Source organism: Methanovulcanius yangii (assembly GCF_018687785.1).
Taxonomy (GTDB): Archaea; Halobacteriota; Methanomicrobia; order Methanomicrobiales; family Methanomicrobiaceae; genus Methanovulcanius; species Methanovulcanius yangii.
In genome coordinates this window covers 1,777,214-1,834,884 of record NZ_LTBL01000001.1, presented here as the reverse complement: position 1 = coordinate 1,834,884, position 57,671 = coordinate 1,777,214, and the positions used below count along the sequence as shown (strand labels likewise).

Annotated in this window: 53 protein-coding genes (1 of these 53 cut by a window edge); 32 read left to right on the top strand and 21 right to left on the bottom strand. The window is 61.1% G+C overall.

Annotated elements, in window-relative coordinates; translation table 11 throughout:
• Positions 1-99: 99 nt before the first annotated feature.
• From AZH53_RS09205 to ribH, 3 genes are read right to left on the bottom strand one after another with little or no spacing between them, the layout of a single operon-like run.
• The gene (locus AZH53_RS09205; RefSeq protein WP_319643224.1) at positions 100-513 is read right to left on the bottom strand and encodes an arsenate reductase ArsC; all 414 of its coding nucleotides are present in this window, start codon (positions 511-513) and stop codon (positions 100-102) included.
• A 30-nt stretch (positions 514-543) separates the two neighbouring features.
• On the bottom strand, positions 544-1,680 hold the full coding sequence (locus AZH53_RS09200; RefSeq protein WP_319643223.1) for a pyridoxal phosphate-dependent aminotransferase: 1,137 nt from the start codon (positions 1,678-1,680) through the stop codon (positions 544-546).
• Positions 1,677-2,084, bottom strand: coding sequence for a 6,7-dimethyl-8-ribityllumazine synthase (gene ribH, locus AZH53_RS09195; RefSeq protein WP_319643222.1), 408 nt, complete (start codon positions 2,082-2,084; stop codon positions 1,677-1,679). The genes AZH53_RS09200 and ribH overlap by 4 nt, the downstream gene beginning before the upstream one ends.
• A 119-nt stretch (positions 2,085-2,203) precedes the next feature.
• On the opposite strand from ribH, the gene AZH53_RS09190 reads away from it, so the two are divergent.
• Complete coding sequence (locus tag AZH53_RS09190; RefSeq protein ID WP_319643221.1) at positions 2,204-2,707, top strand: VOC family protein; 504 nt, start codon at positions 2,204-2,206, stop codon at positions 2,705-2,707.
• Between the two features lie 65 nt (positions 2,708-2,772).
• On the opposite strand, the gene ribC is transcribed toward AZH53_RS09190, so the two are convergent.
• Together ribC and AZH53_RS09180 are read right to left on the bottom strand one after the other, a co-directional pair.
• Complete coding sequence (gene ribC / locus AZH53_RS09185; protein ID WP_319643220.1) at positions 2,773-3,231, bottom strand: riboflavin synthase; 459 nt, start codon at positions 3,229-3,231, stop codon at positions 2,773-2,775.
• Complete coding sequence (locus AZH53_RS09180) at positions 3,228-4,361, bottom strand: pyridoxal-phosphate-dependent aminotransferase family protein (protein WP_319643219.1); 1,134 nt, start codon at positions 4,359-4,361, stop codon at positions 3,228-3,230. Before AZH53_RS09180 ends, ribC begins: the two co-directional genes overlap by 4 nt.
• Before the next feature lie 124 nt (positions 4,362-4,485).
• On the opposite strand from AZH53_RS09180, the gene AZH53_RS09175 reads away from it, so the two are divergent.
• From AZH53_RS09175 to AZH53_RS09165, 3 genes are all read left to right on the top strand, one after another.
• Positions 4,486-4,872, top strand: a complete 387-nt coding sequence (locus AZH53_RS09175) for a 5-(carboxyamino)imidazole ribonucleotide mutase (RefSeq protein ID WP_319643218.1) — start codon at positions 4,486-4,488, stop codon at positions 4,870-4,872.
• 196 nt (positions 4,873-5,068) lie between these two features.
• Entirely contained in the window at positions 5,069-7,216 is a 2,148-nt protein-coding gene (locus AZH53_RS09170; protein WP_319643217.1) for an ABC transporter substrate binding protein, read from the top strand.
• A 36-nt stretch (positions 7,217-7,252) separates the two neighbouring features.
• Positions 7,253-7,633 carry a response regulator gene (locus tag AZH53_RS09165; protein WP_319643216.1) on the top strand — a complete coding sequence of 127 codons (381 nt, stop codon included), beginning with the start codon at positions 7,253-7,255 and terminating at the stop codon, positions 7,631-7,633.
• A gap of 40 nt (positions 7,634-7,673) precedes the next feature.
• Here the strand turns inward: AZH53_RS09165 and AZH53_RS09160 are convergent, their stop codons facing one another.
• The 6 genes from AZH53_RS09160 to thiC all read right to left on the bottom strand — a co-directional run bounded on the left by AZH53_RS09160 (position 7,674) and on the right by thiC (position 13,526).
• Complete coding sequence (locus tag AZH53_RS09160) at positions 7,674-8,189, bottom strand: GNAT family N-acetyltransferase (RefSeq protein ID WP_319643215.1); 516 nt, start codon at positions 8,187-8,189, stop codon at positions 7,674-7,676.
• Between the two features lie 46 nt (positions 8,190-8,235).
• Entirely contained in the window at positions 8,236-9,075 is an 840-nt protein-coding gene (locus tag AZH53_RS09155; RefSeq protein WP_319643214.1) for an MBL fold metallo-hydrolase, read from the bottom strand.
• Between the two features lie 85 nt (positions 9,076-9,160).
• Positions 9,161-9,880 carry a DUF5683 domain-containing protein gene (locus AZH53_RS09150; RefSeq protein ID WP_319643213.1) on the bottom strand — a complete coding sequence of 240 codons (720 nt, stop codon included), beginning with the start codon at positions 9,878-9,880 and terminating at the stop codon, positions 9,161-9,163.
• Between the two features lie 180 nt (positions 9,881-10,060).
• Positions 10,061-10,513: a DUF5683 domain-containing protein gene (locus tag AZH53_RS09145; RefSeq protein ID WP_319643212.1), complete on the bottom strand. Its 453-nt coding sequence runs from the start codon at positions 10,511-10,513 to the stop codon at positions 10,061-10,063.
• Between the two features lie 154 nt (positions 10,514-10,667).
• On the bottom strand, positions 10,668-12,104 hold the full coding sequence (locus tag AZH53_RS09140; protein ID WP_319643211.1) for a glutamate synthase-related protein: 1,437 nt from the start codon (positions 12,102-12,104) through the stop codon (positions 10,668-10,670).
• 141 nt (positions 12,105-12,245) lie between these two features.
• Positions 12,246-13,526 (bottom strand): phosphomethylpyrimidine synthase ThiC, encoded by a 1,281-nt coding sequence (gene thiC, locus AZH53_RS09135; protein WP_319643210.1) that lies wholly within the window; start codon positions 13,524-13,526, stop codon positions 12,246-12,248.
• 26 nt (positions 13,527-13,552) lie between these two features.
• On the opposite strand from thiC, the gene AZH53_RS09130 reads away from it, so the two are divergent.
• The 15 genes from AZH53_RS09130 (at position 13,553) to AZH53_RS09060 (ending at position 32,227) form a co-directional block, all read left to right on the top strand.
• Complete coding sequence (locus tag AZH53_RS09130; RefSeq protein ID WP_319643209.1) at positions 13,553-14,149, top strand: MBL fold metallo-hydrolase; 597 nt, start codon at positions 13,553-13,555, stop codon at positions 14,147-14,149.
• A gap of 6 nt (positions 14,150-14,155) precedes the next feature.
• Positions 14,156-14,626 (top strand): GIY-YIG nuclease family protein, encoded by a 471-nt coding sequence (locus AZH53_RS09125; RefSeq protein WP_319643208.1) that lies wholly within the window; start codon positions 14,156-14,158, stop codon positions 14,624-14,626.
• 26 nt (positions 14,627-14,652) lie between these two features.
• Positions 14,653-15,198, top strand: coding sequence for a flavodoxin family protein (locus AZH53_RS09120; protein WP_319643207.1), 546 nt, complete (start codon positions 14,653-14,655; stop codon positions 15,196-15,198).
• A gap of 112 nt (positions 15,199-15,310) precedes the next feature.
• Positions 15,311-18,409, top strand: coding sequence for a PD-(D/E)XK nuclease family protein (locus tag AZH53_RS09115; protein ID WP_319643206.1), 3,099 nt, complete (start codon positions 15,311-15,313; stop codon positions 18,407-18,409).
• On the top strand, positions 18,406-21,813 hold the full coding sequence (locus tag AZH53_RS09110; RefSeq protein ID WP_319643205.1) for a UvrD-helicase domain-containing protein: 3,408 nt from the start codon (positions 18,406-18,408) through the stop codon (positions 21,811-21,813). The genes AZH53_RS09115 and AZH53_RS09110 overlap by 4 nt, the downstream gene beginning before the upstream one ends.
• A 209-nt stretch (positions 21,814-22,022) precedes the next feature.
• Complete coding sequence (locus tag AZH53_RS09105; RefSeq protein WP_319643204.1) at positions 22,023-22,190, top strand: hypothetical protein; 168 nt, start codon at positions 22,023-22,025, stop codon at positions 22,188-22,190.
• Between the two features lie 190 nt (positions 22,191-22,380).
• Entirely contained in the window at positions 22,381-23,145 is a 765-nt protein-coding gene (locus AZH53_RS09100) for a PP2C family protein-serine/threonine phosphatase (protein ID WP_319643203.1), read from the top strand.
• Positions 23,146-23,150: 5 nt separating this feature from the next.
• Positions 23,151-24,008: an FHA domain-containing protein gene (locus AZH53_RS09095; RefSeq protein WP_319643202.1), complete on the top strand. Its 858-nt coding sequence runs from the start codon at positions 23,151-23,153 to the stop codon at positions 24,006-24,008.
• A 15-nt stretch (positions 24,009-24,023) separates the two neighbouring features.
• Positions 24,024-26,399, top strand: coding sequence for a protein kinase domain-containing protein (locus AZH53_RS09090; RefSeq protein WP_319643201.1), 2,376 nt, complete (start codon positions 24,024-24,026; stop codon positions 26,397-26,399).
• Positions 26,400-26,492: 93 nt separating this feature from the next.
• Positions 26,493-27,755 carry a COG1361 S-layer family protein gene (locus tag AZH53_RS09085; protein WP_319643200.1) on the top strand — a complete coding sequence of 421 codons (1,263 nt, stop codon included), beginning with the start codon at positions 26,493-26,495 and terminating at the stop codon, positions 27,753-27,755.
• A gap of 14 nt (positions 27,756-27,769) precedes the next feature.
• Positions 27,770-28,444: an ABC transporter ATP-binding protein gene (locus AZH53_RS09080; RefSeq protein ID WP_319643199.1), complete on the top strand. Its 675-nt coding sequence runs from the start codon at positions 27,770-27,772 to the stop codon at positions 28,442-28,444.
• Positions 28,441-29,655 (top strand): ABC transporter permease, encoded by a 1,215-nt coding sequence (locus AZH53_RS09075; RefSeq protein ID WP_319643198.1) that lies wholly within the window; start codon positions 28,441-28,443, stop codon positions 29,653-29,655. Before AZH53_RS09080 ends, AZH53_RS09075 begins: the two co-directional genes overlap by 4 nt.
• A 153-nt stretch (positions 29,656-29,808) precedes the next feature.
• Positions 29,809-30,288 (top strand): hypothetical protein, encoded by a 480-nt coding sequence (locus AZH53_RS09070; RefSeq protein ID WP_319643197.1) that lies wholly within the window; start codon positions 29,809-29,811, stop codon positions 30,286-30,288.
• 950 nt (positions 30,289-31,238) lie between these two features.
• Positions 31,239-31,631, top strand: coding sequence for a thioredoxin family protein (locus tag AZH53_RS09065; protein WP_319643196.1), 393 nt, complete (start codon positions 31,239-31,241; stop codon positions 31,629-31,631).
• Positions 31,632-31,759: 128 nt separating this feature from the next.
• The gene (locus AZH53_RS09060; RefSeq protein WP_319643195.1) at positions 31,760-32,227 is read left to right on the top strand and encodes a universal stress protein; all 468 of its coding nucleotides are present in this window, start codon (positions 31,760-31,762) and stop codon (positions 32,225-32,227) included.
• A 67-nt stretch (positions 32,228-32,294) separates the two neighbouring features.
• Here the strand turns inward: AZH53_RS09060 and AZH53_RS09055 are convergent, their stop codons facing one another.
• On the bottom strand, positions 32,295-32,717 hold the full coding sequence (locus AZH53_RS09055) for a universal stress protein (RefSeq protein WP_319643194.1): 423 nt from the start codon (positions 32,715-32,717) through the stop codon (positions 32,295-32,297).
• A 593-nt stretch (positions 32,718-33,310) separates the two neighbouring features.
• Between AZH53_RS09055 and AZH53_RS09050 the strand changes: the two genes are divergently transcribed.
• A complete protein-coding gene (locus tag AZH53_RS09050; protein WP_319643193.1) occupies positions 33,311-34,747 on the top strand; it encodes a SulP family inorganic anion transporter in 1,437 nt (478 codons plus the stop codon).
• Positions 34,748-35,048: 301 nt separating this feature from the next.
• Here the strand turns inward: AZH53_RS09050 and AZH53_RS09045 are convergent, their stop codons facing one another.
• The gene (locus AZH53_RS09045) at positions 35,049-36,116 is read right to left on the bottom strand and encodes a hypothetical protein (RefSeq protein WP_319643192.1); all 1,068 of its coding nucleotides are present in this window, start codon (positions 36,114-36,116) and stop codon (positions 35,049-35,051) included.
• Between the two features lie 174 nt (positions 36,117-36,290).
• Positions 36,291-36,500, bottom strand: a complete 210-nt coding sequence (locus AZH53_RS09040; protein WP_319643191.1) for a DUF5683 domain-containing protein — start codon at positions 36,498-36,500, stop codon at positions 36,291-36,293.
• A gap of 135 nt (positions 36,501-36,635) precedes the next feature.
• Here AZH53_RS09040 and recQ point away from each other — a divergent pair, with 135 nt between their 5' ends.
• Complete coding sequence (recQ, locus tag AZH53_RS09035; protein WP_319643190.1) at positions 36,636-38,750, top strand: DNA helicase RecQ; 2,115 nt, start codon at positions 36,636-36,638, stop codon at positions 38,748-38,750.
• Between the two features lie 66 nt (positions 38,751-38,816).
• Positions 38,817-39,122, top strand: a complete 306-nt coding sequence (locus AZH53_RS09030) for a DUF1805 domain-containing protein (RefSeq protein ID WP_319643189.1) — start codon at positions 38,817-38,819, stop codon at positions 39,120-39,122.
• Positions 39,123-39,241: 119 nt separating this feature from the next.
• On the opposite strand, the gene cofH is transcribed toward AZH53_RS09030, so the two are convergent.
• Entirely contained in the window at positions 39,242-40,333 is a 1,092-nt protein-coding gene (cofH, locus tag AZH53_RS09025) for a 5-amino-6-(D-ribitylamino)uracil--L-tyrosine 4-hydroxyphenyl transferase CofH (protein ID WP_319643188.1), read from the bottom strand.
• Between the two features lie 100 nt (positions 40,334-40,433).
• A complete protein-coding gene (locus AZH53_RS09020; protein WP_319643187.1) occupies positions 40,434-41,195 on the bottom strand; it encodes a S24/S26 family peptidase in 762 nt (253 codons plus the stop codon).
• A 141-nt stretch (positions 41,196-41,336) separates the two neighbouring features.
• On the opposite strand from AZH53_RS09020, the gene AZH53_RS09015 reads away from it, so the two are divergent.
• Positions 41,337-42,764: a DNA-directed DNA polymerase II small subunit gene (locus AZH53_RS09015; protein ID WP_319643186.1), complete on the top strand. Its 1,428-nt coding sequence runs from the start codon at positions 41,337-41,339 to the stop codon at positions 42,762-42,764.
• A gap of 53 nt (positions 42,765-42,817) precedes the next feature.
• Here AZH53_RS09015 and AZH53_RS09010 read toward each other — a convergent pair whose 3' ends face one another.
• Complete coding sequence (locus AZH53_RS09010) at positions 42,818-43,612, bottom strand: transposase (RefSeq protein ID WP_319643185.1); 795 nt, start codon at positions 43,610-43,612, stop codon at positions 42,818-42,820.
• A 113-nt stretch (positions 43,613-43,725) separates the two neighbouring features.
• Here AZH53_RS09010 and AZH53_RS09005 point away from each other — a divergent pair, with 113 nt between their 5' ends.
• The 9 genes from AZH53_RS09005 to gpmA all read left to right on the top strand — a co-directional run bounded on the left by AZH53_RS09005 (position 43,726) and on the right by gpmA (position 51,595).
• On the top strand, positions 43,726-43,911 hold the full coding sequence (locus AZH53_RS09005; RefSeq protein WP_319643184.1) for a hypothetical protein: 186 nt from the start codon (positions 43,726-43,728) through the stop codon (positions 43,909-43,911).
• Between the two features lie 453 nt (positions 43,912-44,364).
• Complete coding sequence (locus tag AZH53_RS09000) at positions 44,365-46,446, top strand: sodium-translocating pyrophosphatase (RefSeq protein WP_319643183.1); 2,082 nt, start codon at positions 44,365-44,367, stop codon at positions 46,444-46,446.
• A 75-nt stretch (positions 46,447-46,521) separates the two neighbouring features.
• Positions 46,522-46,932 carry a hypothetical protein gene (locus AZH53_RS08995; protein WP_319643182.1) on the top strand — a complete coding sequence of 137 codons (411 nt, stop codon included), beginning with the start codon at positions 46,522-46,524 and terminating at the stop codon, positions 46,930-46,932.
• 48 nt (positions 46,933-46,980) lie between these two features.
• Entirely contained in the window at positions 46,981-47,571 is a 591-nt protein-coding gene (locus AZH53_RS08990; RefSeq protein ID WP_319643181.1) for a YIP1 family protein, read from the top strand.
• A 268-nt stretch (positions 47,572-47,839) separates the two neighbouring features.
• Positions 47,840-48,037, top strand: a complete 198-nt coding sequence (locus tag AZH53_RS08985) for a hypothetical protein (RefSeq protein ID WP_319643180.1) — start codon at positions 47,840-47,842, stop codon at positions 48,035-48,037.
• 78 nt (positions 48,038-48,115) lie between these two features.
• The gene (locus tag AZH53_RS08980) at positions 48,116-48,442 is read left to right on the top strand and encodes a hypothetical protein (RefSeq protein ID WP_319643179.1); all 327 of its coding nucleotides are present in this window, start codon (positions 48,116-48,118) and stop codon (positions 48,440-48,442) included.
• A gap of 352 nt (positions 48,443-48,794) precedes the next feature.
• Entirely contained in the window at positions 48,795-49,694 is a 900-nt protein-coding gene (locus AZH53_RS08975) for a hypothetical protein (protein WP_319643178.1), read from the top strand.
• 135 nt (positions 49,695-49,829) lie between these two features.
• A complete protein-coding gene (locus AZH53_RS08970) occupies positions 49,830-50,750 on the top strand; it encodes an AEC family transporter (protein WP_319643177.1) in 921 nt (306 codons plus the stop codon).
• Between the two features lie 92 nt (positions 50,751-50,842).
• Positions 50,843-51,595: a 2,3-diphosphoglycerate-dependent phosphoglycerate mutase gene (gene gpmA, locus AZH53_RS08965; RefSeq protein ID WP_319643176.1), complete on the top strand. Its 753-nt coding sequence runs from the start codon at positions 50,843-50,845 to the stop codon at positions 51,593-51,595.
• A gap of 81 nt (positions 51,596-51,676) precedes the next feature.
• Here the strand turns inward: gpmA and AZH53_RS08960 are convergent, their stop codons facing one another.
• The 4 genes from AZH53_RS08960 to AZH53_RS08945 all read right to left on the bottom strand — a co-directional run.
• On the bottom strand, positions 51,677-53,872 hold the full coding sequence (locus AZH53_RS08960) for a PKD domain-containing protein (protein WP_319643175.1): 2,196 nt from the start codon (positions 53,870-53,872) through the stop codon (positions 51,677-51,679).
• On the bottom strand, positions 53,869-55,452 hold the full coding sequence (locus AZH53_RS08955; RefSeq protein WP_319643174.1) for a YIP1 family protein: 1,584 nt from the start codon (positions 55,450-55,452) through the stop codon (positions 53,869-53,871). The genes AZH53_RS08960 and AZH53_RS08955 overlap by 4 nt, the downstream gene beginning before the upstream one ends.
• A 472-nt stretch (positions 55,453-55,924) precedes the next feature.
• Entirely contained in the window at positions 55,925-56,806 is an 882-nt protein-coding gene (locus AZH53_RS08950) for a hypothetical protein (protein ID WP_319643173.1), read from the bottom strand.
• Positions 56,807-57,222: 416 nt separating this feature from the next.
• Positions 57,223-57,671, bottom strand: partial view of a ribonuclease III domain-containing protein gene (locus tag AZH53_RS08945; protein WP_319643172.1) — the 3' portion only. Its footprint extends 13 nt past the window's final position; the window shows 449 of its 462 coding nt (coding positions 14-462); the start codon falls outside the window, past its right edge — the gene reads right to left on this strand; it ends in the stop codon at positions 57,223-57,225.

Below are 57,671 nucleotides of genomic sequence, written 5' to 3'. Positions count from 1 at the left end.
GGCTAATGACACGTTCAAAAGTCTTTTAATAATTTCAAAAAGGACTTCTTGAACTTCGCGATAGTGACACGAAAAATGGGCCGATAAAATCCCCAAATATTAGTTTATATTCGCATCTATCCATTTTTTAACGTCTTTCATGTTTTTTCGATACCCATCAAGCCCATCCTTTCCCAAAACTGCCGGAACAGGGATATCTGCGGTAATATACTCCGTCGCGTCGGGAAGCGCGTAACACGCCTCGCGCACGGAGGGGGACATGAAGACCACGAGGTCATAGGGGCCGGAGCAGGAGCCGACGGACCGTGAGCGGTGGCCGGAGATGTCGATGCCCGCCTCCGCCAGCACGGCGACGACGCCGGGGTCGACCCCGGAGGGGTAGACGCCCGCACTCTCCGCCGACCATACCCCGTCCCCGCGGGCGTTGAGAAGCCCCTCTGCCATGGGGGAGCGAATCGAGTTGTAGGTGCAGACGAAGAGGACCTTTTTGGCGTGTTTCGGCGGTCGTGACATTGCATGGCCTCCTGAAAAAAAGTATGAATGTTAGCCGTCGAGCGCACGGATGCGTCCGAGGGCCTCGTCAAGCCGTTCCATCGAGGCGGCGTACGAGAGGCGCAGCCATCCGGGGGTTCCGAAGGCGGTGCCCGGGGTGACGGCGACGTGGGCCTCATCGAGCCACCGGGAGGCGACGGCCATGTCGTCGCCCTCGACCTTCACGTAGGCGTAGAAGGCGCCGTCTGCAGGGGCCGCGTGCAGGCCCATGCCCGCAAGCGTCTCCATCACGAAGCGGCGGCGGCGGTCGAACTCGCGGCGCATCTCCTCCACGGGAGTCTGGTCGCCGGTGAGGGCGGCAAGGGCGCCGAACATCGCGAAGGTTGCCGTGTGGCTCATCGTGTGCTGCTGGACCTTGATCATCTGTCTGATGATCGCATCCGGTCCTGCGGCATAGCCGACCCGCCAGCCGGTCATCGCGTAGGCCTTCGAAAAGCCGTTGATGGTGACGGTCCGCTCGTGCATGTCGCCCATCGCGGCGATGGAGAGGTGCTCGCGGTCGTAGATGAGCTTCTCGTATATCTCGTCCGACATCACGATGAGGTCATGGTCCTCGGCGACGTCCTTGACGAGCCCGAGGGACGCCTTCGTCATCACGGCCCCGGAGGGGTTGGAGGGGCTGTTGATGACGATCATCTTCGACTTGTCGGTGACGGCCTCCAACAGCCGGTCGTCGGGCTGGAAGTCCTCCTCGCGGACCATGTAATGGACGGCGGTGGCGCCCGCGAGCTGGACGCAGGGCTCATAGCTCACCCACGAGGGGTCCATGAGGATCACCTCGTCGCCGGGGTTGAGGACGGCCTCGCAGGTCTCGTACACGGAGGACTTCGCCCCGCAGCCGACGACGACCTGACCGGCGGTGCAGGGGATGCCGTTTTCGGTCGCAAGCTTCTCCGCGATCGCCTGCCGAAGCGCCGGGATGCCGGGGGAGGGGGCGTAGTGCGTCTCCCCCCGCCGGAGGGCGTCGATGCAGGCCTCGGTGATATGGGCCGGGGTGTCGAAGTCCGGTTCGCCGATGGAAAGGGCGATCACATCGATGCCCCCGGCCCGCATTCTGGCTGCCCGGTCCGATATCTCGATCGTTGCCGAGGGGGCGATGGCCCCCACCTTTGCCGAGAGTGTCTTCATGCCAATCGCTGGACGAGTTTGACGGCGGATTCGACGGCACGGCGGGCGTAATCGATACGCTGGTGGGCCTCGAGGCGGGTCATGCCGGGACCGGAGATGCCGAGGGTGACCGGCTTGTTGTACTCGAGGGAGAGGTCGATGATCTTCCGGGATGCGTGCTGGACGACGATCTCGTCGTGCTGGGTGGCACCCTCGATCACGCAGCCGATGGTGACGACTGCATCCACGTTGCCGTTCATGAGCATCTTCTTGATCGCAAGCGGCATGTCGTAGGCGCCGGGGACGTAGATCTTCTCCGTCACGTCCGCACCGAGGAACTTTGCGTGCTCCTCGCCTTCGATCTCCATCATATAGGTCAGGTCACGGTTGAACTCCGCGACGACGAATCCGAGTTTTATTGCCATATCTGGGAATCTCCTCAAATCTGTTATCCCTTGTTTTTGGCAGTTGGTAGTGATAAATCAACCGTCATCTTCCCCACCCACCTCAGTACTTTATCACCCCTCCGCCGCATTCACCCTTCATGACACTGAATGACCCACCAGAGAGGCCCGTCTTCGGCGGCTTCGTCCTCTTCGTGACCGACATCGCCCGCTCGCGGGCGGTGTACGAAGGGTGCTTCGGGCAGATTCCGGCGCTCGAGACGGAGCGGATGGTCTCCTATAAAAGCGGTCTTGCCGTCTGGGAGGCGGAGTACGCCCGCACCGTCCTCTACGGCGACCCCATGTCCGGAATGGGGACCGCGACCCGCCACGGGGCGGAGGTCTGGTTCGAATGCGACGACCTTGCGCCCTGCCTCCATGCGGTGACCTGTGAGGGGCTCACCTTCCTCCATCCCGTCCGGGAGGAGCCGTGGGGCCAGATGACCTTCCGCTGCTTCGACCCCGACGGCCATCTCATCGAGGTCGGGGAGACCGTGGCGGGCTTCATCGGGCGGATGCACAGGGAAGGAATGAGTGTCGCGGCGATTGCGGAGAAGACCGGCGTGGCAGAACCGGTGATAGAAGAGGTGCTGGGCGGGAAGTAGACTCCCCGCCTCCTGCGTTTGGTATTGGACAACTTTTGTATATCCGAATCGTCTTATTGCCGGAGTTATCGCGCCGGCCCCGCGTCCTCGAAGCCCTGCCGCTGGCCGGTGCCGGCCTCTTTTATGAGGGCATCGGGGTAGAGGATGAGGCGGACGGCGTTGACGGCGTGCTCGCGGGAGCGCTGCTCGGCGAGCCATGCCAGTTCCTTGTCGTCCTTCGCCTCGTCCTCGTGGACGAAGACCTCGATGATGTGGGTGTTCGTCATCAGCTGGCACTGGATGAGGCCCTGCGAGGCCTCGTGGGCGCAGAGGCGGTCCTTCTCCTTTCCGCCCGGCATCCCGAGCGCCATGACGATATCGCAGCCCTCCTCCTCGATGAGCTTCTTGCAGGCCACGGGGAGGTCCTTGATGCCCGGCACGGTCACCCGCTGTATTGCGACCGCCGCGTGCCGCTTGAGCTCGTCCACGGCGGCGGCGCCCATATTGTAGCGGGCGAACGTGGTGTCGACGACGCCGACCTTCATTCGAAGAGCACCTCGCAGGCGGCCGATACCCCGTCACCCTTGGGGGTATAGCCGGCCGCGGAAAGTGCGCCCTGGATCATCGCAAGCGTCCCCAGAAGTTCGGGTGCGTTCGTTGCGCCCATCGTCCCTATCCGGAAGATCCTGCCCTTCAGGTGGTCCTGCCCGCCGGAGAACTCGACACCCATGCTCTTCACCCTGCCGCGGACGTCGGCGTCGGTGATCCCTGCCGGGTACTTCACGGCGGTCGCAGTGTTCGAGTACGCATGCAGATCATCGAGCGTCGGGTACATCTCGAGGCCCCACTCGGCGACGGCGGCGCGGCAGGCGGCCGCAAGCATCCGGTGCCGGGTGATCCGGGCCTCCATACCCTCCTCGAGGACGATTTTGCAGGCCTCATGGAGTGCAAGGAAGATCGGGACCGCAGGGGTGTACGGCGTCATCGACTTGTCCGCGTTCTTCTTGTATGCAGGGAGGTCGAGGTAGAAGGGCGGGTTTTCGCACTGCATCTCCCATGCCTTTGCGGAGACCGATATCCCGGCAATGCCCGCCGGTGCGGCGAGGCACTTCTGGGAGCCCATCACGGCGACGTCGACGCCCCACCTGTCGGGGAGGACGATATCCGCGCCGATGGAGGTGATCCCGTCCATGATGAAGAGCGCCCCGTGCTTCTTGGCCATCTTTCCGACTTCTTCTGCCGGATTCATGATCCCCGCCGAGGTCTCGTTGTGGACCATCGTCACCACTTCGGCACCCTCCTCGAGCGCCTCTTCAAGGGCGGCAAGGGGCAGGGGCATGCCGTAGTCCTCCGCTGCAAGAAGCGTCGCCTTATCGGTGTACCGCAGCGCAATCCGGTAGAGGCGGTCGCCGAACTTGCCGTTTGCAAGCGAGACGACGGAGCGCTTCTGGCAGAAGTTGCTGATCGCTGCCTCCATCCCCGCCGTCCCGGAGCCGGAGATCAGGAGGACGTCGTTCTCCGTGCAGAAGATCTCCTTCAGCATCACGGAGAGGCCGTCCATGATCTCGCCGAATTCGGCGCCGCGGTGGTTGATTGCCTGCCGTGCCATGGCAAGGCGTACGCGTTCGGGCATCGGGACCGGGCCCGGCATCATGAGAAGTGATTCGTTTTCCATATTGGCATCAGTGCCTTAGGGGTTGACCACGAAGGGCAAAATGGTTATCCCTCCTCCACACCCGGCCGGTCCCCGCCGCCCCATAAACAAGCATAATACCAGACCACGGTGATACTATTATACCATGGCTGATGTTGCAGTGATAGCGGGCTCGGCATCCGACGAGGCGGTCATCCGGAAGGCGACCGCAGTCCTCGACGGTGCGGGCATCTCCTACGACGAACAGATCCTCTCCGCCCACCGGGACCCCGAAGAACTGGCGGCGTATGTGAAATCCTGCGGTGCACGCGTCTTCATCTGTATCGCGGGCCTCTCGGCGGCTCTCCCCGGGGTCGTCGCCTCCATGACGGACAAACCGGTCATCGGGGTCCCGGTCTCCGGCACGCTGGGCGGACTCGATGCCCTCCTCTCGATCGTGCAGATGCCCCGGGGCGTCCCCGTCGCCTGCGTGGGGATCGACAACGGCTCCAACGCGGCCCACCTCGCCATCCGCATCCTCTCCCTCTCGTGAGGTCACCCGACCAGACGGTGCGGGATTGGTGGCGTGTTCCCATCACTTCCGGGTCCGGTCTTCCGCAGACAGGGCCAAACCACCCCGTTTTTCTCCATTCACTTCTTCCCGGCAAATCCCCGCGATATGCTTCCGGAATTCGTAGATTTCCCACAAATAGTAATCCTTTATCTTCTCAATCTTCCATCCTTTCTGTGTGAACAGACAGGCAGGAGTGCCGCTCTTCCTCATCGCGGCCATCCTCTGCATGCTTGTGCCGGGAACCATGGCAGCGGCGCCGGCGATTTCTATCGGTGAGAACCGGATACTGTACATCAGTTCATACGCCCCCGGCTACTCATGGAATGACGATCTGACGGCAGGCATTGCCGATCGTATCGGTGAAGAGGGGGACAGAATCCAGCTCTCCGTCGAGCATATGGACACGAAGACGGCAAATGACGAACTCCATTATGCCAATCTCCGCGCCCTCTATGCCCATAAATACGCCGACCATCAACCGGACGTGATCATCGTCTCCGACGACAACGCCCTGCGGTTCATCCTCCTCCATGGAGACGAACTCTTCCCTGCCGTTCCGGTCGTCTTCACCGGCATCAATGATCTAAACCTCATCAGCATGGACGCGATGCCGGGCTATACCGGCACTGTCGAACGACTTCCGGTCAAAGAGACCGTCGATGCCGCCCTTGCGATAGACCCCTCCGTCACCGCCATCTACAGCATCACCGACACGACGACGACCGGGATAGCCATCCGCAGGCAGATCGAATCCGCCCTTGCCGCATACAACGGCACCGTCACCGTCCGCTACCCGTACCCGACGGTCGACACCGCAGCCGAGCTGATCGCCGAGGTGAGGGCCCTTCCTGAGGGTACCATCATCCTCATCACCACCTATTCGCTCGTCAACGAGGGCATGATCCAGTACCACGTCGACCTGATTGTCCCGACGCTTGCGGACGAAAGCCCGGTCCCGATCTACTCCACCGCCTCGATCTTCAACGGCATGGGCATCGTCGGAGGTGTCCAGAACAACCCCTATGTCCTCGGGTGGGATGCCTCGGATACGGCAGTTCGCATCCTGAACGGGACTTCCCCCGAGGCCATTCCGATCAACCTGAACCCTCCCGCCGACCCGGTCTTCGACTATGCGGCCCTGCAGCGCTTCGGGCTGGAGGAGGAGAGCCTCCCTCCCGGCAGCACGATTCTGAACCTACCCTCCACCGAGGTGACCTTCAACAGGACCACGGTCATAGGCATTGGCGCTGCGGGCGGCATCCTCTTCATCCTCGTCCTCATCCTCTCCGTCTCCCACCGGCGGATTCGTGCGGTCAAAAACCTCCTCCAGAAGAGCGAGGAGAAATACCGCTCCGTCGTCGAGGCCCAGACCGAGCTGATCGCGCGGTTCCTGCCGGATTTGACGATCGTCTTTGCAAACAAAGCCTATCTCCAATATTACGGCCTCAATCGGGAGGCACTCTCCAAAAAGACATTATGTCTCCGCGTCCACCCCGACGATGAGAAACGTGTGAAGGACCACCTCGCCTCTCTCACCCCCGCACACCCCGTCGACACCATCGAGGAACGGGTACTGATGCAGGGCGGCGAGGTCCGCTGGCAGCGGTGGAACGACCGTGCCATCTTCGATGAGGCCGGCAGGGTCGCGGAGTACCAGTCCGTCGGCATCGACATCACCGACCGCAAGGCCGCTGAGGAGGAACTCAGGCGCTCCCTTGCGGAGAAGACCGTCCTCCTGCAGGAGGTGCACCACCGGGTCAAAAACAACCTCGCCGTCATCAGTTCGATGCTTGAGATGCAGGCAATGGGACTCTCGGGAAACGAGGCTGCAGTGCTTCGTGAGGCCGAGGGACGAATCCTCTCCATGGCGGCGGTGCATGAGTCCCTCTACCAGTCCCGAACCCTTGAGGAGATCGATGCACAGGAGCACTTTGCGGCCCTCGCTGACCGGATCGTCCGCTCGTTCCCCCATGCCGATACGGTCGGCATCCGGGTCGAGGCCCATGGGTGCCGCCTCCCCATTGCGATCGCGATGCCCTGCAGCCTCATAGTAAACGAGCTCATCACAAACGCCATGAAGTACGCCTTTGTGGGGAGGGATCGCGGAACCATCACCATTATCCTCTCCTGTGATGATACGGAAGTATATCTGCAGTTCACCGATGACGGTGTCGGTATGCCGGCGGGAGACCCATTCACCATGGCGGACTCCCTCGGCCTTCGGATGGTGAAGAACTTCGTGGAGTACCAGCTCCGCGGACGGATCGTCCTCGGGCCGCCTCCCGGCACACAATGGGAGATCAGGTTCCCCGCTGCCCACTGACCCGTCATGATCTCCAAAGGAAGGAGTACGATGACCATGCACAACGAAGCGCAATCCGGCAGACGGATCGGGATCGTCGAGGACGAGGCGATGATAGCGATGCTCATGAGTGAGATCCTCAGCCGCGAGGGGTTCGACGTCGTCTACCAGGTCGCGACACCCGATGAGGCGGTCGACAATACCCGGAGCAGGAACCCGGACATCATCCTGATGGATGTCAATCTCGGGCAGGAAAAGGACGGCATCGACGCGGCGATGGATATCAGGGAGTTCTCCGATGTGCCCATCATCTTCATCACCGCCTACTCGGACGAGAGTACGCTCCGGCGGGCCGACTCCGTCCACCCGGAGGCATTTCTGACAAAACCCATCCGCCGGGCTGAGCTTCTGGAAACGATTCAGAAAGGAATTGCCTGAGACGTTCGTCCGGCACCAAAAAGAGTCATTTTTTCAACGATCAGCTGATCGCGTACATCAGCGAGTGGCGTCCGTTGATGGAGAGCTCCTCTTCGAGTTCCATCCCGACACGCTCGGCGATGGCGACCGAGGGTGCATTATCTGAGGCGGTATAGGCGATCACCCGCCGGGCCCCGTATTCATCAAGCAAAAACGAAATGAGCCGTTCGGACGCCTCGGTCGCGTACCCTTTCCCCCGGCCGGCGGGCAGGAGGGCATAATAGATCTGCACATCCCCGTAGTCTCCGACCGTCTCGTACCCGCACGACCCGACGACCGTACCGGTCGCCGCCTCCTCGATCGCAAAGGCACAGACCGGGTGCCGGGTGGCATATGAGTTGAGAATGACCTGGAAGAAGGAGCAGATCTCCTTTTCAGTCTGGTTCTCTGTGACCCCCGTCTGGCGGACGACCTCCTCGTCCGTCAGAAGGAGGGTGACATTCCCGAGATCCTCCTGCCGGTAGGGACGAATACGCAGCCGTTTCGTCTCCAGCGCTCCGGGAATGCCCTTCTGCATGACCCAATATATTTTCAATAGTCGTATATAGCCCCATCCAAACCGGTCAGCGGTATTTCAGGACGGTCCCCACTCCGGTCTCCTTGAGGGGCGTCTCCCGCGAGAGCGCATGAAGGGCGGCAAATCCGGTGCAGTGGCAGGCATGCAGCTCCTTGAGATTCTCATTTTTGAGGAAGCGGACGGTCTCGCCTATCCGCTGAGCATCGGCACGCATCAGGTGCAGCCCTCCCACGATGTCAATGACCCGGCGGTCCCCCGTCACCTCCTTTGCATACTGTATCATATTGCATATCCCCGAATGGGAACACCCGGTCAGGATCACAAGCCCCTCCTCCGTCCGGCACGCGATGGCCGAATCGTCGATGAGGGAGTCGGGGACCGGGCCGTCCTCGCCCTCGATGATCGCATAGGGTGTCCACTCCTCGAAGGAGAGGGTACGGGGCACCTCCCCCAGAAAAACGATATCATCCGTGATCCAGAAGGGATCGCGGGTCGTCCGGACCGTTGCGGTGGTCCGGCAGACATCCGGGTGAATGAGGGGCCCGACATCTCCGGACTTCTTCGTCCGTCGGCGGCGCCACGCCCATGGGTGCGAGAGAATTGTCAGTTTGGACAGGGGCTCCCCCGCCGTCTGCCGTTCCGACCGTGCAGCCAGAAACGGCCCGAGGCCCCACGTGTGATCATTGTGGCCGTGCGAGAGCACGATATACTCTGCTTCCATCGGGTCGATGTGCATCTTGCGGGCATTGTGCAGGAAGATATCGGAATACCCGGTGTCAAAGAGCACCGGCGTCTCACCGTCATCGAGCCATGCACAGAATCCGGGCTCACCGAGCAGGTAATGATCGGTTATTGTTGTATTGTCCACCAGAATCGAGATCTCCATTCCATCACCTTCTCTCCATGATATGACCCGGCACCACAAGAAAATCCCGGTCGGGACAATAATGTAAAAAAATGAGAAATTATTGTTACTGGCCCATGAGAAGACCTGTCAGGAACTGCCACGACTCCCCTGCAAACCAGAGGTAGCCTGCCACCGCCAGGATGATCAGGAGGAAATAGACCACATAACCACCCTGTACCGGCGTCCTCCATGGAATTTCGTTCCGGTTCATCCGGTAGGAGGTCCGGTAGGCATCGTACATCGCATACGCGATGATCACGAGACCCGGGATGATGTAATACATCAGCCCCACACAGGCTGCGACCAGAAAGAGGACCGCCTTAGCCATATTGCCGTTGTAGATGTGGCCAAGGCCGGGGAGAATCGAGAGCGCCGCCGCCTTGACGGGGCTCTTGTATCCCTGCTCCTCGCAGCTCATCACATTCTCGGCGGAGGGGCCCCGGTCCGCGGCCTCTTCGGCAAGATCGTCTGCCATCTCCGGCGGAACCGACGCAGGTACCGGTGGAGGCGCCGGTTCTTCCGCCGTCTCCGGGTACCCAAGATCCCCGGCCGCCATCGGCCCCTCGGGGTCCGGGCCGCGGTCGGCTGCCTCCTCGGCAAGATCGTCCGCCATCACCGTGGTGGGCATCTCCGCCTGTTCATCGTACCCCAGGTCCGCCTCATCCATCCCCTTCTCGGATTCGGGTCCCCGGTCGGCCGCCTCTTCGGCGAGCTCCTCCCTCATCTCTTCCGTCATCTCCTCCGGTTCATCCCCGCCTTTTCGCTGTGATCCATCCTCAGGCATATCATCACCATGCCGTAATACCCCGCACCGGTATATAATCATTTGCCGAAAAAAGAGCCATAACGGGGATTTTTGGAACGCAGGAGGAGAAAAAAAGGAGAAATTCCCGGTCGGGGAGGCATTCCCGCCGGAAACGGCAAAGACCGCAGGACCCGGGAGACCGGAAACCACCTGCCTCTGTCAGGCAGGGGAGAAGAGGGAGAGCATCTGCGCCACCGAGGCGGCTGCAAGGACGGCAAGCACCCAGAGGACGGCATAGAGGACCGCCTGGACCGCGACCATCTCCTGAAACTCCGTCTCTCCCGTGTTCATCCTCGTCGCGGTCTTCCATGCGTCCCAGATCCCGATCACATGGATCAGGAGACCCGGGATCACGTAGAGAACCGCCCCAAAGACCACCCCGAGCAGGAAGAGGACGCCCTTCTTGTACTGCCCGTTATAGACCTGCCCGAATCCAGGGAAGACGAGCGAGAGGAGGGCCGCCGCCTTCACGTTCTTCTGCGGCGGCGGCAGGGGGGTGCCGTCTTCTCCCGCCGCACACGCGGCGCAGGGTGCCCCCTCGAAGGGCAGCGGTTCTCCGCACGTCCGGCACCGGGCCGGTCCGAGTAGTGGTCCTTTCGCATCCCCGTTCATATCTACTGCTTGTTCTGGAAGGAGAAATTGAATACTTTGTGATCCGGCCCCAGGAGGCATTTCCCCCTGCTGCGGGCCGTTTGTTCCCATACCCGGCAGACATCTGCTCCACTGTGATTGGGGGAAAGGAATGGGGATGCCGGAAATACGACACCTATACATGCCGGATGCGGGTGTGGGACGATATCTCCGAATGGGTCGTCCTGAGGTCGTCCACCCCGAGATCATGGATATCGGCATGGCCGCAGAGGCGACAGAACGTCTCCAGTTCTTCGGCGGTTGCATGGAAGAAATTCTCGACTCCGTGGGCGGCCGTTTCTATCACCAGCCGTTCCCTGAGAGCCGGATCCTGCGTGGTGACGCCGGTCGGACATTTGCCGGAATGGCAAATCCGGTACTGGTCGCACCCCGCGGCGATCATCGCCGCCGTCCCGAGGGCCACCGCATCGGCGCCGAGGGCGAGAGCCTTTGCGATGTCCGATGAGATTCTGAATCCCCCGGTCATCACAAGGGAGACCCCCTCCACCCCGTGTTCGTCAAGGAAGCGACGGGCCCGGTCGACGGCGTAGACCGATGGAACGGACGTCGCATCCTTGATGGACTTCGGTGATGCGGCCGTTCCTCCCGGACGCCCGTCGATGGTGATGAAGTCGGGTTCCCCGGCAATCGCCACCTCGAGGTCTCCCTCGATGTCGCCTGCGGCAAACTTGACCCCCACCGGCCGTCCGCCGCTGCGGTCCCGCAGGTCGCCGATGATTGCCGCAAGATCCTCTGCGGTGCGGATATCTGCAAACCGGGCAGGGCTGTGGATGTCATGCCCGACGGGAAACCCGCGTATCCGGGCAATTTCCGGCGTGACCTTGCTGCCGGGAAGCATCCCGCCCATCCCGGGTTTAGCCGACTGGGAGAACTTCATCTCGATGGCATCCGAGGTGCGCAGGTACTCGTCGGTCACGCTGTACCGGTTCGGCACATACTCGAAGATATAGCGGTACGCATGCTCCTTCTCCTCGTCGAGCACTCCCCCTTCGCCCGACCCGATGGCGGTCCCAGCGGCGGCCGATCCCTTTGCAAGCGCCACCTTCGCCTCGCGGGAGAGGGCCCCGAAGGACATGTGGGTGACAAAGAAGGGGAGCTGCAGCTCCATCGGCTGCTGTGCCTTCGGGCCGATGACGGTCTGCATGGAGACCGGTTCTTCGGGGTTGAGCGGCAGACGGGCAAGACCTGCGGCGATGATGAGGATCTCCTCCCACGAGACCCGGAGGTTTCCGCTTCGCATCGGTTCGATGATCGGCCGGCCCGTCGCCGCCATCGTCTTGATCTCAACGAAATGCGGCTCGATGAAGAGGGGTTCGCGGCAGAGGCGGGCCGCCGGATCCTCCTCGACAAATTCCCGCGCCTCCTCCTGCAGCCGATCGTTCGTCACGCCGGGTTGCTTTAAAAGATGGGTCCGGTCGGAGCGGCACACCGGGCAGTGCCAGTCGTCATCCAGCCCGTCCGGAGAGGTCCCCGGCGGGATGTTCCCCTCAATGGACCCCTCTTCCGAATCATACTCGAACACATTGCAGACATTACACCTGTACATCGCCATAATTCCCACCACCCGCGGCGATCCCGCCGGGTACTGATGGCCGGATATTTTAGCCGATCCAAGTTAAACCTTCGTGCAGCGCCCCGGCTCCCGCCAAAGGAAGAGAATTTGCAAAAATTGCGGACTATCTACAAAAAAAGGCTATTTTTTTGGTTTTTTCAGGACGTCGCGAACCAGTTTGACCGCACAGAGGTCCCCGCACATCGAGCAGGTGTCAACCTCGCCGTCGCGTTCGTGGATCCGCCGGGCATGCTCAGGGAAGAGGGCATGGGAGAACTGGCCGTCCCAGTCGAGGCGGCGGCGGGCGTCGGCCATCTGCCGTTCGCCCTCGCTGAGCCACGCCTCTCCCCGCCGGGTGGTGTCCCCGATGTGCGCCGCGATCCTTGCCACGCGGGTCCCCTCGACGATGTCATCCACATCGGGGAGGGCGAGGTGCTCCGCCGGGGAGACCATGCAGAGGAAGTCTGCTCCTGCCATTGCGGCGATCGTCCCGCCGATGGCGCCGGAGACATGGTCGTAGCCCGGGACGATATCGGTCACGAGCGGCCCCAGAAGATAGAGCGGGGCGAAATCGCTCAGCTCTTTTATCATCTTTACATTGTACGTGATCTGGTCGACCGGCATGTGCCCCGGCCCCTCGATCATCCGCTGGACACCCTCCTCCTGGGCGCGGGCTGCAAGACGCCCGAGGTTCAGGTATTCCACCGTCTTCGCCTGGCGCTGGGCATCGATGACCGCACCGGGGCGCATACCGTCCCCAAGCGAGATACAGACATCCTCCTCCACAAGGATCTCAAGGAGGTAGTCAAACTCCGCATAGAGCGGGTTTTCTTCGCCGGTCTCTGCCATATTGACGGTATGAAACGCCCCTCCGCGGGAGACGACCCCCATTATCCGGGGGTCCTCACGCAGGGAGGCGAGGGTGTCGAGGTTGACCCCGCAGTGCAGGGTCAAAAAGTCCACTCCCTGCCGGCAGTGATCACGGATGGTCGTAAAGAGAAGGTCGGCGTCCACATCAACGGCACTTCCCGCCCGCCGGACGGCGTCGTATATGGGGACGGTACCGACCGGAACATCGAATGCAAGGATGGAGTCACGCATCGCCGCAAGGTCTCCTCCGGTCGAGAGGTCCATGAGGGCGTCCGCACCGTTCTCCACCGCGGCGCGGGCCTTCTCGACCTCCATTGCCGGATCACAGCGGATCCCGGAGGTGCCGACGTTGACATTCACCTTGACCCGGCACCCCTCTCCGATGGCGGAGAGACGGTGCTCCCGCCGCGGATTTGCCGGGACGACAATCCGACCCCGCGCAATCTGTTTGGCCATTTTTCGGGGATCCATGCCCTCGACATGCGCCAGCTGTTCAATCTCCGGCGGCACGGTCGTAAGGCACTCCCGTATCAGGGTCTGCATAACTGACATTTGGTGGTAAAACCTTATTATCCTGCATGCAGGTCAGATGGATTCCGGGGGAGGGATACTGGGCAAATGCCTACCTCCGTGGAAACGTGCTCGTCGATGCGGGGGTCACGCCGATGCAGGTGGCACCCCACCGCGATGAGATCGAGTGGATTGTCCTGACGCACTGCCACTATGATCACATCGCCCACGCCCATGAGATTGCCCACATGTGCAATGCAGGGATCTGCATGCACGAAGCGGATGTGGCCGGTCTTTCTGCCGATGAACGGACGCTTGCGATGATGTTCGGCGAACGGGCTCCGGTGCTCGGCATCGCCCGGCCCCTCAGGGACGGGGATACGGTCGAAGGGCTCAGGGTCATCCATACCCCCGGCCATACCCCCGGCGGAATATGCCTCTGGGACGAGGAGGAGAAGAACCTCTTCTCGGGAGACACCGTCTTTTCGGACGGCGGGGTGGGCAGGACAGACTTCCCCGGCGGAAGTCTCCCCGACCTGAAGGCATCCCTTGAGCGGCTCGCCGCCCTCGACGTCAAAGGCCTCTACCCCGGCCATGGCATGGCGGTGGAGACGAACGGGGCGGTTCACATCAAGGCGGCCCTCCGGATGCTCGGGTACTACTGAACGGCAATGGCAGCGCCGGGCATCTACTGTCTGATCCTCGAAAATCCGGCATGCACCGTCCGGGTCGGCGCGCTGGGGGCTCTGGCCTTTCCCGCCGGGAGGCACGTTTACATCGGGTCGGCCCTCGGCCCGGGGGGACTTCTCCGCGTCTGCCGCCATCTCCGCCTTGCAGCGGAACCGGACCGGCCCCCGCGGTGGCATATCGACTACCTCCTCACCGACCCGCGGTTTTCGCCGGAGGCGGTGGTCTGGGTCGAAACACGGGAGCGGCTCGAGTGCACCGTTGCCCGGACGCTGGGAGGCCCCGGCATCCGGGGGTTCGGGTGCAGCGACTGCCGGTGCCCGACCCATCTCTTCTCCCGGCAGGAAGACCCGGTACAGGAGGTCTGCCGGGCCATCACCGCCGCCGGATGCAGACCGCATCTCTGGCGGCCGGGGGACCGCGGGCCCGATTTTTTGGTACGTGCAAAAGAATGATATATTCAGATTCCGATTCTGGACATATGAAAGTCCTCGGTATCTCAGGGAGTATGCGCCGGAAAGGAAATACCGCCATTCTCGTGCAGAAGGTGCTCGAAGAGGTCGTGAAGGGTAACGATTCCATCGAGACCGAATTCATCTCCCTCGCCGACTACGAAATCGGGCCATGTATCGGCTGTGATAAGTGCAAAGAAGAGAAAGAGTGCGTCATTGCGACGGACGGATGGAACCGGATCGCCGAGGCGATGCTGGACTGCGATGTCCTCGTCGTCGGCACCCCCGTCTACTATTATGATGTCTGCGGCCAGCTGAAGAACTGCATCGACCGCACCTACAGCATGTATCATGACCGCAAACTGGCCGGCAAATATGTGGTGACCATCGCCGTGCACGGCACGAAGGGGGCGGACCGTGCCCTTGAGACCCTCGAAGGGTTCGCGAACACGCATGAATTCTCCTATCTCGGCGAGATCGAAGGACAGGCCGCCGAGGCAGGTGAGATCCTCAACGACGCAAAGGCACTCAAAGAGGCGCAGAAGGTCGCAAAACGGATTGCAGAACTCGGATAACCCCGCCATGGGGCAGGAGGCGCGGGGGGTCTCCGCCTTTCTTCTCTTCCCCCGCCTCTCAGAAGCGTCAACCTAATAGGAGAGAGGGGACGAGGTACTGGTACTGGAGTCTATGGCCCGTACCACCGTTTATACCATTCTTCCCGGCCAGGGGCGGCCGTTCTGCCTCGCGCAGTTCCGGAACGCCGCCGCAGCCGATCCCTTCCGCACCGCACTCATCCTGCCGACCAAGCGACTCGCAGGGGAACTGCGGGACGAACTGAGGAAGGCAGGGTCGCCGTTCCTGCCGGATCTCGTCGGGACTCCCGAGGAGGTGGCACGGGCCATCCTGCACCGCTATCGCCCCGCGGTCCGGGTGATCGAGAGAGACGAGGCGCGAACAATCTTCCTTGCGGTTCTGAAGGGCCGGCCGGCGGCATCGCCGCTCGTTCCGCCGGACCGCCAGCCCGGCATCCGGCAGGCGGACGACCTGTCTGTCCTGCGAAAGGTCATCGAGGCCCGGTCAGTAGACTATCCGGCCTGCCTCGGTGAGTTGCAGGGGCATCGTAGTGCCGAGGTGGGGGCGGTGCTGGAGGCCTACAGGGAGTTCCTCGCCGATCATACCCTCGCGGATGCCGATTCGGTCCTCGGCTGCGCCGCCGCGGCCGTCCGGGAGGCAGAGGAGCCGTGGCATGTGATCTCCTACGGCCTCTACGAGCCGCCCGCGTCGCTCCGGGATTTTCTGACGGCCTTTGCCAGAGGGAAGGGGATCTTCACGGCCTTCGTCCCTTACGCGCACAACCCCGCGGTCTTCGCCGACGGCTGGGAATGGCTCGAAGCGGATGAATACCATACCATAGCCGCCGGGGAGACGGGGTGGCTGCCGCTCTTCGGCGGCGGGGAGGTCACCGGCGTCTGCCAGGTCCGGACGGCCCGGCCTGCCACGCGGGAGGCGGAGGTCGGGGCGATCGCAGGCGTAGTCTCCCGCCTGCTGGCCGACGGCACCCCTCCCGGAGCGATCACCGTGGCATTTCCCGATGTGCGTGCTGCGGCCCCTCTCCTCGAGGATGCCTTTGCCGATGCGGGAATTCCCTATGCCTCTGCCACCCGCCCGTCCCTTGCGACCATCCCCGTGGTCCAGGCGATCCTGCTCGCAGCGGGCATACCGGCCGGGAGATACCGCCGCGAGGATGTTGCGGCGTTCTTTGCCTCCCCGTACTTCGTCTTCGGGGCCGGCAGAGCCCCGACCGGCGGCGACGTGGAACGGCTGGCCCGCGAGGCCGGGATCACCGAAGGGTTCCATTCGTGGGAACGGGGCCTCGAACGGCTCGCCGGACGGCGTGCGGCCGAGGCGGAGGAGGGTGATGAACAGGCACGGGCGCTGGCCGCATCCGTTGCCGCACAGGCGAGGGCCATCATGGACGTCCTCTCGCGCCTCAAGACGCTGGAAGGGGTGCGCCCGGTCGCCGCCCACGTCCGGGCCCTGCAGGAGGTCTTTGCCGCATGGGACGCCCCCCACCTCCCCCCAGCACCCGACGACGCCGTACGGGCAGGCGAGGAGGACGCGCTTCTTCTCCTGAAGAGTATCCTGGAGCGCCTGGAGGCCGGGCCCTCCTCGGACCAGCGGATCTCCCAGGGTGAGTTTCTCGGCCTCTGGACCGCAATGGTCCGTGAGATGCGTCTCTCCCCGGTGAACGACCGGGACCGGGTGCAGGTGACCGGTATCCGTGAACTGGCCCACATGAATACCTCCTACCTCTTCCTTGCGGACCTCACCGACGGCCGGATGCCCGACATCCCTCCTCTTCTGCCCTATACGACCGAACGCGAGGAGGGGAGGATGGGAACCCAGACCCGGAGAGAGAAACTCAGGGAGGAGCGCTACGCCTTTCTTGCCGCCCTCTGCGCCGCAGAGTCCACCATTTATCTCAGCGCCGCAGAGCGGGAGGGGGGCACCCCTCTCGTAGAGTCCCCGTTCCTGCGGGCGGCCGCAGAGGCTGCAGGTGCCATAGCCTGGGACCCCGATACGGAGAATGCCTGGTCCGCACGGGCCCGTGCAGAGGCAGCAGGCAGGGAGATTGCCGCAGGATATCCGCCCGCGGACGGATGGCTGCCGGAGGGGGCGGTGGCCGACGATATCCTCTCCCGCATCAGGGCCGAGGCCACCTGCCGGATAGGGCCCTACACCACCCCATGGGACGGGATCCTTGCCGGGGAAGAGGAGATCACGGCAGAGCTTGCCGGCCGCTTCGGCCCTGAGCGGGCATGGTCGCCGACCTCCCTCGAAATGTACGTCGGCTGCCCGTTCCGGTTCTACTGTACCCATGTCCTCGGCCTTGCCGCCATGCCGGATGCGGAACGGACGATCTCCGCCGCCGACCGGGGCTCCCTGGTGCACGAGATCCTGAGGGGGTTCTACGAGGAATGGCGGGCGGCGGGCCACTCCGGCAGGCCTGCCCCTGCCGACCATGAGGACGCGAAGCGGCTGATCCGGGAGATCGCCCGTGTGCAGACGGAGCGGTACTTCTGGGAAGGGCCGGTCTGGGAAGTGGTAAAAGAGCAGCTGCTCGGAACCACGGACGGGGGGGGCCTCTTCGGCGAGTTTCTCGCTGAGGAGGAGCAGGCATCCGACAGCGGCCTTGCACCATCGCTCTTCGAAGTGTCCTTCGGCATCCCTGAACGGAGCCCCTCCCTGTCGGACGCCCCCATCCCGCTCGCGGTGCCGGGTGGTGGGGAGACCCTGCGGGTCCGGGGCACCATCGACCGTGTGGACGCGTCCGCTGACGGGGAGTGCATGATCACCGACTACAAGACCGGCACCGCCCCCACGCAGACGGATATCCGGGAGGGGCGGGCACTCCAGCTTCCCCTCTACCTCCGGGCGCTCGAGACCGCAACCGGGATGGAGGGCATCGCCTGCAGCTATTACACCATCAAACGCGGAAATACGAAGAACACCATCATCAGCCACGACCCCGCACGTGCCCCGGTCCTGGGGAGCCTCTCCCCGACGCGGATGCCGCCGGACGCCGACTTTGCCGGAATGATCGACGGTGCGGTGACGGCCGCAGTCCGTGCGGCAGGCGGCATCCGTGCGGGCCGGTTTCCACCCTCGGACGGCAGCCGGAAGTGCCCGACATACTGCGACTATTCATCCATATGCAGGTTCTCGCGTCTCAGGACGCTGAACAGCGGAGAGACCGCGGACGATACCGGAGGGGACGACGAATGAGCGGGCCGCTGGGGAGACAGAAGGAGGCGGTGGAGAGGGCAGGCAGCCTCTGCGTCACCGCCGGGGCCGGGACGGGAAAGACCTTCGTCCTCGTCAACCGGTATCTCGGGATGATTGCGCCCGACGGGGAAAACGGGAGTGCGGGCAGAGACGGCATCGGAAATGGCGGCGTGGGGGGAATTCTCGCCCTCACCTACACGGAAAAGGCCGCCGCCGAGATGAAGGCCAGGATACGCGCCGCCGTCGCCGACAAGGCGGGGGAGGAATGGGAACAGGTGGCAGAGGATCTTCTCTTCGCCCATATCTCCACCATTCACGCCTTCTGTTCCGGCATCCTGCGCGAGTTCGCCCTCGAAGCCGGGGTCGAACCGGGCTTCGTCCCCCTCGAGGAGCACGAACTGGAACGGATCCTCGCGCAGAGCGTCACCGACCTCTTCCATACCGATCCGCCGGAGGGCGTCCGGGGGCCGCTCATGTCCCTCCTGCGGGCGATGGGGGACCGGCCCCTCGAAGCCGCACTCCGGGAGCTCTACGGAAGGCGTCACCTCGCAGAACCATTCTTCGACCGGCTCAGCCGTGACCGTGACGGCGTCATACGGACATGGATGGCTGAGCTTGTGACCGAACAGGAACGGATACGCGATATGGCATGTGCCGCAGGGGCGGCGGAGGCAGCGGCGGTGCTCGCCGACCTGGCCGACCGGTATGCCGGGGAGAGCGATGCTGCGGCGAAGTACCTGAAGGAGGTCGCCCCAATCCTCCGTGACATCTGTACGGACGCCCCGCCGACGGCATTCTGTGCGGCCATGGCAGAATTCGCCGGTGTGAAGGGACGGGCGAACATGGGTTCGAAAAAGACGCTTGGCGAGGACAAAGAGCGTCTCGGAACCGCCTTTACCTCCCTCAGGGCGGTCGCACAGGCGGTACCGACCGACCTCTGCATGGTCACCATCGGACAGGAGGAACCGGCAACGCTGGCGGCCTGCGACGCCCTTGGCGACCTTGCCACGGTGTACCACCGGTTCTCCGCCCTCATCGAGGCAGCCAAACGAGCGAGCGGCGCCATCGACTTCACCGACATGATCGTCCTGACGGCGCGGTTCCTGGAACGGCACCCGGAGATCTCCCGCGACCACCTCCGGGGCCGGTACCGCTACATCATGGTCGACGAATATCAGGACACCGACCCCCTGCAGGCCTCCATCATCCGCACCATCCTCGGCGCTGAGGGGGCCGCAGGCTCCCTCTTCGTCGTGGGCGACCCCAAACAGTCGATCTATCTCTTCCGCAACGCCGATGTGACCCAGTTCCGGCGGACGATGGAGGAGATCGAAGGGGCCGGGGGGGCCACCGTCGCCCTCGACATCAACTTCCGCAGCACTCCTGCGGTGGTCGGCATCGTCAATGCCGTCTTCTCGCGCCTCTTCGCCTCCGACCGGCTCCCATGGGAATTCCGCTATGACCCGATCACCCCCTCCGAGGGGCGGGAGGAACACCATGGCTCGGTCGACCTCCTCCTCACACCGCCGGCGAAGGGACCGGCGGCCTTCCGCGATGAGGCGACGATGGTCGCCCGTTCCCTCCAGGAGATCGTCACCCGGCAGACGAAGCCCGTCTACCGGAAGAGAAAGGAGCTGGATGGGTACGACCCGGCGACCGGCGACGGAGACGAGCGGGTCCCTGCCCCTCCCCGATGGCAGGACTGTGCGGTCCTCATCGAGTCACGGACCAATCTCGAATACCTCGAGGATGCCTTCGGGCGCTACGGCATCCCCTTCCACGTCCACCGCGGCACGGGATTCTACCGGCGACAGGAGGTCCGCGACTTCGGGTCGCTCCTCACCTTCCTCGCCCGCCCCGACGACGACCTCGCCCTCTACGGGGTCCTGCGGTCCCCGTGGTTCGGGTTTTCGGATGCCGCCCTCTACCGGGCCGCCGGCGGGAACGGCCGGGGTCTTTTTGGACGCCTGCGCAGATCCGGCGAGGGGAAGGCCGTCTTTGCAGCCGCGCTCCTAAACCGGTGGCTCGCCTATGCCCGCAGGGAGCCGCTGAACCGCCTGATCTCCCGCATCACCGATGAATCGGGAATTCGTGCGGTTTATGCCGCACTGGACGGCGGCGACCAGATGGCGGCGAACCTCGGCAAGATTGCCGCCATGATCCGCGAGCGGGGGCAGGCGGCCATCTACACCCTCGATGACTGCGCCCGCGACTTCGCAGATGCGATCGCGTCAGGCCGGGACGAGGAGGAGGCTCCCGTCGAGGGATCGGTGCGCGACGCGGTCACGGTGATGACGGTGCATGCCTCCAAGGGCCTCCAGTTTCCCATCGTGGTGCTCCCGTGGATGGCCCGCTCCCGCACCGCCCCGCCCCCCGGCGTCCTTGTCGACGAGGAGTGCGGCATCGGAATGAAGGTTCCGGACGGGGACGGCATCCTTTCGGATACGCCGGTCCGCCTCCTCATCGATCACCGCCTCGGCCAGAAGGTGAAGGCTGAGAGAAAACGGCTCTTCTATGTGGCGATGACACGTGCAGAAGACCACCTGATCCTCTCCGGGATGCGGCCGGCAGCGGACGCCGTCCCGGCGGTGGAGACAGGCACCTCCCGGATGGACTGGTTCTGTGCGGCCCTCGGCATGGGGGAGGACGCGATTGCCGCGGGAGAGATTGGATACACCGATGCCTGCGGAACACCATCCCGTGTACGGGTGATCACCGATCCTGCGGCGATCACCGCACAGGAACGGCGGACGGTGCCGACGATGCCGGAACCGGGATCGCTGGGCACCTCCGCCCGCAGGGATGCATTTGCCCGTCCTCCATGGAGTGACGCCCCCCCGGCAGGGGCCCGCAGGCCAGTCACCGTCAGCCGTCTCGAGAAGGGAGATACCAGTGCCAAACCTGTTCCCCGGCTCTTTTCTGCCCCGGACGCCGGGATGCCGGCATCCGCAGGCATCATCCTCCACGAGGTGATGGCAGGGGTGCCCGCCGAAACCGCCCTTTTCCGGGCCGGGCAGACGGGAAGCCCGGAGCATATCCGCAGACTGGAGGCGGCACGGGAGGCATTTTTCTCCCTCCCGCTCGTCCGTGACGCCACCGCCCACAGGTGCGAGGTGCCCTTCTCAGTGGATATTGAAGGCCGGCACTGCACGGGACGTATCGACCGGCTCATCCGGACAGCGGATGGGAGATGGGCGGTGATCGACTACAAGTCCGGGTCGTGGCACGAGGGGACGGATGCGGCCTACAGCTGCCAGATGGCGATGTACCGGGAGGCCGCCATCCTTCTCACCGGCGATACGGAGCCGGACTGTTATCTCTGGTTTGCCGGCAACGGGCGGCTCGTGAAGGTGAACCCCGGCAAGGAAGAGCTCTACGCGGCAATCCACAGGTATACCGACTGAGGGACGAACCCTCCCGACCCGTTTTTTCACCGAAGAACACCGGACAATGAAAGGCATCCCACGACTTCCCGCGGGAATGTGGATGGAACCCCTTTTGCATATCATGCATTGATCTAAGTATATAAATACACAAAAAATTAGTATATATTTATTTGCTGTGCAGACAAAAAATATAAATACAAACACGCGACCCTATACATTGGGGGCTTATGAGCACAGACGTAGCCGATGTTTTTACCCGGCGCATCAGATACATGGCCACGATATCCGAGGATGACCTGTCATCGCTCGAAACGATATTCGCCGAGCAGTGCGCCCATGTCTTCTCGGACAGGGCATTCATGCAGAAACTGAATGCCGTCTTTCCGGAAGAATGAACATTTTTTCGTCCCCGCAGGGACATCGCTTTTTCCCGGAGAGCCTGCATTGCCGTTATCATGCCGCCGAAAGAGAAGAGGCGGAACAGACAGGGAAGTCACCCGCCGTCATGCCTGTATGCAACCGGTGCCATTTCCCACATTTATTACCGGTGAAGACCAATCTCCTCCTTAACTACGAGTCGGACAGATGAGAGAGAATACAACAACCGGCAGACGATTTGACTGCAGCGCCATCTCCATTGCCGGGGTCAGGCCCGTCAACGAGGATGCCTGGTGCGCCGCCCCGGCAGGCGACGGGCTGGTCTGCGCCGTTGCCGACGGTATCGGCGGCCACGCGGCAGGGGACGTGGCATCCGCGCTTGCCATTCGCATTCTCGGTGAGACGGTCCGTGACGCGGATCTTTCCAGCGGAGCGGAGACGGCAGGGGATGTACTCCGGCGGGGCCATGCCCTCGCCCATGAGGCGGTTCTGGAACAGGCCACCGGCCGGCGTGCAGGGATGGGGACGACCCTTGTCTCCGCCTGGTTTTGCGGCCGGGAGGTCACCCTCTGCAATACGGGAGACTCCCGATGCACCCTGATACGAAACGGGGCGGTCTGTCCGCTCACCCGCGATCACTCCTTTGTGCAACGGCTGGTGGACCGTGGGGTGATCTCCCGGGAGGAGGCCGCTTCCCACCCGATGGGAAATATCATCACCCATTCGCTGGGGGCGGACTTTGTGGCCGACTGCCGGACGCACGTCATCCATCCCGGCGACACCCTCGTTCTCTCATCGGATGGTCTGCACGACTACGTCTCCCGTGACGCGATGACCGCGGCGGGGGCGGCGATGAACGCGGCAGAGGCGGCACGGCTCCTCATGGAAGAGGCTGCCCGGACCTCGACCGACAACATCACGCTCATCGTCGTCCGGGTGCGAAACGACGGTTCCTCAGAGCAAACGGAGTGATGGAGATGACAGACAGGGAAGATTACAGCAACGCAGAGACCGTGGTGATGACCGAAGATCCCGAGTACTACGAAGATCTCTCCGAGTACCTCAACGTCCTTTCCAACCCGGTGCGCCTGCGCATCCTCAAGATTGTCGAGCACGCCCCGATGGAGGCCCGCGAGATCGCCGCCGCCATCGGCACCTCCTATGTGAACACCAAAAAGCACCTCGAGAAGATGCTCAACGCCGGGATCATCACGAAGGAGGCGGGATTCGGGCGGGCCACCTCGCGGGGCTCCCTGCCGGTCTGGAAGTACACCACCCGGCCGGGCGGCATCGAGGAGATCATCCGCAATCTCGGGTTCTTCTCCAACCTTGACGTCCATATCGAGGGGAGCGAACTTGCGGACAAGGTGGAGGAGGCGCGCAGGATGGTCTCCCGCGAATATGCAGGCGAGACGCCGGTCCTCTTCGTCCTCGGCGGCCCGGCGGACGGGAAGACCTTTCCCCTCGAGGAGGCGGCAACCCGTATCGGGCGCGAGGAGAAACGGCTGGGATCCCTGCCGGCGGAGAACGGTGCGGCACCCGTCCGGTACGCTCCGCCGGGAGCCCTCACCGGCGATGCCGCCATCGTCGTCTCCCGTGAATTCGACCTTGTTACGCGTATATCCCGCCCCCACGCCGCGATCACCTCCCATGACGGCGCGTGGTACATCATCGACAAAGGGAGCACCGGCGGCACCGCGGTCAACGACACCCCCTGCGAGCAGGGGAAGGAGGTACGGCTCATGGCAGGCGACATCATCGACCTCGCCCGCGGCCCCCGCGGGGTCCGGTTCCTCTTCACCGTTGCCGAGGAGGACGACGACGCCGACGATTAGAGAGAAGACGTGCCTATGAACGACCGAAGGACCGATGGTCCGTACAGGAGAACACACATCACGGGAGAAATCCGCCCCGGATGGCTCCTCATTGCCGCCCTTTTGATCGTCGCAGGAGTGTGCTGCTGTATTGCAGGCGCTGCATCCCTGCAGGTCGGTGAGGATGGCTACGCCACCATCTCCGCCGCACTCGCGGATGCCGCGCCGGGAGACACAATCACGGTGGCAAGCGGCACCTATGAGGAATCCCTCACCACCGACGTCCCGGTGACGATTCTAGGCACGGATACCGGGGGAGGGCTCCCCGTGATCGTCGCAACGGAAGGCGAGGCTGCCATCGTCCTTAAGGCGGGGGGGACGACCGTCGACGGGCTGGTCATCACCGGAACCGTCCCCTGCGGGATCTTCGTGCATTCGGACAGAAACATCATCACCGGCACGACGATCGCGACCGCCTCTCCCGGCACCAGCGTCGGCATCTGCATCTATGACGCCGACCTGACCCGGGTGACGGGAAACCTCATCGAGGGGCAGCGTATCGGCATCCAGATCAGCGAGTCCGACGGAACAACGGTCTATTACAACGAATTTGCCACCATATTGGGCGCGGTCTCTTCATCCCCGGGAACGACGTGGACATCGCCTGCGATCACCTACCAGTATGAAGGCTCCACGTTCGAGGGGCAGGTGGGCAACAGCTGGAGCGGGTATGCAGGAACCGACACCGACGGCGACGGTATCGGGGATGAGCCCTATATCGTCCCGTCACCTTCCAAGGACCAGTTCAGGGCATGGGAGGACGAAGGGGGAGAATACCCGTTCAACCGGCGGCCCCTCGACCTTCTGGATGAGCTCACCGGCGCTGTCACAGTCGAGGATGACGCTCCCCTCATCGCAGGTATTGATGCATATACCGTCACCTCTGCTTCCGGGATCCCCGTGGATATGCAGGGACCGGGACAGCGGCCCGGCGTCAATGGAACGAACGGCGGCCCCCCCTTCACTTTTCCGGGCGAACCGGAAAGCCTGCTCTGGAATGTCGCCGCCTTTCTCGTATCCCTCGCAATTGCCGGGGGACTTACGGTTGCCGACCGGCGTACCCGCACCCGGAGCGTCCTTGACCGCAGGGGTTCTGCCACGCTCATCCTGACGGCGGGGTACACCATTCTTGCCGTCCTCTGCAGTTCCGCAATATTTGTGACCGGATTCCAGGCCCTCATAGTCCTTGGTGTGGTGCCCGGCGCAAATCCTCTCATCGCAGGACTGGCCTTCCTCTCGATGGTTGCGATCTTCCTTGCGGCATCCACGGCGACGGAGCGGACGCCCCGGTATCTCCTCGCCGCATTTCTCATCGCAGCGGGCATCATGGCGGTGGCCTCGGCGGCACTGCTCCTTGCCGGCAGGGCCGGCGCCGGGCCGGGCGTCCCTCTCAGCCTGGGACTTGCCATCGCCGCCCTCGCCCTCGGCCTCTACCACCGCTCCCGCATCGTGGCACCCGGCGCCCCGGAAGACACGGACGAGCGCACCCGCATTGCCCATGAAGGTGATCCCTTCGACGAAACGCGGATCATGGACACGCAGCTGCGTGACGTGTACTTCCCTGCAAGCCTTGCGGACCGGTACCGCGACGTGACGTTCATCGGCAAGGGAGGGCTCGCCCGGGTCTTCCGGGCGGTCCGCAGGTCCGACGGGGCTGTCGTTGCCGTCAAGGTTCCCATCAGCTTCGATGAGACGACCGGGCGGATATTTTTAAAGGAGATGAAACTCTGGGAGGGGCTCGTCCACCCGAACATCGTCCGCCTCTGCTCGGTCAATATCCTGCCCGTCCCCTATGTGGAGATGGAGTATGTGTCCCGCTCCCTTGCCGGAGTCACCCTGCCGCTCCCCCCCGGTGAGGCGGCGGCGATCGTCACCGACATCGTTCGCGGCCTTGCCTATGCCCACGACCGCGGCATCATCCACCGCGACATCAAGCCGCATAACATCCTCCTCGCAGAGGACGGGTCGGCCCGGATCACCGACTGGGGGCTGGGGACCGTGATGGGCGACGGGCATGAGTCCTCCATCGTGGGCTTCTCGATCCAGTACGCGGCACCCGAGCAGATCGCCCCGCGGCGGTTCGGCGAGGCCGACACCCGGACGGACATCTACCAGACAGGCGTCGTCTTCTACGAACTCCTCACCGGCCGGCGCCCCTTCGGGGACGGCGGACTGGGGGAGATGACGGATGCCATTCTCGCCGAGACACCGGCACCTCCCTCGTCACTGGTCCCGGCGGCGGCCCCCTGGGACGATATCGTGATGCGCTGCCTCGCAAAGGAGAAGGAGGGGCGCTTCCCCTCGGCGGCGGCGCTCGAAGAGGCAATGCGCATGGTATCCGCGGCCCTGTGAAACCTCGCGGTTGCATCATACCACTCCCCCTATTTTCTGCATATATACCCGTTTGCGTGAGAGGGTTCCCTGCATCTTTACAGAGGCAGAGATATGAACCAACGAATATGTATTGCACTCCTGGTCCTTGCGGCCCTCTGCGGCATAGCGGCCGCGGCGACCGACGGCGAATCGGACGCGGCGTCCCAGATTGCGGTGACCGGGATCACCAAAACCCCCGAGACGCTGATGCCCGGGGACCAGGGATTTATCACCGTCGAGATTACGAACACCGGGGACGAGAGCGTCTCCATCGACCGGGCGAAGCTCTACACGAGCGACCTTGCCGTCGTCAATGACAACGCCTACGACACCGTCGGCGACATCGGGGCGGGCAACGACATGGAGTTCACCTTCACCGTGAAGGCGAAGGCGGCCGAGGGGATCTTCTACCCGTCCTTCTACCTCGACTATACCTCGGCGGGGTCCATGCGCACCTCCATCCCGGTGATCGTGGACGACACCTGCCCGCAGGTCTCCCTCCTCGGAGTCCCCGAGACCTTCACCGGGGGGAAGACCGAGGATATCACCGTCCTCGTGGGCAACCCCCGCGACGGTGAACTGAGCGCGATCACCATCACCCCGGTGACGGACAGCGTAAAGAGCGACCGGACCAGCTACTTCGTGGGCAATCTGGAGAAGGACGAATCCGCCGAGGTCGCCTTTGCCATCACACCCCTCGAGGAGGGGGATCTCACCTTTGAGATCAGCTACAAAAACGGCGTCAACGAGCACAGCACCACCGTCTCGATTCCCATGACCTTCGGGACGGACAAGACAAGCGCCGACCTCGTGGTAAACGAGGTCGCAGTCAGCTCCTCCGGCGGGACCGCAACGGTCTCCGGTGACGTGACGAACGCCGGCCTCGAGGAGGCCTACTCCGTCATGGTGACGGTGGGAAGCCCCGCCGTTGCGACGAACCCGAACCCCGTTGCCGTCATCGGCGCCCTTGAGCCCGACGACTTCTCCGGATTCGAGGTGACCTATACGATGCAGGGTGCCGGAGAAGTCCCGGTGCTGGTCACGTACAAGGATGAGGACGGCAACATCTACGAGGAGACGTTCTACGTAAGCGGCGGAAATGCGGTTGCAGCAGCCGACGGCGATGGCGAGACGACATCACCCCAGATGCCCGCCGGCGGACCCGGCGGCAACCGAAACCCGCTCGGCTCCATGGGCAGCGGCTTTGCCCGGATTCCCGTCATCCCCATCATCCTCGGGATCCTGATCATCGCCGGTGGTCTCATTGCCTGGAAGACGGGGTACCTCGCACGGGGACGTGATGCCATCCAGGCACGCCTGCAGAAAAAGAAGTGAGGGGGGAACCAGACATGTCCTCCACACCGGTTATCGCACTCGAGGAGGTGCGAAAGACATACCCCCTCCTCTCCGGGGACGTCCACGCCCTCGACGGGGTCACCCTGACCATCAGGAAGGGGGAGTTCGTCGCCATCATGGGGCCGTCCGGGTCGGGGAAATCGACCCTGATGAACCAGATCGGCTGCCTCGACGTCCCGACGTCAGGGACCGTCCGCATCGAGGGGCAGGACATCGGCACGCTCAGCGACCATGACCTCACGGCGCTCCGGCGCGACTCGATCGGCTACATCTTCCAGAAGTTCAACCTGATCCCCCTGCTGACGGCCTACGAGAACGTCGAGTACCCCCTCGTCCTCAAAGACCGGACGTATGACACGTCCGGCCGGGTGCAGGCCCTTCTCGATTCGGTGGGCATCGACGCGGCGCTTGCCGAACACCGGCCGGCTGAGCTCTCCGGCGGCCAGCAGCAGCGGGTGGCCGTCGCCCGTGCGCTCGTGAACGAACCGGCGATCCTCCTCTGCGACGAGCCGACGGGCAACCTCGACTCGAAGACGAGCACCCAGATCATGGAGATGCTCGCAACGCTCAACCGGCAGGGGCGAACCGTGATCATGGTGACCCATGACGCGGGAACGGCCGGGTACGCCGACCGGACGATCCTGATTGAGGACGGGAGGATTGCATGAAGAAACCCGACATCATCTTCCAGCTCTCGATGCGCAGCGTGCGCCTGAACCTCCTGCGATCGGTGCTTGCGGCACTGGGCATTGTCATCGGCGTCGTCGCGATCGCATCTATCGGCATGATCTCTGCCAATATGACCCTCTCGGTCACGGAAGAGCTCTCGGCAACGGCAAATGTCCTCGTGGTAAAACCGGATAGCGGGGGAGGCGGGAGCTTCGGCATGCCGGGCGGCGGCGGAAGTAGCGACGACGATGACGACTACATCTCGGACGACCAGTTCGACGACATCCGGAAGGCCGCGGGCTCATCGTATGTCTATTCCCTCTATTCGGAGAGCGATAGCATCGAGACGGGCGACAGCAACGGCCGCACCACCATCTACGCGATGGACGATGACGCGATGACGGAGATTCTCACCCTCGCCGAGGGCAGTTTCCCCTCGACGACGTCGCAGGTCGTCATCGGGCCGGACATGGTCGAGCGCTACGGCATCGAGGTCGGAAGCAAGATTTCCATCGGTGACGAGGATGACGAGGACGGAGCGACGACCGTCCGCGTAACCGGCATCCTCGAGGAACGCGGGATGTCGATGGACATCAACTCCGACAGTGCGATCATTACGACCGAGAAGTTCTTCACCGGGCGCTACGGCGGGGAGGACGAGTATGCGCAGGTGAACGTGGTCGTCGACGACATCGACGAGATCGATGCCATTTCCGAGAGCATTGATGAATCGCTCAACAAGAAGGACGATGAAGTTTCGATTCAGGACTCCAGCCGGATGCTCGATACGATCTCCTCGACCCTTGGCACGATCACGACCTTTGCCCTTGCCATCGCGGGCATCTCGCTTCTCGTGGCGGCGGTCTCCATCTTCAATGTGATGATGATGTCGGTTACCGAACGGGTCCGCGAGATCGGCATCCTCCGCAGCATCGGGACGCAGAAGGGCGAAATCCTGCGGATGTTCATCTACGAGGCAGCGATCATCGGCATCGTAGGTGCCGGCATCGGCGCCGCCCTCTCCCTCGTGATCGGCTATGTGGTCGTCTTCGGGATGGTGGGGACAACGGAGTACTTCTTCGCCCTCGACAGTCTCGTGAATGTCCCCGAGGGGATGATCGTGGGCGCCGTCATCTGCATCATCTCAGGGGTGTACCCCGCATGGCGGGCGTCGAACCTCGACCCGATCGAGGCCCTCCGGGCCGAATAATCTCCCGGGGGTGCCATCGTGCAACTGCATGGTTGCACCATGACATCCCCCCTATTTTACGCATTTATTCCCCACCGGGTGCACCTCATACCCAGAGGTTCGGCGAGGCGGGAACACCGTCCCCCCCGGACCCGACCGAACAGGAGATGAGAAATGAAGACCAGCAGAAAACTAGTACTCGCAGTGACCGGCCTTGCCGTCCTCTGTGTCTGCGCCGCCGTGGCAGCACCGTTTGCCATGGGTGACGGAACGGGACGCGGAAGCATGGCAAAGAACGCCACCTGTCAGGATGGAACCTGTGACGCCGAGAGGATGCAGGCTGCCCTTCATAAGATGGCGGAGAACGGCATCGACACCACCGACCTCGAGACCGCTCTTGAGAACGGCGACAGGGAAGCCGTCCGCGCCTTCATGCAGGAGAACAGACCCGACGCACCAAGCGGCGAACGCCAGATGAACGAAGAACAGATCCGGGAGATGATCCACATGATGCAGGAGAACGGCATCGACACCACCGACCTCGAGACAGCTCTTGAGAACGGCGACAGGGAAGCCGTCCGCACCTTCATGCAGGAGAACAGACCCGACGGTGCCGGTGCTGGATTCAGGCATGGCGCCACAGCAACCGAGTAGGGATCGCGAACCATTTCGAGGAATACCTCCGTAACCACACCAACACCCTCCGAGGTAGAGACCATCTCAGAAACCTGTTGTCCCGACGGACAGCAGGGATGGTGGCATCCGCCACCCCCCCCATTTTTTTATTCCTTCACCGGCGAGGCAGGGATGCCGGAACGAACACGGACCCCGTCTCCAAATCATTTACCACTGCTTCTTTCGCATTCCCGGAAGGAGACGGACCGACCAGAAAATTACCCCTGCGGCATCCCGGCCGCTCGGTACGCTTTTTAGGGAATTCCATGCCACTGCCCGGATTGCATGCATGGCGAATACTTCTCCGTACAATGATATGCCGGAAACGCACGGCACCATCGTGCAACCTCCCGGTTGCATCATGGTCGCCACGCCATTTTATCCATTTATCCCTCTTCGTGCCGACGGTATGATCAGAGGCCCGGGAGGGCAAAGGCCCCCTTTTGCCCGAACGGGTTTCGACACAAAACAGAACAGATCCTTCATGCAGGCAGTTCCCGGGCATATCCGGTCCGTCTCCCGACGCCGGACATGGCCCAAAATCACCTGCAGCAGGAATGCACCAACCACCACAAAGGACGCCCAGCTCTCCGCTCTGGACGTCCGGTCAGATCAGAAAACCCCCATCAGCAGGCCGGGGCAGACCCCCAACCCGCCCCGTCCGGCAAATGAACAACAGAGATCACACCACCTTCACGAGACCAACGTTTCCAACCAGCAGTGTCTCGCAGACAACAACGGGGGGCCGGCAGAACAGGCATGGGCCGGCTCCCCGGGGTTCACCTCTATTCACTTTTTTGGACATCATCACCCATCACGTAGTGTTTCGGGCGCAATGATGCGATATCGGATTCATTTCCACGCGAGCGCCGTCCCCCACAAACCTTTTTTTGTCACACGGAAAGTATTGCCTCAGGAAGTGGGTGGACATGAATGGAAACGGCGTCATCGAGGCAAACGATCTAACATGGGAACAGACGGTAGAGAAGAGCACCATCCCCGTCATCGTGATGTTTTACACCCCCACCTGTCCACACTGCCGGACGATGGAGCCGTATTTCCGCGAATTCTCCGGCGAATTTGCAGGAAAGGTCGTCTTTGCCCGCATCAATCTCGCCGAGAGTGCATGGATAGGAGAGCGGTACGGGGTGATGTCGACGCCCACCTTCAAGTTCTTCTGCGGCGGAAAACCGGTCCAGGACCTCGTGGGCGCCGTCTATCCCGCCATCCTCAAAAAACGCATCGAGGAGGTGCTCGTCCACGGCAAGGAGTGTGCCGAGAAGTCGACCGAGATTGATTACGAAATCTCGGGGTATGCGTGAGGAGAGGGGGACAACAACCGCCGAAATGCCGGCATGAGGAAGAGGCGGCAAAAGGATTTGTCGCATATAGAGCGATTCTAAGCGAGAAAAGAAGCACATTTATCTAAAATCAGGGAAAAGAGAACATCATGCCGCTCTTTGAGACCATCGTCCTTGCAACCGACTTCTCCGAGACCTCCGTCAGGGCCCAGGACTACGTCCGGCGCCTGCGCCAGGCCGGATGCAAAAAGGTCATCGCCGTCTTCGTCCTCGACACCATCGAGACCGGTGTCGTCATCAGCGAACCCTCCGGTTTTATCGACGACGAGGGCCGCTATGAGGGCGACCTGAACGCTCGCATCATCCGCCACGCCCGCGAGAAGATGCAGGAGCTGATGGCCATGCTCGAGGAGGTGGGCCTCGAGGTCGAACCGATCATCATCAGCGGCGTTCCCGCCAAGGAGATCGTAAAGATCGCCGACGCACGGGACGCATCCCTCATCGTGGTGGGCTCCCACGGCCGCTCCAACATCACAAGCGCTCTTCTGGGCTCCGTCTCCGAGAAGGTGATCCGGACGGCAAAGCAGCCCGTGCTGGTGGTCAGAAGGGAGGAGTGAGACGAGTGGGGGGATGAGGATGTGCTCCCCACCCTCCGATCGCATCAGCAAATTTAAAAAAAAAATATTATTTTACAATCAGCACCGGGCATGGTGCATGCTGGGCGACCTTCTGGCTGACACTTCCCAGGAAGACACCTTTGATCGCACCAAGCCCCCGGCTCCCGATGATGATCAGGTCGGCTTGTTCCTTTGCGGCAATCTCAAATATTTCCGCCGCGGGATCGCCTATCGCCACCTTCAGGGTATAGGGCAGACCCTCCTTTTCAAAGATATCGATGGTGTTTTTTATCTCGGATTTTGCATCCTCTTCCAGAATGGAGTGGACATCAAAATTTGCCTTCACCATCCGTGACTGGGAAGGAGGAGAATTTTTGATATGGACCATGGTCACATGGGAGGATCCCTCCCTGGCAAAACCCGCCGCCTCCCCGGCCGCACGTCGTGCATTTTCCGACCCGTCCGTTGCAAGCAGGATATTTTTGTACATGTCAGTATTACTCCGGTGCCACCCCTTCAGGAAATTCCACCACGTCCGGCATGCCCTGCCGGTGGTGAGAAACCCACGGGAATCCCCACAGGGATGATCTCTTGCGGCCGGCCATACGCCACCCCGTCTTCACTGGTGTATGGCCCTCCACAAATTCGCGATAGAATCTGATTTACGGGGTATAAAGGGATAGCGATCCGGCACATGGGCCCGATGCGCTCCATGGCACGACGATGCTCCAAGGTGAAAAAGCCCATCCACCCCTGCACGATTCCCGGACGCCAATCCCTGATTCATTCCTGCCGGTACCGGTTCTTTGGAACCATACAGACCGTGGATACACCACGTTGTCCGATGTTCCTGTACAGGCCGACACAGGCAGTGTGCGGAATTATTAACCATCCCCACGGCGACATGTATTGACAGAAGTAAATAATCGCACCAGAGAGTCTCTTTAAATAATCGCTCAATAATTCCGGAGATTCTCCCACATCCGCGATCAGTATTCATTATAAAAAATATTGCAAATTATCCGATATTTACAAAAAATACATCAAATATTCCACTATTTCACACAACGGGAGAACAACTACTTGAACGCGCAACAGATCAGAGAGGAATGGTTTTCAAATACGAGGGCTGACATCCTTGCCGGCATTACCGTTGCTCTTGCACTGATTCCCGAGGCCATCGCATTCTCCATCATTGCAGGCGTCGATCCGATGGTGGGCCTGTACGCCTCCTTCTGCATCGCCGTGGTCATCTCGGTTGCGGGCGGACGTCCGGGTATGATCTCCGCCGCAACGGGGTCGATGGCACTTGTGATGGTCGTTCTCGTGAGGGACTTCGGGCTCGAGTATCTCCTTGCCGCCACCATCCTGACCGGCATGCTTCAGTTCGGCCTCGGCCTCCTGAAGGTCGGGCGGTTCATCTCGTTCATCCCGTATTCGGTCGTGCTCGGCTTTGTCAATTCACTGGCGATCCTGATCTTCCTTGCCCAGGTACCCTTCCTCCTCGGCGCCTCCCTTCCGGTGTATGCGATGGCGGCGGCGACGATCGGGATGATCCTCCTCCTGCCCCGCTTCACCCGCGTGGTGCCGGCCCCCCTCGTTGCCATCGTCGTGATGACAGCGGTTGCGATAGGGACAGGGCTGAATGTGCTGAGCGTCGGTGACCTTGGCGGCATCACCCGGGCCCTTCCGGCATTTCACCTTCCCATGGTGCCCCTGACCCTCGACACCCTGCTGATCATCCTTCCCTACTCGGTGACGCTCGTCATCGTGGGACTCCTCGAATCCCTCCTGACCGCATCCATCATCGACGAGATGACCGACACCCGAAGCGACAGGAACCGCGAGGTGAAGGGGCAGGGCATTGCAAACTGTGTCGCCGGTTGTTTCGGCGGCATGGCCGGATGCGCGATGATTGGCCAGTCGGTCATCAACGTGACATCCGGGGGCCGGGGGCGACTCTCATCGATGACGGCCGGGCTGTTCCTGATCTTTTTGATCATCGTGCTCGGCGACCTGGTGGAACAGATCCCCATGGCGGCCCTCGTCGGGGTGATGATCATGGTCGCCATCGGGACATTCGAGTGGGATTCGGTTCGGGATATCGCGAAAATCCCCAAGAGCGATGCATTCGTGATGGTTGCGACCATCGCCATCGTCGTCTACACCCATGACCTCGCCAAGGGCGTCCTCGCGGGCGTGGTGCTCGCCGCCCTTGCAATGGCGTACAAGATGTCGGTGATATCGGTGTCCGCCGATATGCGGGAGGACGGCGTGAAGGTGTACACGGTCCACGGACAGCTCTTCTTCGGTACCATGACCGCATTCATCGACCTCTTCGACTATGCCGGCGACCCCGAAAACATTGAAATCAACTTCCTCCACTCCCACATCTGGGATCACTCCGCCGTCGAGGCGATAGCACGGGTCATCGACAAGTACCAGCAGGAGGGCACGTCGGTCTATGTCACCGGCCTGGACGTTGAGAGCCAAAAGACGCTGGATAAGGGGTTTTCGTGAGAAGAGGCGGCCATTATAACAAATTAGAGAAGCCCCTGTTCGGAGTAAATATTAATTAGGTCCTCTTCTTTTAAAGGACAATCCACCACATCCTTAAACTGCGATTTGGTCAGGAATAGTTGATTTGCCATATGATCAATCAATTTGTCACTGATTTCTTTATTTCCGTGACTGACTTTTGTGTGAATTCGTGTTTTTTTGCCGTTATAATAAAAAATTAGAACTTTGTGATCTGTGTTCACTTTTTGGAAACCTTTTTTTGACAGAGCCCTCTGGATTTTGGAATTCTTACGCGTTGCCATTAAGAATCCTCACCAATTATTTCTAAAAGTTGCTTTCTCAATTTTTTTGCGCCTTCAGTCAGATTTGAGGGGTCTTCATTGACGTATTCCTCATACAAAATTTTGAATTCATCATTAATTTCTTCCATACCCTGTTTCAAATTGGATGCAACAGCGAGAAGCTTGAATTCTTCATTTGTAATAATGTAGCTATCACTCTCATCTTCATAATCAACAAGAATTTCGAGCGGATGTTTGAATTTTTTGATATTTCCCTCACCAAAGTCAACTTCAGTAAGGGATAGGGAATCAATTAGTTGAAGAGCCGATTTTTCCGATAATTCAATAGATGATTTATTTTTTTCTTGCTCTATCATGCCAGAGATAGCGATTAAATTATCCACATTCTCATACATGAGATCTCGTAATTCTGGTCCGTAATTACAGAGAACTTCCCCATCTGGGGTATCAATGATACACCTACGTTTTCTATCGGTACGGATTTCTATTAATCTGCCAATAATTTTCCCTTGATATTTTTCGGGTTCTTTCTTAATTGCTTGTTGAATTATTGGCTTCCTTAAAGGATCCAATGTTATCTTGTGCTCATTAAATCCAACTTTTAGTGAAAATTGTGATTTTTCATCTGGCCAAATTGTATCGAGTTCCTGAAGACATCGATGCACACGAAATTCATCCGGCATAATGTTGAAAATATCGGATGCAATATCATTTCGATCAGCCGATATCTCCACAATCTCCCGGGTAATCTTTAGAGCCCGCTCACCTATAGTGCCGTGATCTGGAAATTCAGGAAATGGAAGTGATGTTTGTGAATCGGCAAGACCAATTGTCGCCTCAAAACTACCATATTTCAGATCATTTACAACCAAGTCACATCTCTTTTTTATGGTATTTGGAAAATTTCCACCAGTACGGTATTTATTTCCTTCGAGAAAATCGCCCGCGATATACATGATTGTTTGAAGGGCGTGAAGATAATCAGCAATAATTGAAATTGAGACCGCAGATTGCGATTTGCTTTTTGGAGCAATTTTAACCTCAATTTTTTTAGTATTTTTTAACATAGGCCATGAAATCCATGATAGATGCAACGCTGATTTTCATTACATACGGTTCAATCAATTTACAAATTAGCCATAAGGTGTGAAATTAAATAAGTTTTCTATATTTAATTATTCGTCGAAATTCAATTTTTAATATAAGAATGAGAATAGATATACCCACCCTCTCGTACCCCTTCACTCCCCCTTCGCCGTCACGTACGCATCGTACATGCTGTACACCCACACGATCAGGTAGAGGGGAATGCCGATCACGATGGTCGAGAGCGCCGCGAAGATGAGGGCGAGGACGAAGAGGGCGACGGCCTTCAGGAGCTGCCCTGTATAGAACTGCCCGAGTCCGGGAATGAAAAACGAGAGGATGACGGCGATAATCGGTGATGCCATAGTCATGTGTACGGCGGATCAGCACATAAACTGCATCATTCCCGGCAGGGCGCCATTGCGGCAACCACTCCTCTCAACCACCACCAACCACAACCCCTAATCCCCCCCGCACCCAACCATACTATCAGTATACCCATGCCCTCGCCCGCCGCCTACAAAACCCTGAAGACCTACTTCGGGTACGACGCCTTCTACCCCTACCAGGAGCAGGTGATCGACGCCCTTGCAGACGGCCGGGACGTCCTCGCGGTCATCGCGACGGGTGCGGGCAAGTCGCTCTGTTACCAGGTCCCGGCCCTCATGGGGGAAGGCATTGCCCTCGTGATATCCCCCCTCATCGCCCTCATGAAGGATCAGGTCGACGGCCTGCGGGAGTGCGGGGTGCCGGCGGCCTGCATCAACTCGACGCAGGAATGGGACGAGCGAAAATCCGTCGAGCAGGACATTGCGGCCGGACGGGTCCGCATCCTCTACGTCTCCCCCGAGCGGGCCGTCCAGCAGGGCTTCGTCCGGTTCCTGCAGCAGGCGGGCGGCGTCACCCTCATCGCGGTCGACGAGGCGCACTGCATCTCCCAATGGGGCCATGAGTTCCGCCCCGAATACCGCCAGCTCGCCGCCCTCATCCGCGAGTTTCCCACCGCCCCGGTCGTCGCCCTCACCGCGACCGCGACGACCGCCGTGCGGCAGGACATCATGGCACAGCTGCGCCTGCGCCAGCCCGAACAGGTGGTCGGGAGCTTCTACCGCCCGAACCTCCGCTACGAGGTCCGCCCCAAGGAGGACGCTTTCGGCCAGCTCCTCAACTACCTCAAGGGGCATCGCACGCAGTCGGGCATCATCTACACGATGTCGAGAAGCGGCGCCGAAGAGCTCGCCGAACGGCTGCGGGGATTCGGCATCCGGGCGTTTCCCTACCACGCGGGCCTCTCCAAGCTCCAGCGGGAGCGGACGCAGGAGAAGTTCATCCGCGACGATGCCGAGGTGGTCGTTGCAACGGTCGCCTTCGGGATGGGCATCGACAAGCCCGACGTCCGCTACGTCATCCACTACGACATGCCCCGCTCCCTCGAGTACTACTACCAGGAGACCGGCCGGGCGGGCCGCGACGGTGACCCCGCCGACTGCATCCTCTTCTACAGCCCCGGCGACCGGGGGCGCTGCTCCTACTTCATCGAACAGGAAGCCTCCCAGGCCCTGAAACAGGCCGGCTACCGCAAACTCGACGGGATGGTGGAGTACACCGAGGCGACCGGATGCCGGGCGGCGGCGATCGTCCGCTACTTCGGCGAGACGGCGCCTGCGGGGGGATGCGGCCAGTGCGACAACTGCAGAAACCCCCGCGAGCGCTTCGAGGGGGCCGCCATCGCCCGGGCGGCGCTCGCGTGCGTCGACGCCCTCGAGACGCCCTTCGGGGCGGGGCATATCATCGAGATCCTCCGCGGGCAGAAGACGAAAAAGATCCGCGAGACCGGGGGTGCCAAAAACCCCGCCTACGGTAAGGGAAAGGCACATTCGCGGGACGAATGGCGCGGCTATCTCCGCGACCTCGTCCGGCAGGGGTACCTCGAGGTCGGCGGCGACCGCTTCCCCGTCCTCACCATCACCGCCGCCGGGCACGAGGTGCTCGCAGCGGAGGAGGCGGAGGTCTACCTCACCCGCCCGGCACGGGGCAAACGGAAGAAGGCGGAGAAGATGCCCGCCCTCACCGGCGACGACGGCGACCTCTTCGAAGACCTGCGCACGCTTCGAAAGGAGATCGCCGACCGCGAGGGGGTGCCGCCCTACTGCATCTTCCATGACGCCACCCTGCGGGAGATCGCCTGCGCCCGCCCGCAGTCGGCACAGGAGCTCCTCGCCATCCGGGGCATCGGGGCAACGAAGCTCGAGAAGTTCGGCGAGGCATTCCTCGGCGGCTGCCGGACGACGGCCCGCGACGGCCCCTCATCCTCGGCGCTTGCGACGCTCGCCCTCTTCCGGGAGGGAAAGACGATGCGGGGCATTGCAGACGAGCGCGATCTGACCGAAGAGATCGTCGCCGCCCACCTCGAAGAGTGCATCGCAGCGGGCATGGACGTCCCCATCGACGACCTCATCCCCCCCTTCCGGCAGGAGGCCATAAGGGACGCCGCCCGCCGGGAGGGGACCGACGATATCCGGCTCCTGAAGGCCGTCCTCGGCGACCGCTACCCCTACGCAGAAATACGCCTCGTGGCGGCGGCGATGCGGAGGGACAAAACCCCGCCCGGCTAACCCCTCTCCTTTAAGGCGACCGGCCCATCCACCCCATTTATCCCGGTTCGCCTGCCATACTCCTCCATGATCCACACACGCATCAGCACTCCCGGCATCAGCGCCGCATGCTACGCGATTCCTGCAGGCCCTGTGACGATCGTCTTTGCCGTCGCAGAGAAGGGCGTCCTCGGCTGCGGGGCCATCGACCCCGTCGCCCTGCAGGGTTTCGGCCTCGCCACCGCCCGTGTCCGCCCGCCGGAAGGAAAGAACTCCATCACCGGCGCCAAAGACCTCCTCGGGGGAACCGTCAAAGAGGCCAACGACGCCGCCGAAGCCCTCGGGATACAGGTCGGCATGCGGGGGGACGAGGCGCTCTCGCTCCTCTCGTAAGCCACCTGAAGAAAAGAACATTCAGGGAGAGGCAATCCCGTAACGGGCCCTCCCAAAACCCCCATCCCACTTGTAAAAAAAATGAAGAGGGGAGATCCTCCCCTCCATTCGATCCTTTTTTAGTCCAGGATTTCGTACATCGTCGACCGGCGCTTCAGGACGCGGCCGAGATCGTCGGTGATCTCCTTCATCTCGGCAGGGTCGAAGTAATCTGCCGCCTCCGCACCGGCGTCGGTGGAGACGGCATCGACAAACATCGTCCCGCCGAAGTCGTTCCCTCCTGCAAGCATCCCCAGTGACGCCATCCGCGCCCCGATCTTGCCCCAGGAGATCTGGATGTTATCGAAGTTGTCGAGAAAGAGCCGTGCGACCGCAAAGAGGAGGAGATCCTCACGGCCCGTCGCTCCACGGGTCACAAGACCCCGCCGGTGCAGCGCCGTCCCCTCGTGGAGATAGGAGAGGGGGACGAGTTCCGTAAATCCGCCTGTTTCGTCCTGAATAGCCCGCAGGACCCCGAGATGTTCGGCACGGTCCCGTTCGGTCTCGATCGAGCCGTACATGATGGTGGAGGTGGATTTGATGCCCATCCGGTGGGCCTCTGTGATGATGCGCACCCACTCTGCAGTCGGAACCTTTGCAGGGCAGATGGTCCGCCGGACATCATCCACGAGAATCTCCGCCGCCGTCCCCTGAAGGGTGCCGAGGCCCGCCGCCACCATCCGCCCGAGGACCTCTTCAGTCGAAATGCCGTCCTGTTTTGCCGCCCATGCGACCTCGTCCGGACTCATCGTGTGCAGGTCGGCCTCGGGCATCATGCCGTGGACAAGGGAGAGGAGTTCAACATACCGCTCAGTATTGAAGTCCGGGTGAACACCCGAGAGGAAGCAGAGTTCGGTCACCTGCCGATCCCGCGCCTTTCGCACCTCACTTTCGATCTCTTCCTTCGTGAAGAGATATGCCTCTTTGGACGATGGGGGCACCCCGAACCCGCAGAATCCGCAGAGGTTCTTGCAGATGTTGGTCAGGTGCAGGTTCTGGTTGCGCACGTAGGTGACGATATTTCCCACCTTCTCTTCCCGCACGATATCCGCGGCACGGGCAATCTCCCATACCTCGGGGCCGCGGGCACGGAGGAGCATCGCCGCCTCCTCCTCGGTCATCCTGGCGCCGCCGATGACATCATCGAGCAGCTGTCGTACTGGCTGACTCATCCTGTTTCCTATGAGGGTACACGGGTGGGCATTAAAAGGCTTCTTTTCAGGAAACCCCATCATTCGAAAAAAAAGACGAAAAATCAACAAAAATAGGGTATTATTTTTTGGTGGACGGGCTCTTCTTCCCGGAACCGTTCTTCTTCGCACCCTTCCCCTTCGATGCAGCCTTCTTCTCCGCGGACCGGGATTCTTCATCCTTTTCGGCTTCCTTTTCCGCCTCGCGCCGCCGGGAATACCACTCCCAGACGACCATCAGGATGATGATCACAATGGCAAATTCGACGATGTGCAGCGGGAAGTAGCCGACGAGCGGTATCCTGAAGATGGCCTTCCCCACGATCCACTCCTCCCGCACCGGCTGAATCTGCCCGAGGGTGGGATAATAGGCGACCTGATCGACGCTCGGGTTGTTGTCCCCCTTGGTGATGTAGCCGGACGCCGTCGTATTGTCATCGTACCATGATATCGCCCGGTGGATGATCGGATGCACCGCATCGTCCCCGTTCGGGCGGAAGATGATCACGTCCCCGTAGACCTGATTCCCCTGCAGGTCGGGGGAATCACCGAACCTCACGTACCCGGTCGCCTCACCCTCCTCCCAGGAGGTGAGCTCCCCGTACCGGTCGAACGCCGCAACGAAGACAAGGTCGCCCACGTTCATGTTCGGGACCATCGACTCGGACTCGACCGCAACGACGGCGGGCCATGTGCCGGATGCAAGGAAGAGGAGAAGCGCGATGCCCGCGACGACACCCACGACCCAGAGGGCGTCCCTTACCCATCCCGCCCGCGGGTCGTCGCTCTCGAGAAACCGTTTTACCCGTGTCGGGATGCCCAGAGGTCGCCTGCGTGTCTTCATGGAGTGCTCCTGAATACATACATTCTCCCCCTACATAATCATTATTTGCGGCTCTGCGGATGATCCGGCAGCCCTGTCCGACCTTCCGTTTCACCGGTTTGAATGGTATTTTATCCCGCCCCGACCAACTCTTCAGTATCTATGCGGACCGAACAGGAGATCGTGCTGAAATTTCTGGACCTGGGCCTTCAGGTCCACCCCGATGTGGTCGCCTACATCGCCCAGCAGCAGGATCTCAGCCTTGTCGACCGCACCGCAACGACCATCCCCGACGGGACGGTGGTGGTCATGCCCCGCCATATCCCCGGCTTTGCGTCCGAACGCGACGGCATGCGTATCCTCACGGAAACCGAGGTCGACATCGTCCAGGGAATACGAAGCCCTTCGGGCAACGGGGTGGACTTTCGCGACTTCGTCCATTACTTCCGCAACCGCTATGACAAACTCGCCGGGCCCCTGAGAAAACGCAAGGCACTGGCCGACATCTATCCGGTCGAGGCCCTCACCCGGACCACCCGCTATTACAACTCCGATGTCGCGGTCATCGGCATGGTCGTCGATGTCCGCAACACAACAAAAGGCCACCGCATGGTCCATCTGGAGGACCCGACGGGGGAGATCAACATCCTCTTCAACAAGGGCAGGGATTTTTTTGAGGAGGCCGAACGCATCATCCCCGACGAGGTAATCGGCGTGCGCGGGAAACTCTCCTCGGACGGCAACCTGCTCTTCGCCGACTCCTTCCACCGTCCCGACGTCCCCATGAACAACGGCCCGACCCCCTCCGAAACGCCCGGGAAGGTCGCCCTCATCTCCGATGTCCACGTCGGGTCCGATACCTTCCTTGGAGAGGCATGGGAGCGCTTCTCCGACTGGCTGACCGCCCATCCGGAGGTCGGGTACCTTCTCATCGCAGGGGATCTGGTGGACGGCATCGGTATCTACCCGGGACAGGACAAGGAACTGACGATCCCCAACATCTACGGCCAATACGAGGTCTTCGCAGAGATGATGCGAAAGCTCCCCTCGCACCTCCAGATCGTCATATCCCCCGGCAACCACGACGTTGTCCGCGGGTCCGAGCCCCAGCCCGCCCTCCCCGAGCATTTCTGCGAACACTTCCCGGAGAACGCCGTCGTCGTGGAGAACCCGGCGCTCGTCAACCTCCAGGGGGTCAATATCCTGATGTACCACGGCAGGTCGTACGATGATATGATCGGCATGATCCCCGGCGCCTCCTATACCCGCCCCGAGGAGATCATGGTCGAGATGCTCAAACGCCGTCACCTCGCCTGCACCTACGGGGAGCGGACCCCCATATTTGCGGCAAAGGAGGACCGCCTCGTCATCGACCCGGTCCCCGAGATCCTTCACACCGGTCACGTGCACATCTGCGGCATAGCCAACTACCGCGGCGTCCTCTGTGTGAACTCCGGGACCTGGCAGTCACAGACGGCGTTCCAGAAACAGATGAATATCCAGCCCACCCCGGCACGGGCCGTCATCGTCGACCTCCAGACCCTCAGGCCCGAGGTCATCGAATTCTCGGGCGATATCATCGAGACCTGACGACCTGTTCTTTTCCGTCTCTTTGGTGTGAACCCGGAATCTCACTGACGGAATTACCATTGCACAACCGGCGCCGTCACCCTATCGTCGTCCAAAAGGGAAAACAGCCCGGATATGCTCACGGAATACCCCTCATCATGGAGGGCTCCATCCCCGGCGACATCATTCTTTGCGGTCTTGCGAAACCGTCTCCCGATCACCTTTGCCTCCTGTCTGCGGAGACGGTGCACCCGCCCGGGGGCGTCTTCCGGCTGCATTGCGATATTAAAGGCGGCATTGACATCGGCATGGATCGCAAGCCCACAGACAGGACAGTCAAACCGCTTGCGGTGCCGCAGTCCCGTGCTCCCGCAGCGGCTGCACCGTTTGGAGGTGAACGACGGATCGACATAGACGACGGGAATCCCCCGCCGGGAAGCCTCCTCCTCGACCTGCCGCTGGAACCGGGCAAACACTACCGAGTTGATGGAGAGGACACCGTGACCGGCAGCGCCCGACGGCCGCACACCATGCCTGCCGGTGCTGAACCGTTCGAATTTGATACCCGCACCAAGCCGTTCCGCCGTCCGCACCACCTCGCGGGAGACGTTCCGGTACACGAGCCGGATCAGCTCCTCCTCACGGCGGTGTATCGCCTTCAGGCGGGCACCCTGTTTCTTGCGCAGCCGCCGGCGCTCCTGTTCGAACTGCTGGTGGAGGCGGGACACCTCGCCGCCCAGTTTTGCGGAGTACCCGCTCTCCGGTTCACCGAGGACGACCGTATGCCCCGTTGTGTTCAGGTCGATACCGAGCCATGACGACGGGGGACGAGGGTGCACCGATGAGAGAGCGGGACAAGACGATGGCACAGACGGGAAGAACACCGCAGCGCCCGTTGTTGCACCGGGGGAGAATGAACAAAAGGGAGGGCAGGAGTCGGAAGGGGAGGAGGTAGGGGAGCAGGAGAGGGAAGAGGTGAAACATGAACTGTGGAAAGAGAGAGATTTGTCGCACCGGGAGGCAGAAAGAGAAGAGGAGAAGACGGACGAAGAGGAAGGGCGGGGAGGGAGAAGGGTGGAGAGGGACGATGCGGGGGGAGCATCAGCCACTGAATGCGGCGGGCCACCGGGCCTGCCGCCGTATGATGAGATGTCACCGACAGACGTAAGATTACCTCCGGATGCTTACCAAGTCTCTGGGACATCCATGAATAAAACCTTTGGCAGAAATCTATTTTTAGTAATGAATGTATATACTTACGTCCGGCATTTGTACGTACGATCATACTTATTCTGCGCAAAGTTTTCCCCCGGTCCGACTCCGGGTCTGCCATAATCACCAGCTGGCCCGTACCCCGTTTTTTCAAGCTCACGGTCCATCCCCATATGGTCATTTCACCTCCTGAAACCGGGCCCGAAATCCGGGCGCAGAATTCCCCGCCCGGCCATTTCAAAAATGATTAATTCCGCCTTCTTCTGCTCCGGCGGACAGGTCGCCCGTCGGGCCCTTCTTTTCGGGGGAGATCCCTTTTTTACTTATAAATCAAACAGAATAAGGAAAATCGAAAACCCGCATTGGTTTCGTCCCTGAGAAACCGGTGATGAGGGGGTAAAGCAGTATCATGGATACAATGATTTTAATAGCACCAGTATGTGCCCTTCTGGCCCTGGCCTTTGCAGGATATGCATTCATGAATGTCCGCAAAGAGGGTCTCGGCACCGAGCTCATAGAAAAGCTCACTACTGTGATTCACGACAGTGCGATGGTGTACCTCAACACCCAGTACAAGTTTATCGCAGTCTTTGTCATCGTCCTTGCGATCATCCTTGCAGTGCTCATCAGCCCGCTGACCGCTGCCTGTTTCGTCCTCGGTGCGGTCCTCTCCGCAACCGCCGGCTACATCGGCATGTTCACGGCAACGAGCGCCAACGGCCGGACCACGAACGCCGCAACCCGCGGCATCGCCGAGGCATTCAAGGTCTCGTTTGCCTCCGGTACCGTGATGGGCATGTCCGTCGTCGGACTTGGCCTCTTCGGTCTCTCCGTCGCATTCATCGGCATCAGCACGCTGATGGACGGCTCGAACATCTACGACATCGTCAACGTCGTCGCAGGGTTCAGCCTTGGAGCGTCCTCCATCGCACTCTTTGCCCGTGTGGGCGGCGGTATCTTCACGAAGGCCGCCGACGTCGGTGCCGACCTCGTCGGAAAGGTCGAGGCGGGCATTCCCGAAGACGACCCGCGCAACCCTGCCGTCATTGCCGACAATGTGGGTGACAACGTCGGTGATATCGCCGGCATGGGTGCCGACCTCTACGAATCCTACGTCGGCTCCATCGTCTCTGCGATGCTCCTCGGCGCAGCAGCCATCCTTGCCCTCAACAACGGCACGGACATCTCGCTTCTCCTCGGTGTCAAGGACGCCGCCGCACTCGGTGCAGGCTTCGTCGACATGAACCTCGTTCTTCTCCCGCTCGTCATCGCCGCCGTCGGTATCATCTGTTCGATCATCGGCAGCTTCTTCGTGCGGACGAACAAGACCGAGTCCTCCGCCATTCACATGGCCTTCAACATGGGTCTCCTGGTCGCGCTCTTCCTCGTCGTGGTCGCCACCTACTTCATTGCGGACATGTTCCTCGGCAGCTTCGGATTCGGCGTCTTCGTCGCCTCCGTTTCCGGTCTTGTGGCAGGCTTTTTGATCGGTCAGGTCACGGAGTACTACACCTCCTACGAGAGAAAGCCTACCCAGACCATCGCAGCATCCTGCGAAACCGGTGCGGCAACGAACATCATCACCGGCTTTGCAAAGGGCATGGAGTCCACGCTCGTCCCGACCCTGCTCATCGCTCTCGCGATCTACATCGCCTTCCTCTTCGCCGGCCTCTACGGTATCGCAATCGCCGCGGTCGGTATGCTCGCAACGCTCGGCATCTCCCTTGCGGTCGATGCATACGGCCCGGTCGCAGACAATGCGGGCGGTATTGCCGAGATGAGCCACCAGAAGAAGGAAGTCCGTGAGATCACCGACACGCTCGATGCAGTCGGCAACACCACCGCAGCCATCGGCAAGGGCTTTGCCATCGGCTCGGCGGCACTTACCGCACTCGCCCTCTTCGCCTCCTACGGCATCGCCGTCAACCTCGAGGCCATCGACATGATGCAGCCCCCGGTCTTCGTGGGACTTCTCATCGGTGCGATGCTTCCGTTCCTCTTCTCCTCGATGACCATGATGGCCGTCGGCCGTGCCGCCTACGCGATCGTCATCGAGGTGCGCCGGCAGTTCAAGGAGATGACCGGCCTCATGGAAGGAACGACCGACCCCGACTACACCGCATGCATCGCCATCTCCACGAGCTCCGCACTCCGCGAGATGGTCCTGCCGGGCCTCATCGCCATCGCAGCACCGGTTCTCGTCGGTGTGATCCTCGGCAAGGAAGCCCTCGGCGGTCTCCTCGTCGGATCCCTCGGTGCAGGATTCATGCTCGCCATTACAATGGCAAACGCAGGCGGTGCCTGGGACAACGCAAAGAAGTACATCGAACTTGGCAACCTTGGCGGCAAGGGCTCCGAAGCCCACAAGGCCGGTGTGACCGGTGACACCGTCGGTGACCCCTTCAAGGACACCTCCGGCCCCGCCATCAACATCCTGCTCAAGCTCATGACCATTGTAGCGGTCGTCTTCGCACCGCTCTTCCTTCTCTAATTTTTTTCTTTTCTCTTGCCCCGCGAACCCGGGGTTCACGAAGGATTCATGTATCCGGGTGACCTACACACTGCAATGAGCCCGGGGCATCTCTATTCCATCGAGGTGGAGAACATCAGTGTCCACCGATTCACCCTTACGGAGATCGCCTGCGATGTCAAGCTCTATATCACCAACCGCACCCCCGTCCGGGTCACGATCACCCGTATCCCCTTCACTCTCACCTTCACGGAAGAGGGGTCCGGAACCGTCCACTGTCTCGGCACCGGTGAGGCCCATCCCGTAAAGATCGCCCCGGGGGGGGTCGCAGGCATCTCGGTGCCGGTCGCCATCCGGAACCACGCCGCCATCTCCCTTGTTACCGCCACCCTTGGAAACCGGCAGCCGGTCACGGTCAGCGGGCATGCATATGTGGATGCAAAGATCACCGAACTGGAGATCCCCTTCTCGCAGACGGTGGTCATCCCTCCCCTCCTGAGAAAATAACCCGGCCGGGGAAGGTTTTTCATCTTGCCCGCAGGAATACCCCGTACCATGCTGAAGTTCCTGAACAGGGCACGCGGCTTTCTCCTTCATCCAATAGAGACCTTCCGGCTGTTCAAAGGCGATGCATTCGCCGAAGCGGCGGATTACTTCCTCATCCTCCTCGGCACAAACAGCATCCTCTCGGCCCTCCTTCACTACCACGGCGTCTCGACCCTCTTCAGGGACCAGATGACGGCTTTTCTCTTCGGCCACCATCTCGGGGCCGTCTCCCTTTTCGCCGCCCTCGCCGGGGCGGTTCTGGCAGGATTCCTCCTGATTGCCATCACCGGGGCAATGGTCCATCTCTTCGTCCTGCTGGTCGGAGGAAGAGGGAGCATCGCACGGACCTACACGGCGATCATCTACGCCTCCACGCCGTGGTTTCTCCTGGGATGGATTCCCGTCGTCTGCTGCATCGCAGGACTATGGACCATCGCCCTTGCGATCATCGGAACCCGGGAACTACAGGGGCTCTCCCCGGTCCGGGCAGGGATTGCGGTCCTCCTCCCGGTACTGATCGTCCTCGTGCTGGTCGCCGCCACCCTCCTCCCGGCACTCTATGGCGACCCGTATGCCTTCATTACCCGGTACTACCGCTGAGCACCTCCGCCCGGTGGAGAGAGAAGCCCGGGCAGGGGTGTTCACAGGGTGCAGGAGAAACCTTCGTATCCCGCGCCCCGTTCCGAAGGATCGTCCGGGCCGGTTGGTCCGGGAAGATCCGGTGGAGAAGGAACACCCCGGGGGAGAAATGTCCCGAATATGCCCCTCATTCATTCCAAAACTGAAATTATAGAGTTTTTATAAAATCGCGAGATTTATTTAGTCGTACAGTTAGCCAATATTATATATTATTCACCCGGGGGTTGCAATGAAGGAGGTTGTATATGTTTGTCCAAAATGCGGAAACCATGAACTGCTGGCTGAACATCCGGATGAATACGAGGTCTGGCTCAGGTGCCAATCGTGTGACTTTTTCATGGGGATGAGCAGGGACGACTGGCACCATATCGAAACCAGTCCCAACGCCAACGAGAGGATCAGGAAACTTGCCGACGGGTATACCTGAAGCCCGGAACATTCATTTCTTTTCTGCGAAAGGCATACCCTACTTATAGCGGTACGGCCATACGTACCATGATTGCCTATGAGTGGAACACGTGGATATTTCAAAAACGGCGTATGGATTGAAGAACCGGTTGAAGGCGAAGCGGCCACGGAGGAAGAGACCTCACAGGGAGGAGAGGAGGCCCCCGATGTGGATGAACTCATCGGAGAAGCCAAGGAGTCGGTGAAGAAAGCCGTCAATAATGTGGTTTTTCTCGGCAAGAACCTCTTCGGCACCGAACAGGGCAGAAAGCACCTTGAAAAAGAGGCCCGCAAGGCAGGGGAAAAGCTTGAGGACGCCATCGAGGATGCGGTGCAGACTGCAAAGAAGGAATTCGAGAAGGCGAAGGAAAAAACCAAAAAATAGGCTCTTCCCATTTTTTCCCCGAACGTTGCCGCGACCACCGGCATATCATTGGTTGTTCCTGATGATCGGGAGTGAAACCCGTCCCTGCAGGACGGGGCAAACCCTTCCGGTCTGAACGGACCGGCCCCCTGCAGGGAGGGCACGGGGGGAGGATGCACCCGATAGTGTCTCCCGCCTGTGCACCTATCCGTTCCCCGTGGCCACTCCTCCGGACCGTTATGATTCCGATTCAATTCCCGGTGCAAGAAATGCATATATAGAAATACCCCATAGAGAGTCCATCCGGCCCCTGCCGGGGAAGAAGAATTCCGGTTCATCCTGTCCGGCCGGCCGATACCGGAGGTGAACACGAATGCAACGAATCGGATTTACAACACTCTGTGTGCTGGGCCTTTTGGTCCTTCTCGCCGTACCTGCAGCAGGTGTGCTCCTTGAAGAGACCTATCTGGGGAAGGTGACGAAGGTCGACCCGGCAAATGAACTGATCAATATCAAGGTCATCGGCAAGTGGAACGGGGAGCAGTATGCCCCGGCCGACCCGGTGATCCTCTCGGCGACCGAGCCCTACACCGTGGCCTACGACAACATCGCACAGGGGGACGAGGTGGTCGCCACCCTGATGGGCGGCACCGAATGGATTGCCATCGGCAGGGTCCAGAACATCCAGTCCACGGAAAAACCGCTCTCCTGGATGGTGGGCGACCCGGATGCGATGCCGGCACCGATGATGAATTTCGTCCGGGTGGGCTATGAGATCACCCCCGACTGCAGCAACTGCTCGGGGACCGTCTGTACCGGAACCGAAGCCCTTGTGTCGGTCTCCCAGTACAAGTACGAACCGGGCAAAATGACCGAAACAGCAGTCCTTGCGACCCGTACCATGCAGCCGGGAGAACTCTGGGACTATCAGGCCCCCGAGGGATACCAGACCAACATGAGGATCCGGTACCTCGCCGGTGAGGCGGACGTCTCCGCCTGTGCCGGGACCGGGCCCGCCGACATGATGGTGGGGCCGCAGCCGGTCTCCGCCTTTACCGTCGACACCTACCCGAAGGCGCAGGCGGTACCGACGACCGCGCCGACGCCCGTTCCGACACAACTGCCCGCAACCGAAGAACCGACCGCCGAACCGACACCCGCACCGACACAGCTGCCCGAGACCCCTGAACCGACCCCCACCGCCGTTCCCGGCTTTGCTGTGATCGGTGCCATGGCGGGCCTTGCACTCGCCGGCCGTCTGCTGAGGCGGTAATATCCCCCTAATTTTTCCCATTTCATCCGTCTTCAGACCCTCTTTCCGCGGCCAGCTGCGAACAATCCCCCCGTCGGTCCAAAGAGACATAATCCTCAAGCATCCTCAGAAACAACAGATACGCTGAAGCATACCATGGGATTTTTTGCCGTCGCCTACAGCATCGCCATTCTTTTCATTCTCATAGCGGCAGGATTTCTCTGCATGAGAGCCGGGATCTTCACCCGTGACGCCATCCACGGGATCACCTCGTTCGTGGTCAACGTCACCCTTCCCGCCCTTATTCTCCAGTCCATGCAGGTGCCCGTCACCGATGCGATGCGCTCGCAGCTGGTGCCCCTGCTCCTCGTCCTCGTCGCCTTTTACGGCGTCTCCTTTGCTGCCGCATTTCTCGTCCCTCGGCTGTCCGGTACCACATCGGACCTTGAGACAGGGGTCATCCGGTTCATGATGATCTTCTCCAATCTCGGGTTCATGGGATTTCCTGTCTCGGCCGCGGTCTTCGGCCCTGAATCGCTATTCTACGTCTCGATATTCAATATGACCTTCAGCCTGCTCGTCTTCTCGGTGGGCGTCATCCTGTTGCGCCCGGACATGGGGAAGTACCTCGACAGGAAGCTCTTTCTCAACCCGGGCATCCTCGCCTCGGGGGTCGGGCTCGGCCTCTTTCTCACCGGGGCCCGGATTCCCGGCCCCTTCGCCGACGCCCTCGATCTCCTCGGTTCGGTGACATCTCCCCTCGCGATGATCATCGTCGGCGCGTTTCTTGCCACCCTGCCGGCAGAACGGCTGCTCACGGACCGTGCGGTCTGGACCGTCGCGTCATTTCGTCTCCTCATCATCCCGGTCAGCCTCTACCTCATCCTGCGGCTCTTCATCACCGACCCCCTCATCCTCGGCGTCGCAGTCCTCCTCGCGGCGATGCCCGTCGCCGCCAATACCGTGATGCTCGCAGAGGAGTACCGTGTCGATACCGGGCTCGCTTCCCGGGGGGTCTTCCTGACGACCGTGCTCTGCATCCTTACCATTCCACTGATAACAACGCTTCTTGTCTGATGAGCGCAGGGCGGGCATTCCCCCTCCCCACCTTACTGTTCATTACCCTTTATCGTCCTCCACTCACAACAGATAGAGCAGGAGATGTGACGATGTACCGCCTCGTACTGATACGCCACGGTGAAAGCGAATGGAATAAGGAGAACCGGTTTACCGGATGGAAGGATGTTGATCTCTCCGAGAAGGGACGGGAGGAGGCACAAACCGCCGGCCGGGTGCTTGCGGAGCAGGGATTTTCCTTCGATGTCGCCTATACATCCTACCTGAAGCGGGCGATCCGGACCCTCTGGACGGTCCTCGATGAACTGGACCGGATGTGGATACCGGTGCACAGGAGCTGGCGCCTCAACGAACGCCATTACGGCGCCCTGACCGGCCTCAACAAGGCGGAAACCGCTGCGAAGTACGGCGACGAACAGGTCCACATCTGGCGGCGGAGCTTCGACACCCGGCCGCCGGAATTTGCACCGGGCGATCCGGACAACCCCGTCTATGACGACGACCGGTATGCTGACGTCCCGGAAGAGGAACTCCCCCGCGGCGAGTGCCTGAAGGACAACGTCGCACGGACCCTTCCCTACTGGGAGGAGGAGATCGTCCCGCAGATCCTCTCGGGAAAACAGGTCCTCATCGTCGCCCACGGCAACTCGCTTCGCTCGCTCGTCAAGCACCTCGACGGCATCCCCGATGACGAGATCACGGGCGTGAACATCCCCACCGGCATCCCGCTCGTCTACGAGCTCGATGAGAATCTCCGCCCGCTTTGCCACTACTACCTCGGCGATGAGGCGGCCGTCGCCGCTGCGATGCAGGCGGTTGCCAACCAGGGCAAAGCAAAAAAATAGGACTCGTCTGCCGGCCTGCCGGCACTTCTTTCTTCTTTTATCCTTCTCCGGACAGAACGGTACAAAAAAGAGCGGGAATGTTCAGTTCCCTGCCCGGACAATCAGGATCGTCTCCGGGGGTTCCCACCCGAAAAGACCGAAAACATACCGGAGGTATTCATTGTACAGGCCGGTGAGTTTGCCGTACTCTTTCGAAACGATGTCTCCATCACCGGCCGCATCGCCCGCCTCTGCCCCGGAGGAAAGCGCCTTCGCCGTTGCTGCCGGGGTTGCGGTCGCAGCCGTCGTCGGGCTTGTGACGGTGATTCGCACCGTCTTCGTGTCCGTATCCTCCCCCTCCGTCACCGTGAGCGTCACATCATAGGTCCCGGGTGAGGTGTAGGTGATCGAGGGGGGATTGTGCGCCGGGTACGTCTGCCCGTTGTCGAAGTCCCACTCATAGGAATCGGGGTCACCGGCCGATTCCTCCGAGAAGGTGACCGTCAGGGGCGCCGTCCCGCTGGTCCGCGATGCGGTGAAGGAGGCTTCCAGCGCCTCCACGCCGACCGTGATCCACTTCGTGGCCGTATCGGATCCCCCGCTGTTTTTGACCGTCAGGGACGCCAGCCATTCGCCGTCGAACGAGTAGGTGTGCGTCGGGTTCTCCTGAGTGCTCTCGCCCCCGTCCCCGAAGTCCCAGAACCACTCGTCGACCTCGCCCTCGGAGGTGTCGGTGAAGGAGACCACAAGGGGAGCCATCCCGCGGGTCCGATCGACCGTAAAGGATGCCTCGGGCGCATCCTCGTCACCGGGGGTCGGCGTGGGGGTGGCGCCCTCTTCAAGGACGGTGATGGTATGGGTCACCGTGTCCTCGCCGTCATCGTTCGAGACCGTCAGCTCGACCGTGTAGGTCCCGGCGCTCGAATAGGTGTGATCGGGGTTCTGGACATCCTCCCCGCTGTTGTCCCCGAAGTCCCATTCCCAGTCGTCCGGGTCGCCATCGGAGGTGTCGGTGAAGGAGACCTCCTCGCCCACCTCCGGATTCGTCGGGCTGAAGGTGAAGTCCGCTTCGGGGGGCTCGGGATCGGGTTCGGTCAGGACATTGAAGGCACTCTCATCGATGACCTCCGCACCCGTCGCACTGTTCGTAATCCGAAGGTCATACCAGCCGGTCGTCGCACTGGCGCTTATGGTGAAAGTCCCGCTCAGCTGGCCATCGGCGCTGTTGGCGACATTCATCGTGATCGTCTCCCCGCCCAGTTTCAGGACAGGGACCCCGTTTCTCAGGTTCGCCCCCATGATCGAGCAGGTGATCGTCTGTCCCAGGTATCCGCTCGACGGTGAGAGCGAGGAGATGGTCATCGGGCCGACCTCGTTGATCGTAAGCGTCACCACCTCGTCACTGACCGTCCCGTCGCTGTTTTCCACGACCACCCTCCAGTCACCCGCAAGGGCTGATGAGGATATGTCAATCGTTCCCGTTATCTGCCCCGCCTCGGTGTCCACCGTATCCTCGGAGACTTCGATCGGTGTCTGCCCGGTCTTGGTCAGGCGCACCTGGGCGTTGTCCCGGAAATTTGCACCGCTGACGGTGATGGAGGCGCCGGTCGCCCCCTGGTTGAGGGACGTCGGAAAGACCGCGGTCACCGACGGCGGGGTATCATCGGCGAGGACGGAGAAGGACGCTCCCCCCGTCCCGGAGGTGCCCGCCGCCGTCGTGACATAGACGGTCCAAACCCCGGTCTGGGCATCGTCGGGGATCTGCAGGTGCCCGGTGACGGTTGTGGGCGAAGATGCAGCCGCACTCGTCAGGGTGATCCGTATCCCGCTCTTCTCCAGCCACGCCGATTCGAAGTCGCCGAAGTTCTGCCCGGTGATCGTCACATCCTTCGGCTCTCCCTGGTAGCCGTTGTTCGGTGCCACCGAGGAGACCACCGGCGGGTCGAGCGGACGAACCACGATGTTTCTGCTCTGCTGACTGGTCTGCTCGTCCGTCGTCCGTACCACGAGGATGACGGTGACCTCCCCGGCCTCATGGAAGGTATGGGGCGGGGTAATCCCCGTCACCCCGGTGGTGCCGTCCCCGAAATTCCATGTATACTGGCTGATGTTTGCCGCCGGGGTCGACCCGGAGGCATCGAAGCTGACGGATTCCCCCACATAGGGGCTCTGTGGCTCAAAGATGAAATTGGCCTCCGGGGGATCGGCCGCAGCAGCCGCCCCGACCATTCCGAGAGCCAGCAGGGCGACGGCTACCGCACGAAATACAGGAGATCCGCATAGAATATTCCGGTTCATGGTGTTCCCTCCGTTACCGCGGCCGCATCTCCGCCGCCCCCGAGGACGAGGAGCCAGAAGAGGCCTGCGGCGATGATGCCCGGCAGGATCACCGCTGCGGCAGCGATGCCGGCCGGGGTCTCGTGCACCGTCTGTACGCCCCGGAACTGGAGAAATATGGTCCAGAGGAGGGCGAGAAGGGGACCGATGATCGGGAGAAGACCGATCGTCCCGAAGGGCGTTGCCGCATAGCAGCAGGTCCGGACCGTCTCTCCCGGCACGTCCGCGTATCCGGTCAGACGAAGGACGATGAAGACGAGAAAGGCTTCGAGGATGGTGATGATGATGCCCCCAAGGGCAAGCTCTCCCATCGTTATGAGAAGGGAGGTGGTGTCGGCAGCAATCCCCGCCGTCACGGGATACACACCGGCATCCAGCGAGGATCCGATAAGAAAGAGCGCGGCCCCCTGGACAACGGCAAAGAGGCCCATCATCATGACGAGATGCACCACCCCGTCCGAGACATTTTCACTCCGGGTATGCGAAAAGGCATCCTCGGGGGCGAGAAGAAATCCGAAGACCTTTTCGACGACGCTCACCCGGGAGATCGTGCCTCCTTCCTGGCTTTTGAACCGGAAGGAGAGCTTGCGTTTCGGTGCCCGGCTGTGCCGTTTCGCCCCTCTGCGGGGTGGTTCATGTCGCCCCTCCCGGTCACTGCGATACCCGCTTCCAGCCACCATACGCCCCATCGATCCGGGTTTCTGCGATGAACCGCAGTGCGGACAGAACCGCACCGTTCCGGGGAGGGCTTCCCCGCATTCCATACAGAAGGAGGGGGAAGGCGCCTCCGGACTCCCACCGGTACAGGCACCGCGATCTGAGGGCGGGAGCTCTCCTCTCCCGCCCGTTTTCCCGAGAGACTCCGGCGTGGGACCGTGCCCCGGTGCCGGGCGGGACTGCTCATGCATGGCCGGAGGGGCCGTCCCCCCGGTCATCACTGCAAGCCACCGGTCACGCTCCGGCCCCCTCCCTCCCCCGTACCACTCGGAGAAGACAAGGATCATACTGCGAACACTCCCCTCTGTCGTCCTGACATTCAGGCGAAGCACCGGGTCCCCTGCCGGCGTATTCTCTGCTGCACCACCGACAATTGTGTCCCGGGAGACGGTCAGCGGCGGCGCATCGGGTTCATCGGGAGTCTTCAGAAGAAGGAGGTCAGCCGTCAGCTCTGCGATATATTCCCTCTTCTTGACGAGGATGTGTCCGGCTGTGAGTTTGACGCGGGAATGAGCAGCGGACCCGGGGGGCCCGGCAACCGGTCCGCCCGCGTCGGGGATGGCGGCGCCGGACGGGGCAGCACGTACCGCCGCCACGGCATCGCCGATGGCCTGCCGGATTCGGCTTCGCTCATCGCGGGCGGGAATCCCTCCACCACCGATGAACGAGAGTACCATCGCACCCCGTTTTCCGTTCGGGGACGTTACATTGAGAGTTATTGAGGGGGTGCCGTCCCCCGTTGACGTTGCGGAGAGGGCGTGAATGGCAGAGAGCGCAACCTCGACCGGTTCTGAACCATCCTCCTGCACCAGGACGAGAAGCACCCTGCGGTTGGTCAGGAAAAGGTTGAAAAAGTGCCCTTTTACACTGATGGACGGCGAACTGGTGAGCAGTTTCTCATCGTCCGCAAGGTCAGGGTACTTCGTGGATAATCACCATACAAGGTTTACCATTTGCGGTCAAAAGCATTGTCGTCACTCAGGCACGGGAAATATTCTTTTCATTTTTGCTTCTGGTTTGAATATCCATGAATATTTTTCATCGAATGATCCGCCCCTCATCCGCATTGACCCGGATAATACTGCCGTTCACATTCAGGGGATATTTGAGACTTCACGCCCCATGGGGGGTCCCCATTCCGGAATCCCCGGCGATGCTCCGATGGGCCGGAGAACGGCACGGCAGCCCTCTCTCCCCTTCATATCCGGACCGGATATGAGAAGAAGGAGACACCACCTCCGGTTGCATACATCCACACAAGGAAACAGGTTTTCGAGAAAAACGACGGAGATCCATTCAGAGGAAACCGTTGGCAACAAGCAGTGCATGCGCACCTGCGCAGTCGTCGGTCATGCCACAGATTGTCTGGTAGATGAGGAATTCCTGATTATAGTTTGCCGCACCGCGGTTGTAGACGGAGACCAGTGCATTGTAGGACCCTGCTGCTGCGGATGAGCCGATATCCCGGATTTCCTCCTTCAGCTCGTTCAGGCGACCCTTCTCCGCCGCAAGTATGTCCTGTTCGGCCTTCTTCCACCCACCGACTGCCGCCGCTTTCACAGCCAGGGAACATTCCTCCCCCGTGCTGGTCACATAGACATATGATGATACGGGTTGGGTTCTGCAGCCGGTTTCCCCGAGATAGGCAGGCATTGTAGCCTCAACAGGGTAGTACAGGCTTCCGTCTTCTCCGGCAAGGGCACAGTCTTCACCTGTCCCGGTGCGGTTCACACGGATACCTGCGACTGCATGCGCCTCATCCGGGAAGATGATGAGAGCGGTGCCATACCCCTCGCGGGCCAGGATCCCAATAAGAAGCAGGCTCTTTTCATCGCAGTCCCCACTGTTTTCATAGACGACTTCCGCCGGTGAACGGGGCACCATGCCGGCATCCTCATCGTACGGTATCTGCTGGACAAAGGCGGTGCAGAGTTCAACGAACTCGTCATCGGAGAGCCCTTCCTGGCCCCTGATCTCATGGAGGCCCGTTATGAGTGATGTAAAGAATGCATCTGTGGCAGGGTCATGGACATACCCGTTGTAGTAGCGCCCTATTCTGTCGTTGTCTTCCCATGTACAACCCGCAGGCCAGCGCCTCTGTTCTGCCTGAAGGCGGGTGTATAGATCGGTGTCATAGGGTATGTCAAATGAATAGCTCGTTCCACGGAACGTGAACACACAGGTGAGAGAAGAGCCGGTTGTTGCGGATATGGATTGTGCAGAAAGCTGTTGACTACCGCTTTGATATGCAGATGCGATATCACCTTCGCTGACCGCCGCAGCCGTTGCCCCCGTGCAAAAAATGCTCAAAAATAGTGTAAAAATCGCGAAAAACGCGATATTTGACACTATTCCTCCCCTGAACAGTACCATAAGTCTTGCAGATCGTAGCCGACAATACACATCTTTACGCCCAACAGTATATAAATTTATGCAATGCATAAAAAATAGGCAGCATATAAATATTTCTCATGCCGGCCCCGAGGGCGGGGAAGACTTATATGCAGAATGCAGTTCCCGGAGGACAACGCCCCACAAACACGGCATTCACCCACGAAAAGGGGCGCAGGTGCTGAAATTTCAATAATAATGGACTAAACGAGAAATAAAAGGCGTTTTAGGACATTTCTTACTGCATCCATCCCGCCATCGAGATACACGGCGCCGCAGAGCGCCTCCATGCATTCGGCGAGCACCCTGCCGGACGTCCAGACATGCTGATGCCGTTCACCCTTGCCCCAGAGGACGTAATCAGAAAGCCCGATCGATTCCGCCAAACCCCGCAGGGAAGACATATTGACCATATTCATCTTCGCCACCGACATCTCGCCCTTGTCAGCGATGCCTGCTGCATAGAGGGACTCGAGGACCACCGTGTCGATCACCGCATCCCCGAGCGTTGCCAGCGCATCCATGTGCCCTTCGCTGTCAGGGCTGTCGTCTTCCTGCGCCCGTGCCCGCCGGGTCAGGGCACGCCTGAGAAGGGCAGGATCGCGGAATGTGTAGCCGATCACCTTCTCAAGCCTGCTGTCGTCGACTTCCG

Excerpts from the sequence above, each read along its gene's own strand:
- AZH53_RS09205 (WP_319643224.1), bottom strand. The coding sequence starts at position 513 with ATGTCACGACCGCCGAAACACGCCAAAAAGGTCCTCTTCGTCTGCACC.
- AZH53_RS09200 (WP_319643223.1), bottom strand. The coding sequence starts at position 1,680 with ATGAAGACACTCTCGGCAAAGGTGGGGGCCATCGCCCCCTCGGCAACG.
- ribH (WP_319643222.1), bottom strand. The coding sequence starts at position 2,084 with ATGGCAATAAAACTCGGATTCGTCGTCGCGGAGTTCAACCGTGACCTG.
- AZH53_RS09190 (WP_319643221.1), top strand. The coding sequence starts at position 2,204 with ATGACACTGAATGACCCACCAGAGAGGCCCGTCTTCGGCGGCTTCGTC.
- ribC (WP_319643220.1), bottom strand. The coding sequence starts at position 3,231 with ATGAAGGTCGGCGTCGTCGACACCACGTTCGCCCGCTACAATATGGGC.
- AZH53_RS09180 (WP_319643219.1), bottom strand. The coding sequence starts at position 4,361 with ATGGAAAACGAATCACTTCTCATGATGCCGGGCCCGGTCCCGATGCCC.
- AZH53_RS09175 (WP_319643218.1), top strand. The coding sequence starts at position 4,486 with ATGGCTGATGTTGCAGTGATAGCGGGCTCGGCATCCGACGAGGCGGTC.
- AZH53_RS09165 (WP_319643216.1), top strand. The coding sequence starts at position 7,253 with ATGCACAACGAAGCGCAATCCGGCAGACGGATCGGGATCGTCGAGGAC.
- AZH53_RS09160 (WP_319643215.1), bottom strand. The coding sequence starts at position 8,189 with ATGCAGAAGGGCATTCCCGGAGCGCTGGAGACGAAACGGCTGCGTATT.
- AZH53_RS09155 (WP_319643214.1), bottom strand. The coding sequence starts at position 9,075 with ATGGAGATCTCGATTCTGGTGGACAATACAACAATAACCGATCATTAC.
- AZH53_RS09150 (WP_319643213.1), bottom strand. The coding sequence starts at position 9,880 with ATGCCTGAGGATGGATCACAGCGAAAAGGCGGGGATGAACCGGAGGAG.
- AZH53_RS09145 (WP_319643212.1), bottom strand. The coding sequence starts at position 10,513 with ATGAACGGGGATGCGAAAGGACCACTACTCGGACCGGCCCGGTGCCGG.
- AZH53_RS09140 (WP_319643211.1), bottom strand. The coding sequence starts at position 12,104 with ATGGCGATGTACAGGTGTAATGTCTGCAATGTGTTCGAGTATGATTCG.
- thiC (WP_319643210.1), bottom strand. The coding sequence starts at position 13,526 with ATGTCAGTTATGCAGACCCTGATACGGGAGTGCCTTACGACCGTGCCG.
- AZH53_RS09130 (WP_319643209.1), top strand. The coding sequence starts at position 13,553 with ATGCAGGTCAGATGGATTCCGGGGGAGGGATACTGGGCAAATGCCTAC.
- AZH53_RS09125 (WP_319643208.1), top strand. The coding sequence starts at position 14,156 with ATGGCAGCGCCGGGCATCTACTGTCTGATCCTCGAAAATCCGGCATGC.
- AZH53_RS09120 (WP_319643207.1), top strand. The coding sequence starts at position 14,653 with ATGAAAGTCCTCGGTATCTCAGGGAGTATGCGCCGGAAAGGAAATACC.
- AZH53_RS09115 (WP_319643206.1), top strand. The coding sequence starts at position 15,311 with ATGGCCCGTACCACCGTTTATACCATTCTTCCCGGCCAGGGGCGGCCG.
- AZH53_RS09110 (WP_319643205.1), top strand. The coding sequence starts at position 18,406 with ATGAGCGGGCCGCTGGGGAGACAGAAGGAGGCGGTGGAGAGGGCAGGC.
- AZH53_RS09105 (WP_319643204.1), top strand. The coding sequence starts at position 22,023 with ATGAGCACAGACGTAGCCGATGTTTTTACCCGGCGCATCAGATACATG.
- AZH53_RS09100 (WP_319643203.1), top strand. The coding sequence starts at position 22,381 with ATGAGAGAGAATACAACAACCGGCAGACGATTTGACTGCAGCGCCATC.
- AZH53_RS09095 (WP_319643202.1), top strand. The coding sequence starts at position 23,151 with ATGACAGACAGGGAAGATTACAGCAACGCAGAGACCGTGGTGATGACC.
- AZH53_RS09090 (WP_319643201.1), top strand. The coding sequence starts at position 24,024 with ATGAACGACCGAAGGACCGATGGTCCGTACAGGAGAACACACATCACG.
- AZH53_RS09085 (WP_319643200.1), top strand. The coding sequence starts at position 26,493 with ATGAACCAACGAATATGTATTGCACTCCTGGTCCTTGCGGCCCTCTGC.
- AZH53_RS09080 (WP_319643199.1), top strand. The coding sequence starts at position 27,770 with ATGTCCTCCACACCGGTTATCGCACTCGAGGAGGTGCGAAAGACATAC.
- AZH53_RS09075 (WP_319643198.1), top strand. The coding sequence starts at position 28,441 with ATGAAGAAACCCGACATCATCTTCCAGCTCTCGATGCGCAGCGTGCGC.
- AZH53_RS09070 (WP_319643197.1), top strand. The coding sequence starts at position 29,809 with ATGAAGACCAGCAGAAAACTAGTACTCGCAGTGACCGGCCTTGCCGTC.
- AZH53_RS09065 (WP_319643196.1), top strand. The coding sequence starts at position 31,239 with ATGAATGGAAACGGCGTCATCGAGGCAAACGATCTAACATGGGAACAG.
- AZH53_RS09060 (WP_319643195.1), top strand. The coding sequence starts at position 31,760 with ATGCCGCTCTTTGAGACCATCGTCCTTGCAACCGACTTCTCCGAGACC.
- AZH53_RS09055 (WP_319643194.1), bottom strand. The coding sequence starts at position 32,717 with ATGTACAAAAATATCCTGCTTGCAACGGACGGGTCGGAAAATGCACGA.
- AZH53_RS09045 (WP_319643192.1), bottom strand. The coding sequence starts at position 36,116 with ATGTTAAAAAATACTAAAAAAATTGAGGTTAAAATTGCTCCAAAAAGC.
- AZH53_RS09040 (WP_319643191.1), bottom strand. The coding sequence starts at position 36,500 with ATGGCATCACCGATTATCGCCGTCATCCTCTCGTTTTTCATTCCCGGA.
- recQ (WP_319643190.1), top strand. The coding sequence starts at position 36,636 with ATGCCCTCGCCCGCCGCCTACAAAACCCTGAAGACCTACTTCGGGTAC.
- AZH53_RS09030 (WP_319643189.1), top strand. The coding sequence starts at position 38,817 with ATGATCCACACACGCATCAGCACTCCCGGCATCAGCGCCGCATGCTAC.
- cofH (WP_319643188.1), bottom strand. The coding sequence starts at position 40,333 with ATGAGTCAGCCAGTACGACAGCTGCTCGATGATGTCATCGGCGGCGCC.
- AZH53_RS09020 (WP_319643187.1), bottom strand. The coding sequence starts at position 41,195 with ATGAAGACACGCAGGCGACCTCTGGGCATCCCGACACGGGTAAAACGG.
- AZH53_RS09015 (WP_319643186.1), top strand. The coding sequence starts at position 41,337 with ATGCGGACCGAACAGGAGATCGTGCTGAAATTTCTGGACCTGGGCCTT.
- AZH53_RS09005 (WP_319643184.1), top strand. The coding sequence starts at position 43,726 with ATGAACTGTGGAAAGAGAGAGATTTGTCGCACCGGGAGGCAGAAAGAG.
- AZH53_RS09000 (WP_319643183.1), top strand. The coding sequence starts at position 44,365 with ATGGATACAATGATTTTAATAGCACCAGTATGTGCCCTTCTGGCCCTG.
- AZH53_RS08995 (WP_319643182.1), top strand. The coding sequence starts at position 46,522 with ATGAGCCCGGGGCATCTCTATTCCATCGAGGTGGAGAACATCAGTGTC.
- AZH53_RS08990 (WP_319643181.1), top strand. The coding sequence starts at position 46,981 with ATGCTGAAGTTCCTGAACAGGGCACGCGGCTTTCTCCTTCATCCAATA.
- AZH53_RS08985 (WP_319643180.1), top strand. The coding sequence starts at position 47,840 with ATGAAGGAGGTTGTATATGTTTGTCCAAAATGCGGAAACCATGAACTG.
- AZH53_RS08980 (WP_319643179.1), top strand. The coding sequence starts at position 48,116 with ATGAGTGGAACACGTGGATATTTCAAAAACGGCGTATGGATTGAAGAA.
- AZH53_RS08975 (WP_319643178.1), top strand. The coding sequence starts at position 48,795 with ATGCAACGAATCGGATTTACAACACTCTGTGTGCTGGGCCTTTTGGTC.
- AZH53_RS08970 (WP_319643177.1), top strand. The coding sequence starts at position 49,830 with ATGGGATTTTTTGCCGTCGCCTACAGCATCGCCATTCTTTTCATTCTC.
- gpmA (WP_319643176.1), top strand. The coding sequence starts at position 50,843 with ATGTACCGCCTCGTACTGATACGCCACGGTGAAAGCGAATGGAATAAG.
- AZH53_RS08960 (WP_319643175.1), bottom strand. The coding sequence starts at position 53,872 with ATGAACCGGAATATTCTATGCGGATCTCCTGTATTTCGTGCGGTAGCC.